General features: G+C 70.2%; 51 protein-coding genes and 3 pseudogenes (1 of these 54 running past the window's edge). 31 read left to right on the top strand and 23 right to left on the bottom strand.

Features of this window, described 5'->3' with window-relative positions; genetic code table 11:
- Positions 1 to 322: 322 nt before the first annotated feature.
- The gene (locus tag DSC45_RS21145; protein ID WP_119293318.1) at positions 323 to 1,831 is read right to left on the bottom strand and encodes a carboxylesterase/lipase family protein; all 1,509 of its coding nucleotides are present in this window, start codon (positions 1,829 to 1,831) and stop codon (positions 323 to 325) included.
- Between the two features lie 89 nt (positions 1,832 to 1,920).
- Here DSC45_RS21145 and DSC45_RS21150 point away from each other — a divergent pair, with 89 nt between their 5' ends.
- From DSC45_RS21150 to DSC45_RS21170, 5 genes and pseudogenes are all read left to right on the top strand, one after another.
- Positions 1,921 to 2,517 (top strand): TetR/AcrR family transcriptional regulator, encoded by a 597-nt coding sequence (locus DSC45_RS21150; RefSeq protein ID WP_119293319.1) that lies wholly within the window; start codon positions 1,921 to 1,923, stop codon positions 2,515 to 2,517.
- Between the two features lie 672 nt (positions 2,518 to 3,189).
- On the top strand, positions 3,190 to 3,354 hold the full coding sequence (locus DSC45_RS35795; protein ID WP_162929292.1) for a hypothetical protein: 165 nt from the start codon (positions 3,190 to 3,192) through the stop codon (positions 3,352 to 3,354).
- A gap of 156 nt (positions 3,355 to 3,510) precedes the next feature.
- The gene (locus DSC45_RS21160) at positions 3,511 to 4,674 is read left to right on the top strand and encodes a hypothetical protein (protein ID WP_119293323.1); all 1,164 of its coding nucleotides are present in this window, start codon (positions 3,511 to 3,513) and stop codon (positions 4,672 to 4,674) included.
- Between the two features lie 28 nt (positions 4,675 to 4,702).
- Positions 4,703 to 5,254, top strand: a pseudogene (locus DSC45_RS21165) (transposase); the annotation flags it as partial.
- A complete protein-coding gene (locus DSC45_RS21170; RefSeq protein WP_119293325.1) occupies positions 5,251 to 5,757 on the top strand; it encodes a DinB family protein in 507 nt (168 codons plus the stop codon). The pseudogene DSC45_RS21165 and the gene DSC45_RS21170, both read left to right, overlap by 4 nt.
- A 50-nt stretch (positions 5,758 to 5,807) precedes the next feature.
- Here the strand turns inward: DSC45_RS21170 and DSC45_RS21175 are convergent.
- From DSC45_RS21175 to DSC45_RS21205, 7 genes and pseudogenes are all read right to left on the bottom strand, one after another.
- Positions 5,808 to 6,008, bottom strand: a pseudogene (locus DSC45_RS21175) (ISL3 family transposase); the annotation flags it as partial.
- Positions 6,009 to 6,337: 329 nt separating this feature from the next.
- The gene (locus tag DSC45_RS21180; protein WP_119293326.1) at positions 6,338 to 8,227 is read right to left on the bottom strand and encodes a hypothetical protein; all 1,890 of its coding nucleotides are present in this window, start codon (positions 8,225 to 8,227) and stop codon (positions 6,338 to 6,340) included.
- A gap of 844 nt (positions 8,228 to 9,071) precedes the next feature.
- Positions 9,072 to 9,692, bottom strand: a complete 621-nt coding sequence (locus tag DSC45_RS21185) for a GTP-binding protein (protein ID WP_119293328.1) — start codon at positions 9,690 to 9,692, stop codon at positions 9,072 to 9,074.
- Positions 9,673 to 10,068: a DUF742 domain-containing protein gene (locus tag DSC45_RS21190; protein ID WP_119293330.1), complete on the bottom strand. Its 396-nt coding sequence runs from the start codon at positions 10,066 to 10,068 to the stop codon at positions 9,673 to 9,675. The genes DSC45_RS21185 and DSC45_RS21190 overlap by 20 nt, the downstream gene beginning before the upstream one ends.
- Positions 10,065 to 10,508 carry a roadblock/LC7 domain-containing protein gene (locus tag DSC45_RS21195; RefSeq protein WP_119293332.1) on the bottom strand — a complete coding sequence of 148 codons (444 nt, stop codon included), beginning with the start codon at positions 10,506 to 10,508 and terminating at the stop codon, positions 10,065 to 10,067. Before DSC45_RS21195 ends, DSC45_RS21190 begins: the two co-directional genes overlap by 4 nt.
- A complete protein-coding gene (locus DSC45_RS21200) occupies positions 10,505 to 12,922 on the bottom strand; it encodes a sensor histidine kinase (RefSeq protein ID WP_119293334.1) in 2,418 nt (805 codons plus the stop codon). The genes DSC45_RS21195 and DSC45_RS21200 overlap by 4 nt, the downstream gene beginning before the upstream one ends.
- A gap of 207 nt (positions 12,923 to 13,129) precedes the next feature.
- Positions 13,130 to 13,912, bottom strand: coding sequence for an MHYT domain-containing protein (locus tag DSC45_RS21205; protein ID WP_119293336.1), 783 nt, complete (start codon positions 13,910 to 13,912; stop codon positions 13,130 to 13,132).
- Positions 13,913 to 14,388: 476 nt separating this feature from the next.
- Here DSC45_RS21205 and DSC45_RS21210 point away from each other — a divergent pair, with 476 nt between their 5' ends.
- The 5 genes from DSC45_RS21210 (at position 14,389) to DSC45_RS21230 (ending at position 19,899) form a co-directional block, all read left to right on the top strand.
- Entirely contained in the window at positions 14,389 to 14,658 is a 270-nt protein-coding gene (locus DSC45_RS21210; protein ID WP_119293338.1) for a hypothetical protein, read from the top strand.
- A gap of 383 nt (positions 14,659 to 15,041) precedes the next feature.
- Positions 15,042 to 16,262 (top strand): metallophosphoesterase, encoded by a 1,221-nt coding sequence (locus DSC45_RS21215; protein WP_119293340.1) that lies wholly within the window; start codon positions 15,042 to 15,044, stop codon positions 16,260 to 16,262.
- 199 nt (positions 16,263 to 16,461) lie between these two features.
- Complete coding sequence (locus tag DSC45_RS21220; protein ID WP_205571387.1) at positions 16,462 to 17,001, top strand: TetR family transcriptional regulator; 540 nt, start codon at positions 16,462 to 16,464, stop codon at positions 16,999 to 17,001.
- A 192-nt stretch (positions 17,002 to 17,193) separates the two neighbouring features.
- The gene (locus tag DSC45_RS21225) at positions 17,194 to 18,726 is read left to right on the top strand and encodes a DHA2 family efflux MFS transporter permease subunit (protein ID WP_119293342.1); all 1,533 of its coding nucleotides are present in this window, start codon (positions 17,194 to 17,196) and stop codon (positions 18,724 to 18,726) included.
- Between the two features lie 186 nt (positions 18,727 to 18,912).
- On the top strand, positions 18,913 to 19,899 hold the full coding sequence (locus DSC45_RS21230; protein ID WP_119293344.1) for a TIGR01777 family oxidoreductase: 987 nt from the start codon (positions 18,913 to 18,915) through the stop codon (positions 19,897 to 19,899).
- A 21-nt stretch (positions 19,900 to 19,920) separates the two neighbouring features.
- On the opposite strand, the gene DSC45_RS21235 is transcribed toward DSC45_RS21230, so the two are convergent.
- The 8 genes from DSC45_RS21235 to DSC45_RS21270 all read right to left on the bottom strand — a co-directional run bounded on the left by DSC45_RS21235 (position 19,921) and on the right by DSC45_RS21270 (position 26,245).
- Complete coding sequence (locus DSC45_RS21235; RefSeq protein WP_119293346.1) at positions 19,921 to 20,523, bottom strand: hypothetical protein; 603 nt, start codon at positions 20,521 to 20,523, stop codon at positions 19,921 to 19,923.
- A gap of 110 nt (positions 20,524 to 20,633) precedes the next feature.
- The gene (locus DSC45_RS21240) at positions 20,634 to 21,221 is read right to left on the bottom strand and encodes a TIGR03086 family metal-binding protein (protein ID WP_119293348.1); all 588 of its coding nucleotides are present in this window, start codon (positions 21,219 to 21,221) and stop codon (positions 20,634 to 20,636) included.
- 221 nt (positions 21,222 to 21,442) lie between these two features.
- Positions 21,443 to 22,090: a GOLPH3/VPS74 family protein gene (locus tag DSC45_RS21245; RefSeq protein ID WP_119293708.1), complete on the bottom strand. Its 648-nt coding sequence runs from the start codon at positions 22,088 to 22,090 to the stop codon at positions 21,443 to 21,445.
- Positions 22,091 to 22,227: 137 nt separating this feature from the next.
- Entirely contained in the window at positions 22,228 to 22,557 is a 330-nt protein-coding gene (locus DSC45_RS21250; protein WP_119293350.1) for a putative quinol monooxygenase, read from the bottom strand.
- 31 nt (positions 22,558 to 22,588) lie between these two features.
- Positions 22,589 to 23,614 (bottom strand): NAD(P)-dependent alcohol dehydrogenase, encoded by a 1,026-nt coding sequence (locus DSC45_RS21255; protein WP_119293352.1) that lies wholly within the window; start codon positions 23,612 to 23,614, stop codon positions 22,589 to 22,591.
- Positions 23,611 to 24,405 carry an iron-sulfur cluster assembly protein gene (locus DSC45_RS21260; protein WP_119293354.1) on the bottom strand — a complete coding sequence of 265 codons (795 nt, stop codon included), beginning with the start codon at positions 24,403 to 24,405 and terminating at the stop codon, positions 23,611 to 23,613. Before DSC45_RS21260 ends, DSC45_RS21255 begins: the two co-directional genes overlap by 4 nt.
- Before the next feature lies 1 nt (position 24,406).
- On the bottom strand, positions 24,407 to 25,405 hold the full coding sequence (locus DSC45_RS21265) for an amidohydrolase family protein (protein ID WP_119293356.1): 999 nt from the start codon (positions 25,403 to 25,405) through the stop codon (positions 24,407 to 24,409).
- A 45-nt stretch (positions 25,406 to 25,450) separates the two neighbouring features.
- Positions 25,451 to 26,245 (bottom strand): acetoin reductase, encoded by a 795-nt coding sequence (locus tag DSC45_RS21270; protein WP_119293358.1) that lies wholly within the window; start codon positions 26,243 to 26,245, stop codon positions 25,451 to 25,453.
- A gap of 218 nt (positions 26,246 to 26,463) precedes the next feature.
- On the opposite strand from DSC45_RS21270, the gene DSC45_RS21275 reads away from it, so the two are divergent.
- Positions 26,464 to 28,269: a sigma-54-dependent Fis family transcriptional regulator gene (locus DSC45_RS21275; RefSeq protein ID WP_119293360.1), complete on the top strand. Its 1,806-nt coding sequence runs from the start codon at positions 26,464 to 26,466 to the stop codon at positions 28,267 to 28,269.
- A 27-nt stretch (positions 28,270 to 28,296) separates the two neighbouring features.
- Here the strand turns inward: DSC45_RS21275 and map are convergent, their stop codons facing one another.
- The gene (gene map / locus DSC45_RS21280) at positions 28,297 to 29,073 is read right to left on the bottom strand and encodes a type I methionyl aminopeptidase (RefSeq protein WP_119293709.1); all 777 of its coding nucleotides are present in this window, start codon (positions 29,071 to 29,073) and stop codon (positions 28,297 to 28,299) included.
- A gap of 66 nt (positions 29,074 to 29,139) precedes the next feature.
- Between map and DSC45_RS21285 the strand changes: the two genes are divergently transcribed.
- A complete protein-coding gene (locus tag DSC45_RS21285) occupies positions 29,140 to 29,442 on the top strand; it encodes a helix-turn-helix domain-containing protein (RefSeq protein ID WP_119293362.1) in 303 nt (100 codons plus the stop codon).
- Positions 29,443 to 29,472: 30 nt separating this feature from the next.
- Here DSC45_RS21285 and DSC45_RS21290 read toward each other — a convergent pair whose 3' ends face one another.
- The gene (locus DSC45_RS21290) at positions 29,473 to 30,060 is read right to left on the bottom strand and encodes a TetR/AcrR family transcriptional regulator (RefSeq protein ID WP_119293364.1); all 588 of its coding nucleotides are present in this window, start codon (positions 30,058 to 30,060) and stop codon (positions 29,473 to 29,475) included.
- A gap of 93 nt (positions 30,061 to 30,153) precedes the next feature.
- Between DSC45_RS21290 and DSC45_RS21295 the strand changes: the two genes are divergently transcribed.
- Genes DSC45_RS21295 through DSC45_RS21305 form a run of 3 tightly spaced genes read left to right on the top strand, consistent with a single transcriptional unit; the run spans position 30,154 to position 32,107 of the window.
- Positions 30,154 to 31,194, top strand: a complete 1,041-nt coding sequence (locus DSC45_RS21295) for an NAD(P)-dependent alcohol dehydrogenase (protein ID WP_119293366.1) — start codon at positions 30,154 to 30,156, stop codon at positions 31,192 to 31,194.
- Between the two features lie 41 nt (positions 31,195 to 31,235).
- Positions 31,236 to 31,469: a DUF5993 family protein gene (locus tag DSC45_RS21300; protein WP_162929291.1), complete on the top strand. Its 234-nt coding sequence runs from the start codon at positions 31,236 to 31,238 to the stop codon at positions 31,467 to 31,469.
- On the top strand, positions 31,469 to 32,107 hold the full coding sequence (locus DSC45_RS21305; protein ID WP_119293370.1) for a disulfide bond formation protein B: 639 nt from the start codon (positions 31,469 to 31,471) through the stop codon (positions 32,105 to 32,107). Before DSC45_RS21300 ends, DSC45_RS21305 begins: the two co-directional genes overlap by 1 nt.
- 60 nt (positions 32,108 to 32,167) lie before the next feature.
- Here DSC45_RS21305 and DSC45_RS21310 read toward each other — a convergent pair whose 3' ends face one another.
- The 3 genes and pseudogenes from DSC45_RS21310 to DSC45_RS36465 all read right to left on the bottom strand — a co-directional run.
- Entirely contained in the window at positions 32,168 to 33,823 is a 1,656-nt protein-coding gene (locus DSC45_RS21310) for a glycine/sarcosine N-methyltransferase (protein WP_119293372.1), read from the bottom strand.
- Between the two features lie 251 nt (positions 33,824 to 34,074).
- A complete protein-coding gene (locus DSC45_RS36460; protein WP_240434765.1) occupies positions 34,075 to 34,629 on the bottom strand; it encodes an oleate hydratase in 555 nt (184 codons plus the stop codon).
- 19 nt (positions 34,630 to 34,648) lie between these two features.
- Positions 34,649 to 35,941: pseudogene (locus tag DSC45_RS36465) on the bottom strand (oleate hydratase); the annotation flags it as partial.
- 174 nt (positions 35,942 to 36,115) lie between these two features.
- Here DSC45_RS36465 and DSC45_RS21325 point away from each other — a divergent pair.
- The 3 genes from DSC45_RS21325 to mtnB are packed head-to-tail and all read left to right on the top strand — an operon-like array spanning position 36,116 to position 38,012.
- A complete protein-coding gene (locus DSC45_RS21325) occupies positions 36,116 to 36,700 on the top strand; it encodes a 1,2-dihydroxy-3-keto-5-methylthiopentene dioxygenase (protein WP_119293375.1) in 585 nt (194 codons plus the stop codon).
- Positions 36,697 to 37,419 (top strand): acireductone synthase, encoded by a 723-nt coding sequence (mtnC, locus tag DSC45_RS21330; RefSeq protein ID WP_119293377.1) that lies wholly within the window; start codon positions 36,697 to 36,699, stop codon positions 37,417 to 37,419. The genes DSC45_RS21325 and mtnC overlap by 4 nt, the downstream gene beginning before the upstream one ends.
- Entirely contained in the window at positions 37,416 to 38,012 is a 597-nt protein-coding gene (mtnB, locus tag DSC45_RS21335; protein ID WP_119293378.1) for a methylthioribulose 1-phosphate dehydratase, read from the top strand. Before mtnC ends, mtnB begins: the two co-directional genes overlap by 4 nt.
- A gap of 48 nt (positions 38,013 to 38,060) precedes the next feature.
- Here the strand turns inward: mtnB and mtnA are convergent, their stop codons facing one another.
- A complete protein-coding gene (gene mtnA / locus DSC45_RS21340) occupies positions 38,061 to 39,092 on the bottom strand; it encodes an S-methyl-5-thioribose-1-phosphate isomerase (protein ID WP_119293380.1) in 1,032 nt (343 codons plus the stop codon).
- A 319-nt stretch (positions 39,093 to 39,411) separates the two neighbouring features.
- Here mtnA and DSC45_RS21345 point away from each other — a divergent pair, with 319 nt between their 5' ends.
- Genes DSC45_RS21345 through DSC45_RS21380 form a run of 8 tightly spaced genes read left to right on the top strand, consistent with a single transcriptional unit; the run spans position 39,412 to position 47,342 of the window.
- Entirely contained in the window at positions 39,412 to 40,458 is a 1,047-nt protein-coding gene (locus DSC45_RS21345) for a BMP family ABC transporter substrate-binding protein (RefSeq protein WP_119293382.1), read from the top strand.
- Positions 40,442 to 42,013, top strand: coding sequence for an ABC transporter ATP-binding protein (locus DSC45_RS21350; RefSeq protein ID WP_119293384.1), 1,572 nt, complete (start codon positions 40,442 to 40,444; stop codon positions 42,011 to 42,013). Before DSC45_RS21345 ends, DSC45_RS21350 begins: the two co-directional genes overlap by 17 nt.
- Position 42,014: 1 nt before the next feature.
- Positions 42,015 to 43,073, top strand: coding sequence for an ABC transporter permease (locus tag DSC45_RS21355; protein ID WP_240434766.1), 1,059 nt, complete (start codon positions 42,015 to 42,017; stop codon positions 43,071 to 43,073).
- A complete protein-coding gene (locus DSC45_RS21360) occupies positions 43,073 to 43,930 on the top strand; it encodes an ABC transporter permease (RefSeq protein ID WP_119293386.1) in 858 nt (285 codons plus the stop codon). The genes DSC45_RS21355 and DSC45_RS21360 overlap by 1 nt, the downstream gene beginning before the upstream one ends.
- Positions 43,927 to 44,697, top strand: coding sequence for a nucleoside phosphorylase (locus DSC45_RS21365; RefSeq protein ID WP_119293387.1), 771 nt, complete (start codon positions 43,927 to 43,929; stop codon positions 44,695 to 44,697). Before DSC45_RS21360 ends, DSC45_RS21365 begins: the two co-directional genes overlap by 4 nt.
- Complete coding sequence (locus DSC45_RS21370; RefSeq protein ID WP_119293389.1) at positions 44,694 to 45,992, top strand: amidohydrolase; 1,299 nt, start codon at positions 44,694 to 44,696, stop codon at positions 45,990 to 45,992. The genes DSC45_RS21365 and DSC45_RS21370 overlap by 4 nt, the downstream gene beginning before the upstream one ends.
- Positions 45,989 to 46,600 (top strand): sulfite oxidase-like oxidoreductase, encoded by a 612-nt coding sequence (locus tag DSC45_RS21375; protein WP_119293390.1) that lies wholly within the window; start codon positions 45,989 to 45,991, stop codon positions 46,598 to 46,600. Before DSC45_RS21370 ends, DSC45_RS21375 begins: the two co-directional genes overlap by 4 nt.
- The gene (locus DSC45_RS21380) at positions 46,593 to 47,342 is read left to right on the top strand and encodes a ferredoxin reductase (protein WP_119293392.1); all 750 of its coding nucleotides are present in this window, start codon (positions 46,593 to 46,595) and stop codon (positions 47,340 to 47,342) included. Before DSC45_RS21375 ends, DSC45_RS21380 begins: the two co-directional genes overlap by 8 nt.
- Positions 47,343 to 47,394: 52 nt before the next feature.
- Here DSC45_RS21380 and DSC45_RS35800 read toward each other — a convergent pair whose 3' ends face one another.
- Positions 47,395 to 48,102: an alpha-isopropylmalate synthase regulatory domain-containing protein gene (locus DSC45_RS35800; RefSeq protein ID WP_162929294.1), complete on the bottom strand. Its 708-nt coding sequence runs from the start codon at positions 48,100 to 48,102 to the stop codon at positions 47,395 to 47,397.
- Positions 48,103 to 48,562: 460 nt separating this feature from the next.
- Here DSC45_RS35800 and DSC45_RS21390 point away from each other — a divergent pair, with 460 nt between their 5' ends.
- The 5 genes in view from DSC45_RS21390 to DSC45_RS21410 are tightly spaced (at most 47 nt apart) and all read left to right on the top strand, a layout consistent with a single transcriptional unit that may run on beyond the window.
- Complete coding sequence (locus DSC45_RS21390; protein WP_240434767.1) at positions 48,563 to 50,167, top strand: ABC transporter substrate-binding protein; 1,605 nt, start codon at positions 48,563 to 48,565, stop codon at positions 50,165 to 50,167.
- A 10-nt stretch (positions 50,168 to 50,177) separates the two neighbouring features.
- Complete coding sequence (locus tag DSC45_RS21395) at positions 50,178 to 51,188, top strand: ABC transporter permease (RefSeq protein WP_119293397.1); 1,011 nt, start codon at positions 50,178 to 50,180, stop codon at positions 51,186 to 51,188.
- Positions 51,188 to 53,092 carry a dipeptide/oligopeptide/nickel ABC transporter permease/ATP-binding protein gene (locus tag DSC45_RS21400; protein ID WP_119293398.1) on the top strand — a complete coding sequence of 635 codons (1,905 nt, stop codon included), beginning with the start codon at positions 51,188 to 51,190 and terminating at the stop codon, positions 53,090 to 53,092. The genes DSC45_RS21395 and DSC45_RS21400 overlap by 1 nt, the downstream gene beginning before the upstream one ends.
- Positions 53,089 to 54,087 carry an ABC transporter ATP-binding protein gene (locus DSC45_RS21405; RefSeq protein WP_119293400.1) on the top strand — a complete coding sequence of 333 codons (999 nt, stop codon included), beginning with the start codon at positions 53,089 to 53,091 and terminating at the stop codon, positions 54,085 to 54,087. The genes DSC45_RS21400 and DSC45_RS21405 overlap by 4 nt, the downstream gene beginning before the upstream one ends.
- 47 nt (positions 54,088 to 54,134) lie before the next feature.
- On the top strand, positions 54,135 to 56,183 hold the 5' portion of the coding sequence (locus DSC45_RS21410) for a serine hydrolase (protein WP_119293402.1). The gene runs 1,293 nt beyond the window's last position; the window shows 2,049 of its 3,342 coding nt (coding positions 1-2,049); it begins with the start codon at positions 54,135 to 54,137; the stop codon falls past the right edge of the window.

Consider the following 56,183-nt stretch of genomic DNA (forward strand, 5'->3'; position numbering starts at 1 on the left):
GGCGTTCTGGCTCAGGACCTGGCGACTCCTGCGCAAGCTCCGATGCCGAACCTCACGCATCACCGGTCCCGTTCAAGCCGCCGTCGCTCTCCCGCCTCACCTGCCCGAAGTGAAGATGGAAAGGCTCACCGGGTTCTGCGCAGTGAGTCCGCGCGCGGTGACGAGCCGACTGCGGCGAGGCGATGACGCGGCCGTTTCGACCGTGGACGATTGCCACTCCTCGACGAGGTCCTGCCCGAACACCGCGTGGGGCGGCGGCGACAGACACCCTTGCCCGCGCCAGCGGGGTGTTCCCGTCGGCTCAGCTTCTGGCCCCGTCAGATCAGGGGTGCCGACCTGGCGTCGGGAGGTCGAAGGGCGCCGGGTGGTGGTCGGACCAGATGTGACGGGAAGCCTGTTCCGGGTAGGGGCGGGTCTCGGGCGTGGCGTCCAGGACTCGAGTGAGTTGCTGATCCGGTTGGTAGGCGGCCCATCCTGGAGTGCCGTAGGTGACGAAGTCGATCCAGGACTGCTGGAGTTCACGGGAGACGGCGAAGGCTTCGGGTGTAGGCGGGTCGCCGATGAGTGCCGTGCCGATGGGACCGTTCAGCGTGCCGAACGCCAGCGGGATGTCGAGGCTGTGGCACGCGCCCAGGATTCCGCCGCGGGCAGGGGACGGCCATCGCAGCTCGAACAGGTACGAGGCACCACCCGCTGCAGCATTCGCCTCGCCCAACTGCAACGACGGCATACGGAAGAAGGCGTCGGAGTACACGGCTTCCAGCAGCTCCTCCGGGGTGGCCTGCGGGTGTGCGGAGCGGTAGGCGTCCGCGCCGTGCGGAGGTGGGGCGAGCAAGTCGAGTGCGGCGCGGGCGTCTTCATCGGTGAAACTGCCCCGGCGTCCGGTCGTGACGCTGAACAGCCGGAATTCGTCCCGTGTATGGCCGACGAGCAGCTCGATCCCGCTCGCACGGCCGTGGGTCAGTGCGGGCCAGGGCGTTTCGGAGAGGACCTCGCCGTCGATGACGGGGCACAGAGACGTGCCGGACTCCGTGATCCGTCCCCAGCGCTCCCGGTATGCGTGGAGGCCGGCGTTGAGGGAGGTGACCTCTGCCGCCAACCGCCAGGGTTCGATGTCCCGCAACGCCGAGGCCGTGGGGGCGACGCCGAGCCGTTTCGCGAGAGCGGCGGTGGTTTCCCGTGCCAGCGCCGCAGTGGCGTGCATTCCGGGTACTGAGTGAGTGATGGCCCGCCGGAACAGGCTGCGTGCCGGCTTCATCGTCAGCAGGGCCGCGACTGATCCCGCTCCTGCGGACACCCCGCCGACGGTGACCTGACCGGGATCCCCACCGAAGGAGGAGATGTTGCGCTGCACCCACTCCAGTGCTGCGATCTGGTCGAGGAAGCCGCGGTTGGGCGGTGCGTCGTCGAGGAACGCGAAACCTTCCGCACCCACCCGGGAGTTGACACTCACCACGACAAGGCCGCCTGCGGCCAAGGCGGTCGGGTCGTACGTCGGATCGCTGGACGTGGCAGCCACGTAGCCGCCCACGGGGAACCAGACCAGCACCGGCAGTCCTGTCGCGCCCGGGTCAGGGGTGCAGACGTTGAGCGTCAACCAGTCCGTACCCCCCGTCTCGTCCACGTCGATAGGCAGGGACAGCGGCACCACGGGGCCGAACTCGGCTGCCTGCAGGGTCCCGTCCCAGTGGTGCGGTTGGACGGGTGCGGCGAAGCGGAGACTCCCCACCGGGGGCTCGGCGTAGGAGATTCCCCGGAACACCGCGTGCCCCTGGCGCCGCCGCCCCTGCAGGATGCCTTCCGTGGTCCGCACTTTTGGTCGTTCATCCATGACGCTTCCCTCCCGTACGTGCCTGCCACCTTTATAGGTCAGATGTATTATGTCACTCGTACGGAAAAGATCGCAGGGAGAGGCCGGCCATGCCGAAGCAGGTGGATCACCGCGGGCGCCGTGAAGCGATCGCGCGCGCACTCTGGCAGGTGGTGGGTGACCGCGGCATCGGGCATCTGTCCATGCGCGAGGTCGCCGGGGAGGCGGGCATCTCTCTCGGACAGCTGCAGCACTACTTCGCCTCCCGGGCCGCCATGCTCTCCTTCGCGATGGACTTCGCATCCGAGCAGACCGCACTCCGCATCCAGCGCGGCATGAAGGAATTCGGCGATCACCCGCACCCCCGCGATGTGCTGCGCGTGACGCTCGCGGAGATGCTCCCCCTCCACGCCGACGCACGTGCCGCCAGCCGGATGAGCGCCGCCTACGTCCTCGAGGCCCTGCACGACGAGAACATCCACGAACAGGCGCGCACCGGACTCTCCCAAGGTCGCCGGCGCGTCGAGCAGTTGGTCCGCCAGGCGATCTCCGACGGGCACATCCACTCCGACCGTGACCCGGTGACCGAGACAAATCTGCTCCTCGCCCTCACCGGCTTCACCCCTCTCATCGAACTCGACGTGGTCAGCCCTCAGGAGGCACTCGACGCCATCGATCAGCACCTGGCCGGACTGTTCACCGAATAGATCCGAGCACCGAAGGGCGGGGGCCCGACCGACCGTGGGCATCCGACTCCGCACCCCGGGTGATGGAGCGTCATGCCAGCGGCGTTCGGACCGAATGCGCTGTGCTCGAACTCCATGCAACCGTTCCTGATGCGAAGCCCGCCCCGTAGCGCACTGTCGAGAGGGAGCTTGCCGCACGCCTCTGACAGTCAACTCGTCTACCTGATCAGGGAGTTCAGACGCGTCGATCAGTCCGGAGCTCGGCGGGCGAGTTCGCGTCGGAGGTGGAATTTTCTCGCCGTGGGCCTGTTCGAGCGCGTCTCGCAGGGCTCGTACTCCTTCTCGACCGTGCCTCTCCAGGCGAGAGGTCCGGCCGGTCAGTGCGGGGACGAGGACGTTGTGCTCCTCTGCCCTCCGGTCGGCTGGTCGATCCGCCCCCGAAGTGCGGCCGCGGTCACGCCACTTCTCGCCTGTGTTCCGAGCATCCGCGCGTTTCGCCCGGCCTTCAGGGGATACCCGTTCTTGCGAGATCGGCGCCTCGTCACATTCGACGTGCGGGGCCCTCATCGCGTCTGCAGGCGCTGTGCCACGGCTTCACAGGACTGCCCGGAAACACCGGTCGAGGCCGACGAGGTCTCGACTCCGCCAAGGACGTCGCTCGCGCGACGCGAGCGTGAGTGGAGGATCTTTGTCATGGATGACCGAGCGCGCGTCCGGCGAGTTGGCGAGCTGACCTTCACTGCCCACGGCGGGTTCGATGAAGCGGCTGCGCAGCGGACTCTCATAGCGATCGCCGACAGTGGTTGCGCGGACCTCTTCGTCATCGCGCACGGGGCGCACAACGACGCCGCGACGTAGGACGCGTTCGACGACCAACTGGCGGACCTGCTGGCTCCGCACAGTGCGCAGTCGGATTCTGTCGGCATATTAGGTGTGCGCTGGCCCTCTCTTCGGTTCCGCGACGAACCCGTGCCCGGCCTCAATACTCAGGAGATAGCGACGGCACGGGACGTCTTGCCCGATCTGCCGCCGCAGCTGGTGGACGACCTGCTGCGCGCATTTCCTCAGAGCACCGCCCCGATAAGGCAGTTGGCAACTCTCCTGCACGAACAACCCCTGAGGGAACCAGCCTTCGACGACTTCGGGTCGGCGCTCAGAGAACTTGCGGCCGTCTCTCTGGAAGATCCGAGGGCCGATTTCACCGAGGACACGGAGGGGGAACTGGTCCCCCAGGCCGATCCACTCATGCTGTTCGAGGACACGACCTCGGTCTGCGGCGAGTTCGCCGACGCGCTGCAAGACGTTCGCGACAGTTCCGGTGAGAAGCGCAAGCCCGAGCGTCACGAGTTTCCGCGCCCCGGTGTGACGGCGGAGGCACCGTCCACGGCCGGTACGCTGCACGAATTCCATGCTGCGGGACCGCGTCCCGCGCATCCGCTGAGTCCACGCCTCACACAGCCGGGGACCGTCGCCAAAGCCGGCCCGACCGGCGACCAGCGCTTGGCCCAGGACTGGAACAAGCTCTGGCTCGGCGCTCACGAGCTGCTGCGGCAGGTCGTCTATCACGTACTGCGCCGTCGCGCAGGACTGGTCGGCCAACTGGGACTTGGTCCCTGCGTCAGAGGGCTGGCCAGTGCGGCGGGGAACCTGCGCATCCACCTCGTGGGCCACGGCCTGGGAGGCCGTCTCGCGGGCTTCACCCTCCGCGGCTTGGAGCACAGTGGAGAACCGTCTCCGAGCGTGCAGAGCCTCACCCTCCTGCAGGCGGCCATCTCACACTTCGCCTTTGCCAGTTCCCTCCCCCACCAGGTGTCCGGCCACGGCGCACTCTGGGACCGGCAGAGACTCGTCAGGGGTGCAGTGGTGACGTGTTTCTCCGACGCGGACATCAGCCTGGGACTGATGCATCCGCTCGCCACTCAGATGGTCGGGGACGCCGCCGAACTGTCGACCGTCGGGCGCAAGTGGGGTGCCGCTGGATTCGACGGACTGCACGGCGTGGACGGCCCGCCGGCCTTGCGCCTGAATGACGTGCTGGCGGACGGCCTTCCCAGCGCATCCTTCGTGAACATCGACGCCGGCTCGGTCGTACGAGACGGCCCTGTCCCCACCGGGGCGCATCACGACGTACTACATCCCGAGGTGGCGAGGCTCCTGCTCCACCACATCCCGCGCTGACCCTGCTCCACCACATCCCGCGCGCCGCGATGCCCTCGACCAGTGCCGCCGCCGTGTGCAACTCGCGATCCACGGCCACCGCGGCTTCGAGGACGACCCGCTCTACAAGTCGCGGCGGACCCTGCACACCGGTGCCGGGCTGCTCACCGACCGACAGATCGACCGACTCAACCAGCTGTTCGCCGACGAGGGCCATGTTGAGGTCGAAGCGACCTGGGGCGTCTACCAGCGCATGATCGCGGCTTACCGCGAGGAGGACCGCAGCCGAGGACGTGAGGCGATGGTCAAGCTGATCAACGACTTCGGCACCGGTGTCCCGAAGGCGCTGGTCGAGGTCGCGAAGCTCGGCAGAACGCTGAAGAAGCGCGCCGCCGACGTGCTCTCCTACTTCGACCGGCCTGGCACCAGCAACGGCCCGACCGAAGCCATCAACGGTCGGCTCGAGCATCTGCGCGGCTCCGCACCCGGGTTCAGGAACCTGACCAACTACTTCGCCCGCAGCCTGCTCGAGACCGGCGGCTTCAGGCCACAACTGGCCCCCGTTGCGAGGGTCGGCCCGAGTGCTACGTTCGGGCCATGACTAGACCCGGTGAGATCCTCGGCAGCGTGGTCGCCGCCAGCGAGCGCGAGCAGCTCGAGACGTTCCTGGATTACCTGCGCGACGCCGTCGTGCGCAAGGCCCGCGGGGTGTCGGAGGAGGACGCCCGGCGCAGCCCGGTGCCGACCGGCACCAACCTCGGCGGCCTGATCAAACACCTGCGGTGGGTGGAACTGGGCGGGTTCGCCCAGCAGATCGGGCAGATCCCCGCCGCGGAGCTGCCCACGCCGCCGTGGACCGACGCAGACCCGGAGGCCGACCTGCGGCTGGAGCCGAACGAGAAGCTCGACGACGTCATCGGCGCCTACCAGGCGGAGTGCGACCGCTCCCGCGAGATCGCCGCCCAGCACAGCCTCGACTACGCACCGCGGGGCAAGGAGCTGACGTTGCGGTGGGTGTACCTGCACGTGATCCTGGAGACCGGCCGGCACGCGGGCCACGCGGACATCCTGCGCGAGATGATCGACGGCAGCGTCGGCGACTGACGGCTCGCGGCGCGCCGTCGGTCCGTGTTCCGGTCGTCGGAGGCGGCGTTACACCGGTATCGGCGGAGGCTGACCTCCAACACCGTGGGCCGCCACCCGAACGGCTCGTGCGCCAACCGCCGGACCACCGTGTCCCTGGCCGCGCCCTGGCAGACGCGGCGACGACACCATCTGACGGGCTCGACAACCCGGCACCGGAGAATCGCCCGATCGGGCTCCAACCGCTGCCCGAGCACTTCGAGCCCGAGATCATGGCCACCTCCATCCTCGGGAGACCTCGACCCCTACCCGGCCACCGACGCGCCGACCGGACTACACCCTCAAGTGCGAAGATCCCGCATACCGGTCAGGCCGTGGCCGAGGTAGATCGTCAGTCACGACGAGGTCGCCCGGACGATCGCGCCGGCCGGTGGGGTCCTGCTCGTCTCAGGAGCAGGAGTCGTCCCCTGCGGACGGGCACGGCAGGGGGTGCGGCACGGCGAGATCGCCGGAGGCCTGGGCAGGGATCCACGGCCCATCGACGCATGCGGCCTGCCTCCTGACCTCTCCCCCGCATCCTCCTGACCTCTCCCCCACATCCTCATGTCCCCGGGGGCCTGAGGATTTGACCGGTGCGGGTGAGGGCCTTCACGCGGTCGTCGGGCGGGTTGCGTACCGCCAGGGTGGGGCGTGTCGACGTCTTGCCCGCGGCGGTCAGTTCGGTGACGGCCCGGGAGCCGGCCGCGAGGAGATAGCGGTCTCCCTCGGACGTGCGGTACTTGACCCCCGCCACCACGTGCTGCCCGTAGCGCGAGCAGGCGGCGGTGTTGCGCGCGGATGCGGCCAGCAGCGGTTTGCCACTGGAGGGGCGTAGGCCGATGAGTACCTGCCCCGGGCCCTTCCAGGTGTCGGCGCGCATGCAGTTCCAGGTGCCGCTTCCGCCGCCCGGTAGCTTCTGGAGAGCGAAGTCCCAGGTGTTGACCGACCGTACGCCGGGGTCGAGTTGGGGCAGACCGCATGAGGTGGTGGACCAGGCCGTGAGAGCGGCGGAGCTGGTCGCTTCGACGGGACGGCCCGCGCGTGCGTTCTCGGCGCGCCCTGGCAAGGCTTGGTACGTGAGGTGAACGGGTGCGAATCCACCCAGGTCGGTGAGCAGGAATCTGTGGTTCTCCACGATCTTCGACGAGGATCGCAACTGCAGGGTGGGCCAGCTTCCGCAGCCCTTCGCCGGCGGCAGCGGGACCTCGGGGGTGACGCCCGAGGTGAGCGCCAGCGGTTGGGGAAGGCTGTCCGGCTTACGCAGGTCCCGCAGGCCCGATTCGGAGATCCACGGGGCAAGCAGATAGCGGGCTGCGGTCCGGGTCCGGGTGAGCGTCAGCGCCGACGCGTCGGTCACGTCGGAGTTGTCGGACCGCGCGATCTCGAGGGTGGCTGCCGACCCGCCGGCCTGTACCGGTTCGGTGTACCTGACGGTACGTTCACCGTCGTAGAACAGCACGATGTTGCGAGTGTCGACGTTGCCCGCGTAGAGCAGTTGCGGGGAATGGGCCGGACCCTGAGTGGAGGCGCCGGGCTCGACCGTGCGTCGTACCGATTCGGACGGATGATCCCAGACCCGCAGCGCACGTGAGAGCAGCCCGGAATCACGGGTGCGATCACCGCGTGCGGGCCAAGCGGTCAGGTCGACGCGGGAAGTGTCCGCCCAGGCCTTCGGGTCAGCCAGGACCAGTCGCTCGGGATCCAGCGCGCGGGAGACGGCAGGTTTGCCGCCTGCCGGGTCGGCCAAGGGGGCGGGTGGTGGCTGCAGAACCTGCGCGACCATGACGCCGCATCCGGCCAGAACCAGCGCGGAGACGGCCGCCGCGCCCAGCCTGCTGTTACGACGGCGACGCAGCAGGTCGTCCGGCGTGGTCTGCACGGTGCAAGGGTCGAACTCGGTGGAACGCAGAGCCTGCTGCCCGCTCTCGCCCAACTGGTCGCGCAGCGCTACCGCCTGCCGTAGCCCGTCGGCGTCGTCGACGATGCGGCGCACCTCGGCGGCCGGCAGCTCCTCCAGAACCAGCAGCGCGTACGCGGCCCGCACGGCAGGCGGCACCTCCGCAAGCCGCCGATCGAGCACAAGCTCCACGGCCCCGCCGGCCCGCGGAAACAGGCGCAGACCGATGACGACGGGAACACCGCGCCCACGGCGGGCACGCAGCGCGGTGCGCACCACGCGAGTCCTGAGCCAACCGTAGGCTCCTCCCTCCGCCCCGACGTCCACCTGACGGGACAGGCGCGGCAGCACCTGCTGCACCAGGCGGTGCGCGTCCAGGACATGTCGGTGACGGCCACGGTGGTCCGAAAGCGTCAGGTAGGCGAGCCTGACCAGACGGGCATAGTGCTCGATCAGCACGGCCTCCACCTGATCAAGCGCTATTCGCTGCTCGGAGTCGTCGGCCGGTCGGTGAGCGGAGGCGGACGACGTGATGCGCTTTTCAGACTGAGCCATGGCCTGCGCAACGAGCCGCGGACAAGGGCGACACCCCCACGTTCCGAGCGATCGACTCCTTGTCGTACCCGTCGGAAAATGGCCGGTGGGTGAGCAACTGCGGCCGAACGCAGATCAGTTCGCAGCCAAAGGCGGGAGGCGGCTGGGCCAGGCACTGCTTCTTGGATCATGTGCGGAGTCAGACGGTCAGGGTTGCGAGGGTGACCGTGCCGAGTCAGATCTGGTGCCGGAGTCTGGCCTTGTCGGGCCGAGCAGGGCTGGAGCGGCTCCAGGAGGTCGCTACCGCTACCCCGCGCTCCGCACCGGCTTCGCCGACGGGTGCAAGCGACGCCCAAGGGGTTTCCCGCTCCAGGCGCGCGAAGCGCACCTCTGCGTCGATCCCCGACTCAGCCCTCACCCGCCGTCCTCTCTTTCCCGCGACCCCACTCTTCCATCGCCTGCTCGACGAGGCGGGCGGCCGGCTCGCGGGTGACGTCATGGAGGGGCAGGGTGCACCGCGGCCCCGAGTCAGCGCCGCGAGGCCACAGAGACGATCACGTACACCAGGAACAACGCAGCGACCACAGCGCACACGAGCCGCGTTACGCGCCAGACCCCCGACGCCGGTCGACGTCGCATAACAACTCCTCTCAGGGATGAATCGGTCCGCCCAACATGCCATACGCGCACCGGTCGGCCGACCGCACGCCGACGTCCTCGACCCAGCCGCCTGCCGGCGGGCGGGAATCGTGCGTCGGCGGACGTCGCACGCGGGCCTACCTCGCACCGGGTCGTCCAGGGACATGCCGCAGGCGTCCCGTGCGGCAGCGGCGCTGCTCGTTCAGATCGCCGCCTGACTCGCGGATCAACTCCCGGGGACTTTCGCCGGGTCCGACGGAGCGGTCGGTCCCGCTTCCCCGGTCAGGACGTGTTCCACCAAGGAGATCAGGACTTCCTTGCCGGACTCGCGCTCGCGCACGTCGCACAGCACCACCGGTGTGGCGGAGTTGAGGTCGAGGGCACGGGCGACCGCTCGCGGGGAGTGGGTACGGATGCCGTCGAAGCAGTTGACGGCGACGACGAAGGGGATGTGGCGGCTCTCGAAGTAGTCGACGGCCGGGAAGCAGTCCGCGAGGCGGCGGGTGTCGGCCAGCACGACCGCGCCCAGCGAGCCGGTGGTCAACTCGTCCCAGACGAACCAGAATCGGTCCTGACCCGGGGTGCCGAAGAGATACAGGGCGAGCCCTTGGCGCAGGGTGATCCGGCCGAAGTCCATGGCGACCGTGGTGGTCGTCTTGGTTTCCACTCCGTGCAGCGAGTCCACCGGGCGGGACGCCTCGGTGAGGTGTTCTTCCGTGCGCAGGGGGCGGATCTCGCTGACTGCCTCCACCAGGGTTGTCTTGCCGACTCCGAAGCCACCGGCGATCAGGAGTTTCAGGGCCGTGAAGTCGGAGTTGTCCGCGTGCTCAGAGTGTGCGGAGGCCATGGATCACTTCTCGCAGGAGGCGGGCGTCCGGGCGGTGGGCCGTGGACGCGGAGTCGGATGCGGACGAGGGCGGGGAGATGCGGACGAGGCCGTGCGCGGTCAGGTCGCCCAGCAGGACTCGGACGACGCCCAGCGGCAGCCCCGAGTCCGATGCCAGGTCGGCGACCGGTCTCGGGGCGCCGGCGCAGAGGTCCAGGAGGGCCCGCTGTTCCGGCGGCAGCGGGGCGGACAGGGCCGTACCGGTGGTCCGGACGATGGCCATCAGATCGACACGTTCGGCGCCGTTCTCCGTGCGGGCACGGCCGGCCGTCATCGCGTAGAGGCGTACGAGCGGCCCCGCGTCGTCGTCGTACCGGTCGGTCCATGCGTCGCTCACGGAGCACCGTCCTGCCTGGTGGGTACCTCGAGGTGCTCGCGCACGCGGTCGACGAGCAGGGTCATCTCGTAGGCCACCAGGCCGATGTCCGCGTGCCCGGCGGTGAACACGGCGAGGCAGGAGCCCTCACCCGCCGCGACCACGAACAGGAAGCCGCCCTGGAGTTCGACCATCGTCTGGATGACGCCTCCGGCGCCGAAGTGGCGGCCCGCACCCTTGGCGAGGGAGTGGAAGCCGGAGGCGATCGCGGAGAAGCGCTCGGACTCGTCGCGGCCCATCCCGGTGGAGGCGCCGGTGGTGAGGCCGTCGCTGGAGAGCATGACCGCGTAACGGACTTCGGCGACCCGGTTCACCAGGTCGTCGAGGAGCCAGTCGATACCGGCGCTGCCGGACGGTTCCTCGTCGTCGCCCAGGTGCGTGACGGTGTACGTGGGGGTCATCGGGTTCCTTCTTCGTTCGCTGCGGGCGACTCGTCCCGGGTCTCGTACGCACGTCGCCGGCCCGAGCGCAGCGAGGCCATGGTGGCTCGGGCTGCTTCGGGGGAACGGCGGGCGGTGGTGTCGGGAGCGGCCTGCGCCGGACCGGCGGGATCGTCGCTGTGGGCCGTGCGCAGTTCGGGCGCGATGCTGGCCTGTCGTACGCGCTTGGGGAGGCCGTCGTCGTCCGGGGCGGGGGCTCGGGTCGGGGCCGGGGCCGGTTCGGGTTCCGCGATCGGTTCGGGTTCCGGCGGCCGGGCATGGGCCGGGATATGTGTCGGGGCGTCGTTGCCGGTCGGCGGGGTCCGCCGCGGCAGTGGCTCCACGTCAGCGGTGGCGGGCCGGGGCCGCTGCGGGAGCGTGGTGGGCTCCCGTGCCGCGGTGGGGCGTGCGTGACGCGCGTCGCGTGCGGGGAGTTCGGCGCGTGCGGGAGTTGGTTCCGGCAGCGGTCGCAGACCCGGTTGCGGGGCCTCGAGGAGTTCCTTGGGGAGGAACACGACTGCTGTGACGCCGCCGTACACGGAACGGCGCAGGGTGACGTCGATGCGTTGGCGTTCGGCGAGGCGGTTGACCACGAAGAGGCCGAGCTGGCGGGAGTCGAGCAGGTCGATGTCGGCGGCTCGGATCTTCGCGTTGGCCGCGGTCAACGCCTCGTCCCCCATGCCGAGCCCGCGGTCCTCGATCTCCAGGACGGCTCCGGCGCCGACCTCCTCGCCGCGTACCACCACGGGGGTGTGCGGCGGCGAGAACCCGGTCGCGTTCTCGGCGAGTTCGGCCACCAGGTGGATGAAGTCGGCGACGGCGCTGCCGCCGAGTTGCAGATCGGGGATGTCCTCGAGGTGGAACCGCTCGATGTCGGCGGTCTCGGCGATCGAGGCCCGGACGGCGTCGAGCAGCGGTACCGGGTTGCGCCAGGCGCGGCCGGGTGCGGAGCCGGAGAGGATGAGCAGGGACTCCGCGTGGCGGCGCATGCGGGTCGTGAGGTGGTCGAGGCGGAAAAGGTCCTCGAGGTCGGTGGGGTTCTCGGTACGGCGCTCCATCGTGTCGAGGAGTTCGAGCTGGCGGTGCAGCAGCACCTGGCTGCGGCGCGCGAGGCTGACGTAGACGCCGGAGACGCCGGTGAGTACGGCGGCCCGGCCCGCGACGGCGCGCAGCGCGGCCCGCTGCACGGTGGTGAGGGCCGCGCCGACCTGCCCGATCTCGTCGCGGGCGGCGGCGCGGTCCAGCGGGGCCTCGGCGTCCAGGTCGATCTCCTCGCCGTTGTGGATGCGCCGCATCGCAGCCGGGAGGCGGGTGGAGGCGAGCTGGAGCGCGGAGTTGCGCAGCCCCGTCAGGTCGGCGACGAGGCCGCGGCCGATGCGTACGGACAGAAGCAGGGAGATCACTACGCCGAGCAGGCCGAGGAACACGGCGAGTCCCGAACTTCCCAGTGTGGCGAGGGAGTACGGCTCGGCGTCCGCGCCCGCCGCGGTCGCCTCGGTATCGGCGCGATCGAGCCCGGCGAGGGTCGGCGCGGCGCCCGCCTGCCAGCGCTCGGCGGACACGGCCTCGGCGGCATCGGCGGGGCCCGCCTGCAGCACCGCGTTCTGGGCGGAGGCGAGGCGGTTGGCGTCGGACGAGTCGAGCGCCTTGCGGTAGGCCGTCGCGTCGGCCGGGCGCAGATCGGACACGGCGCCTTCGGCGAGCGCGCGCTGCAGGGCCACGTCGCCGACGAAGTCGCGGTACTCGGTGCCCGTCATCCGCCCCGCGGCCTGCGCGGCACTGAGCACGGCGTCCTGGCGGCTGAGTGCCTCGCGGGCGCGGGCCAGTTCGAGGACGGTACGGGTGTCGGACGCGGCGTCGGTCCGGTCGGCTCGGGCAAGCCCGGCGCGTACCGCCTGGCCCCGGTCGATCGCACTGCCGTAACCGCGCAGGACGGCGCTCCGGCCGGTGGCGTCGTCGACGGTCGCCTTGCGCGGGGCGTCGAGGCCGGCGGCGCTTGCGCGGAGCCGCTCGATCCGTTCGGGCAGGCCGGAGTCGAGGGCGGCCATGTCGGTGGTGCTCGACGCGAGGCCGCGGTCGAGTGCGGACGTGGCCTTGTCCGTACGGGACTTGGCGGTGGCCAGCGCACGGCCGGCGTCCTCGCCGGGGGCTGCCCGGTACTTCAGAGCGGCTGCTCGCTCGCTCTGCACGGCGCCGGTGAACTCCGACAACGGTGTGATCAGCGCGGAGTTGATCTGCTTGAGCTGCTCGGTGTCGGAGACCTGGGAGGCGGTGGTGACCGCCGCATGACCCCACAGGGCCATCAGGGAGACGACCGGCACGGTCAGCAGGGTGACGACCTTGGCGCGGACGGATTTGGGGCGCAGTCGTTCGGGCAGCGGAAAGCGTGCGGGCATGGGGAGAGGTCTCCTCGACGGGCAGGAGTGCGGGGAAGGACATCGCGGGGCGCGGAGTCGCGAGAGCGGGGCCCGGGGAGCCGGGGGCTGTGCGCGGGCGTGGGGAGAGTCAGCGGGTTCGGCGTAAAGGCCCCTGCTACGGCGGGAGTTGGGGACGCCGTCCGCAGGTTCGGGGCGGGGCGGAGTGTCGGCGCAGGCCGCGTCGGCTCAGGTCGCCGGAAGCTCCACCTCGTGCAGGGGCCGCGCCGCGGCGCGATCCTCGGCGCGTTCCCGCGCGGTCGGCGAAAGGGCCACGAACGCGCAGGTCAGGAAGAGGAAGGAACCGAGCACCACCGCGAGCGGGAAGATGAAGGAGGTGGCGCTGGCTCCGCTCAGCGGCACGGTGCTCGCGTGTACGGAGACCCGTACCGCGGCCATGCCGGTGTAGTGCATGCTGCTCACCGCGAGGCCCATCACCAGGGATGCGACGGTCGCGATCACCGGCCCGCGGACGGCGAGTGCGGCCCAGAGCGCCGCGGTCGCGGCTACCACAGCGATGACGACGGATGCGGCCACGGCGGTCGGGTCGTATCCGATGTCGCCGTTGATCTGGACCGCCGACATCCCGATGTAGTGCATCCCGGCGACGCCGAGGCCGGTACCGAGGCCGCCGATCAGGACGGCGCGGACGCGCGATGTGCCGTAGCCGGCGGTGAAGATGCCGGCGCCGACGACGGTGACGGCGACGAGCAGGCTCAGCAGGGTGAGTGGAATGTCGTAGCGGATCGCGGTGCCGTCGACGGTGTAGCCGAGCATCGCGATGAAGTGCATGGTCCAGATCCCGGCGCCGATCGCGGTCGACGCGGTGATCAGCCAGGTGCGCTTGGACCTGCCGCCCGCGGCAAGGGCGCGCACGGTGCAGCGCAGCCCCAGGGCGGCGCCCAGGACGGCCATCGCGTACGACAGGACCGGAGTGATCCAGCCCCCCGCCATATGGTGCATGTGACCCACGGATTTCCTCTCGCTGTGTGCGGTCGGCCCCCCGGTCGACCGGGACGCTAACACGCAAGCGATCAAGGGTTCTGGGCGCGAAATTCGAGGCCGTTCAAGGGTTACCGATGCGTAGACCCCGAGATCGCGGGATGCTCGACGGGTGCGGCTGCCCGGAGCCCATGGATCGGTGCGACTCTTGTCACGCCGCGTCGCGGGGCGCTTCGGACATCCCGGTCCGGGCTCCGGACAGCCGGAACGACACCTCACCGGGCGGCCCACGATCCGAATTGCCCGGCGTACGCACTGTCCGCCGCAATTGCGTCCACAGCCGCGGGCAGTGCCGCGTGCCGGGCCCCCAGCTCTCCGCCTCCACCGGCCAACTCCCTTATGCAGACGCGCACGCGAGCATCTCGCTCCTCGACCTGAATCGCTGCCGCCACAGCACGGCGGTCTGCGCTTCCGGCGGACCGGACCCGACGACCTACGCTCGACGCATGGACATACGCGCCGTCGATCCCCGCGACACCACCTGGCAGCAGGACCACGCCCGCTTCCGTGTCCACTTCTGGGACCTGGCGGCCGTGACTGCGCATGAGTACGAAGTCCTGGACGAGGTCGACGTCGACGACCTCCTGACCTGGGCGTCCGGATACGCAGCCGAGCGAGGATGGTCCTTCACCCTTTTCGTCGCCACCACCGAGGGAGACAGCCGCGGCCTCATCCGGCTTGCCGGCGCCCTGGGTGACCCCTTCGCCGGCGCGTAGGCCTCGACCGGCAACCACTGCGTCACTTGACGCCTTGCCGGTCGGCGAGCGGATCCCCTCTGTCAACTGCCGTTGCCCCGCCCCGTGCACCATGCCGGCACCGGCCGACGGACCTCACCCTTTCCTGTAGTGCACGAGTCATTGACCGGTTCCCGGGCGAACTACACGTCACATGCCCCTCGAGAGGAGGATCAGGCCGGGGCGTGCCGCCAACAGGACCTTGCCAAAAGTGAGTTCAGTGCCTCGCCGGTCCCTCGACCACGGCCCACGGGCCGGGACACGGCCCCCTTGCCGACCACCCGCAGGAGCCCGGTAGGACGGCCCCCGGGTCGAACGGATACATTGCGCGCGTCGACAGTCCGGTCACTCGAAGGAGGGGAAGCGTGACCGACGCCAGCGACGCCCGACCCGCGGACGGTTCGGCGCACGCGCCCCGAGGGAGCCGACTGCGCCGCCTGATGCGCTACATCCCTGCGATCGCCCCCGTCCTGCTGTGGGCCGCCCCTTGCTGGGTCCTGCTGCACGCGGGCCAGCACTGGCCGATGCCCGTGACGCTGGGCGGCACCGCCCTGTTCGCCCTCTGCCTGTTCGGTATGCCGCTCGCGATGATGCGCGGCCACGGCCGCCGGCAGCAGGACCGAGCGGCGATCGTCGGGGACACCCTCCTCGGAGCGGGCTGGGTGCTGTTCACCTGGTCCGTCCTGCTCGGCATCCTGCTGCGTCTCGCCCTGGCCGTGGCCGGGGTCGGCGACGGGCAGGACCGGGCGCGTATCGTCACCTGGGCGATCGTCGGCGTAGCCGCCGTACTGCTCATCTGGGGGTACGCCGAGGCCCGCCGGGTGCCGCGGGTGCGCCAACTCGATGTGGAACTCCCGCGCCTGCAGGCCGAGTTGGACGGCACCCGCGTCGTCCTCATCACCGATACGCACTACGGCCCGCTCGACCGCGCCCGCTGGTCGGCGCGGGTCTGCGAGACCGTGAACGGCCTGGAGGCCGATCTGGTCTGCCACACCGGAGACATCGCGGACGGCACAGCCGAACGCCGTCGCGCCCAGGCCGCTCCGCTCGGCACCGTGCGAGCCACTCGGGCCCTGGTCTACGTCACCGGAAACCACGAGTACTACAGCGAGGCGCAGGGCTGGGTCGACCTGATGAACGAGCTGGGCTGGGAGCCGCTGCGCAACCGCCACCTGCTGCTCGAACGCGGCGGCGCCACCCTGGTGGTCGCCGGAGTGGACGACGTCACCGCGGAGTCCTCCGGCCTGGCCGGCCACCGGGCCGATCTCGCCGGAGCCCTGGACGGCGCCGATCCCGACCTGCCGGTCCTACTCCTGGCCCACCAGCCCAAGTTCGTCGACCAGGCAGCCGCGGGCGGTGTCGACCTTCAGCTCTCCGGCCACACCCACGGGGGCCAGATCTGGCCGTTCCATCACCTCGTGCGCCTCGACCAGCCCGCCGTCGCCGGCCTCAGCCGGCACGGCGATCGCACGCTTCTCTACACGAGCCGCGGCACCGGTTTCTGGGGCCCGCCGTTCCGCGTCTTCGCCCCCAGCGAGATCACCCTGCTCGTACTCCGCTCCCCGCAGCCGGCCCCCTCGGGATGAAGCGTCCCGGCAGTAATGGGCACCGGCCCCGCACAAGGCGTCCCGTACATGCCAAAAAGAATATAATTGCACTCCGTGCACTGCTTGCCTAAGGTGTAACCCCGTGGGCAAAACACCAGTCGGCAGCATAGGTTCGGCACCGAGCGGACCCGACCTCCGGGAGCGTCGCCGTACGGCGACCAGCCGAGAGATCACCAGCGTGACCCTTGATCTGGTCCTGGAGCACGGACTGGCCGGGGTCACCGTCGAGGACATCGCCGAGGCGGCGGGCATTTCACGGCGCACCTTCTTCAACTACTTCCCGTCCAAGAAGGCGGCAGTGATCCCCGGGCCGGGACCGCTGTCCGAGGAGGCGGTGGAGAGGTTCCTCGCGGACGCGGAGACACCGGTACTGGAGGGATTGCAGACACTCCTCACCGAGCATCTCCTCGCCTGGTCCGAGACGCGCGATGTCATGCCACGAACGCACCAGGTCCTGCTGGCGAACCCCGAGCTGATCCCGGTCATGCACGAACGGGTCGCGGCCTTCGAGTCCGCGCTCGTCGACGTGGTCGCACGCCGCATGGGCACATCGGCGGACGACAACGGTCCGCAGGTAGCGACAGCGGTCGCCGGAACGCTGGTTCGCCTGACGGTGACGCAAGGTCAGGCCGGGTGTCTACAGGCAGCGAGCCCAGAGTTCTCCACCGAGGACTTCGACCGCCTCTTCGCCACCCTGCGAGGCCTCTGCGTCGCGTGACCCACGCCCCCACCATCGATCCCGGCTCACGCTCCCCCTTCCCGCCACGGCCCGCCCGGGACCGGCCACCTGCCCCGCGGAGAGCGGAGAGGGGAATCACATGACCGTCGGCAAGACCCCTGGGTCAGTCCCACAGGTCCACGCGATCCACGCGATCCACGAACCCAACCACCTCTTCCTGGAGATTCACCTATGACCGCCGCCGCACCCCCCTCACCGGGGGCCGACGACAAGCTCGACGCCGGGACACTCAAGATCGCCGGCGTTGTCGTCATCGGCATGCTCATGGCCATTCTCGACATCACTGTCGTGAGCATCGCCCTGCCGACCTTCCAGTCGGAATTCTCGGCCAGCTACTCCACCGTCGCGTGGACCATGACCGGCTACACCCTCGCCCTCGCCACGGTCATCCCGATCACCGGCTGGGCAGCCGACCGGTTCGGTACCAAGCGCCTCTACCTGCTCGCCCTGGTGCTGTTCGTCGCAGGCTCCGTGCTCTGCAGCATGGCCTGGGACATCAGCTCACTCATCGGCTTCCGGGTCCTTCAGGGCCTGGGCGGCGGCATGTTGATGCCGCTCGGCATGACGATCATGACCCGTGTCGCCGGGCCCGCCCGGATCGGCCGTCTGATGGCCGTACTGGGTGTCCCGATGCTGCTCGGCCCGATCGGCGGCCCGATCCTCGGCGGCTGGCTCATCGAGAGCCACAGCTGGCACTGGATCTTCCTCATCAACGTTCCGGTCGGCATCATCGCGCTGCTCACCGCGATCAAGATCCTGCCCAAGGACGACCCGTCCCCGAGCCAGTCGTTCGACGTGGTCGGCATGCTGCTGATGTCCCCCGGACTCGCGCTGTTCCTGTTCGGCGTCTCGTCGATCCCTGACGAAGGCACCTTCCTGGCGACGAAGGTCATGGTCCCCATGGCCATCGGTGCCGTCCTCATCGCGTTCTTCGTCCGGCACGCGTTCAAGCCCGAGCACCCGCTCATCGACCTGCGCCTGTTCAAGAACCGGCAGCTGAGCGTGGCGGTCGGCACCATGTTCCTGTTCGCCGTCGCGTTCTTCGGCGCGATGCTGCTGATCCCCACGTACTTCCTTCAGGTGCGCGGCGAGAGCACGCTCCAGGCCGGTCTGCTCATGGCCCCGCAGGGACTGGGCGCGATGCTGACCATGCCGATCGCCGGCCGGCTCGTGGACAAGACCGGTGCCGGGCGCATCGTGCTCGTCGGGCTCGTCGGCATCGCTGTCGGCATGGGCTTCCTCACCCAGATCGGGGCGGAGACTTCGTACCCGATCCTGCTCGGCGCACTGTTCGTGATGGGCATGGGCATGGGCGCCACCATGATGCCGATGATGACGGCCGCGCTGCAGACTCTCACCGACGAGATGATCGCGCGGGGCTCCACCCTCATGAACATCGTCCAGCAGGTGGCGAGCTCGGTCGGTACGGCGGTCATGTCCGTGGTGCTGACCAACCAGCTCACCAGCTCCGACCTGGCCGGCCCCGCGATCGCCGCCCAGGAGAACGAGAAGATCGCCGCCCAGCTCCCGCCGGGTGCGATGGCGAAGGGTCTGTCCGAGGCGGCTTCCGGCTTCTCGACGACCTTCACCGTGGCATTCCTGCTGATCCTGGTGACCTTCGTCGGAGGCTTCCTGCTGCCGCGGCACAAGACACCGACCAAGCTCGACGGCGACAGCAGCCGTGGGCCCGTGATGATGCACTGACACTCGTCGGGTCGTCCGACGACGCGCACGCCCGCCTCTGTTCCACCGGCCATCCGGTGGAACAGAGGCGGGCACATTTTTGGGCTCCTGCCGGACGGTATCCGGCAGTTCACCCCCTCCCCCAAATTATTGAACGTGTTCAAAATGTGAGTGTATGCTGGCACCGAACCAGGCCGAGGGGGACCGATGAAGGTAGTACTGCCCGGGGGAACCGGACAGGTGGGCCGGATTCTCGACCGTGCGCTGACAGCGGCCGGTCACGAGGTCACGGTGGTGACACGACATCCGGTGCAGGAGCACGAAGTCGGATGGGACGGGACCACCCTCGGCGACTGGGCCACCGCGATCGACGGCTGCGACGCCGTGATCAACCTGGCCGGACGGAGCGTCTCCTGCCGGTACACCACCGAGAACCTGCAGGCCATGATGGACTCCCGGGTCGATTCGGCACGAGTGGTCGGCGAGGCGATCGCCGTCGCCGCCCAACCACCGCGCGTCTGGCTGCAGATGAGTACGGCCACGATCTACGCCCACCGTTTCGACGCCGCGCACGACGAGGCGACCGGGGTGATCGGCGGGACGGAGCCCGGCGTGCCGGACTACTGGGCCTACAGCGTCGACATCGCGAAGAACTGGGAGCGTGCGCAGGCCGAGGCCTCGACCCCCGGGACACGCAAGGTGGCACTGCGTTCGGCGATGGTGATGAGCCCGGACCGTGGCGGCGTGTTCAGCGTACTGTCGCGGCTGGCGCGACTCGGGCTGGGCGGGCCGGTGGGCGGCGGCGCACAGTACGTCTCCTGGATCCACGACGAGGACTTCGTACGAGCCGTCGAGTTCCTGATCGCCCGGGACGAATTCGACGGGCCGGTGAACCTGGCCTCGCCCGGGCCTCTGCCGCAGCGCGACCTCATGCGGGCGCTCCGGTCGGCCTGGGGCGTCCCCGTCGGACTGCCGGCGACTCGTTGGATGGCCGAGGTGGGAGCGTTCGCCCTGCGCTCGGACACCGAACTGCTCCTCAAGAGCCGTCGCGTGGTGCCGGGGCGGCTGAGTGCGGCAGGGTTCACGTTCGCCCACCCCGACTGGGAGACGGCCGCAGAGTCCCTTGTGCGGCGGGCCCGAGACCTCCGTGCGGCACCGCGCCGGACTCCTGGACAGAGCAGCCACACGGTGTAGCCGACCGGGGAGCCCGGTGGACTAACCCATGGCGCCCGGGCGCCACGACGTCAGCCCGTCCGTCGGGGTCCGGGCGTGCCAGGCACGGAACTCGTCGTAGGTGCGGACGCCGTGGTCCAGGACCGACTGATAGACCCACACCCCCTGCGCCGCCTCGCCGCGTGCCGCCGCGCCCTCCTTGACTGCGAGGACGGCGTCTCGTGTCGAGTCGCCCAGGGCGGCGCGCACCGGGGCCACCAGGTCCGCGGCGCGGGGCCCGGGGTGGTCGTCGGGGAGCCACCACATGTCGATCTTCCAGGTCTCGTCGGGCGTGAACTCGTAGTCCAGTCGCCAGTACAGGCCGCGGTCGGCCAGGTCGAGCGCCTTGCTGAAGCGCAGGGCGCGCACTCCGGGCAGCTGCGCGCAGGCAACGAGCGCGCCGAAGCCTTCGGCGACGGACGGGGCGGGCGAGTAGATCTCCATGTCGATGTCGGGCTCCACCACCAGGTCCAGCGCGACCGATCCGACGAGTACGGGTGAGCCGAGCGGGCGCCATCGGTCGAACAGGCCGAGCCGGTCGAGGATCGTGTGCGCGGTGGCGCGGCGCACACGGGCGCGATCCTGGCGTGCCTCCGGGGTGTCCATCGGTGGATCGTAAGCCGTACGTGTACGGCCACGCACACGTACGGCACTCCGGAGGACGTCAACTTCCCGGTGCGGGAAGGGAGTTCAGGAGTTATACCCGCGGTGCACCGTCACGCGGTCCAGTCGGGGTTCCGGCCCAGGTACTTCAGGAGTTCCGCGATCGCGTCGTCGTCCGGCGCAGCCGGTACCACCGGGGCGAAGGCGAACGCCCGCAGTGGCTCGACGAACTGGCGGGCCGCGTCGAGCAGTTCGGCTGCGAGTTCGGCGGTCAGGGGCGATGACTGTCCGGTGGCGACGGCGATGTCCCAAGCGTGTACGGCGGCGTCCAGGGCGCACACGTGCGCGCCGAGAGCTGCGGGCATCTTGTTGGGCGGCAGCGGGACCGTCACGTCCACAGCGTCCTCGGGTACGCGGGACCACGCCGTGGCAGCCGTACGCACCGCCGCCTCGGCGACCGCGACCGGTTCGCCGCCCAGCTTTCCCGAAGGGGCGAACGGGTCCTCGTCAGGACCCGTTCCCTCGCCCAGGAACGCGGCGTAGCCGAGCTGGTCACCTGCCGCATGCTGCAGCACTTGGGCGGCATTCCACTCGCTGCACGGCGTGTGCCGGTCCCAGTCGCCCGGCGCCACACCGCTGACGGCGGCGAGCAGAGCCTCGTGGGCCTGGGCGAGGACTGGCCAGCTGGTGGATGCGGTCACGGTGCCACCTCTCGCGATTACGGACACGACTCGCAGCACCTTACAGAGCCACGAGGCCTGGACACCTGGCCATTTGGGGCTGCCCTCGACGCACCGCGTGTGTTGTGTTGTCCCGGCTCAAGAGGGGCCACAGCGAGGGCACTTAGAGATGACCTCGCTGTGCTACCGCCGCGAGGGCTCGGCCGGCTCCGCCGGTCTCGGTCCGCCCACGGGCCCCGGTTTCAGGATCCGCCACCCGACGAGGCGGCGATGATGGCGGCACGGGTCCGGCGGACCGCCTGGCGTACTACGGGCTCGATCCACTGGCCTTCCGAGACCTCGTCCATCCGCTTGTTGACCTGCTTGCGGTCCGCGTCGGGGAACGCCTTGCCCCGCAAACGCGCGGCGTGCAGTACGGACACCAGGGCGGCCGTGCGCTCGTCCGGTTCCGCGCCGCCGAGTACGACTGCCGACAGTCGTTCACGCACCTCGCGCTCGGCGGAACCATCGGCTTCCGGATACCGCGTGAGGGGCAGCAGTCCGAGAACGCGGCTCGTCCGCTTCTTCAGCGCACCGCGCGCCACCAGCGACTCGAGGGTGCCGTCGACCGCGCCGCGGCGACAGCGGCGCAGGAGCGTCTTGACCTTCACGCCGTCCCGCTCCCCCGCGGCCTTCGCCAGTACGGAGTCAAGGACCGGGACTCCCGACGCGGCCGGGTCGAGGACGCTCACGGTGTCGTCCTCGCGCACCTCGACCCGGTGGTCGAGGGCGAGTTGGACGAGCGCCATGCCGGCGACGGCGTAGTCGATGCCGGGACGGGTCTTGCCGCCGCCGCTCTCGTCGTCGAGGGCGATCAGCATGAACTCTTCCGGCAGTGTCAGCTTCGTCATGACACCCATCTTCCTGCCTCCCGCCGCAGCCAAACTCGCCCCACGGTCCCCCCGAGTACAGCGAAGAGCGGCCGAAGTCCCGTAGTACGACAGGCTTCGGCCGCTCCGGCTGCGCGATCCGCTATCCGCGATCCGCGTCAGTCCTCCTGGACCATCATCTCACCGAGCAGGGACCAGTCGTCCTGGGGCACCTTCACGTTGATGACCCGGGGCGTGGCGACGAGGTGGGGCGGCAGAGTCCGCTGCGCCGCCTTGAAGTGCTCCGAACCGACGTGCGCCGCGCCGGCGTCGTCGTCGCGGAAGGCCTCCACCAGGACGTACTCCGTCGGGTCGTCGAGACTGCGGGACCAGTCGAACCACAGGCATCCGGGCTCGGCGCGCGTCGCGTCGGTGAACTCCTTCACCACCTCGGGCCAGCGGTCGGCGTGCTCGGGGCGGACGCGGAACTTCACGGTGATGAAAATCAAGGGGCCACTTCCTATGTCGTTCGGGGCGGGGTCACGGGGTGAGGATCGCTCGCCCCCGGATCCGGCCGTTCCCGAGATCGTCCAGGGCGTCCTGGAAGCGCTCGAGCGGGTACTTGGCGGTGTGCAGGCGCACGCGGCCCTGCGCGGCGAGAACCATCAGTTCGCACAGGTCATTGTAGGAACCGACGAGGTTGCCGATGAAGTTGATCTCGGCGGAGATGATGTCGATGGTCGGGATGTCGATGTTCTCGCCGTATCCGACCACGTGGTAATCCCCGGCCTGGCGCAGCATGCCGACGCCGTCCTTGGTGGAACCGCCCTCACCGACGAAGTCGATGACCGCCTCCGCGCCCGGCCCGCCGGTGAGTTCGCGTACGCGCTCGACGTGACTGCCGTCCGCGACGACACCCTGGTCCGCCCCGATGGAGACGGCGAGCGCCACCGCGTCGGGGTTGCGGTCGACGACGACGATCTCGGCGGCGGTGATGGCCTTGAGCACCTGGACGCCGATGTGCCCGAGCCCGCCGGCACCGATGACGACGCAGCGGTCGCCGGGCCGCAGGGTGCGGGCCGCCTTCGCCGCGGCGTGGTAAGCCGTGAGTCCCGCGTCGGCCAGGGCCGCCACATCGGCGGGCTCCAGGGAGTCGTCGATCCGGACGACGCTGCGCGCGGAGGTCTTCAGGTACTCGGCGTAGCCGCCGGCGGTGTCGATGCCGGGGAACTGGTTGTTCGCGCAGTGCACGTCGTCACCGGCCCGGCATGCCCGGCACAGTCCGCAGGTGATCAGCGGATGCACGATGACCTTGTCGCCCTCGCGGACGTTGGTGACGGCGCTGCCGACCGCATGCACCCAGCCCGCGTTCTCGTGCCCGATCGTGTAGGGCAACGTCACCCCGGACTTCTGCGCCCACTGCCCCTCGAGAATGTGGATGTCGGTGCGGCACACCCCGGCACCGCCGATCCTGACGATCACGTCGAACGGGCCGGTGGCCTCGGGAGCCGGGACCTCGGCCAGCTCGAGGTTCTTGCCGTAGCCCACGACCTGGACTGCTTTCACGAGACGTTCTCCTTCGGCGGGGCGGTGAGGTGGAGGAGCTTTCCCGCGGGCACCGGATCCGCCTCCTGTGCGGGGTCCGCGGCTCGCGGTGTCTGGTCCGCCGCGGACTGCGGATAGCGGGTACGGAGCAGGCCTCGGCAGAAGTGCGCGTTGCCGTCGATCGACACCCGGACCGCGCGGGCGAAGCGCAGCCGGAGCGGGATCTCTCCCGGCGGATAGCGTCGTCCATCCTCGTCCACCAGGACCGGGTCGGACGGTGCCACGCCGAGGCCGAGAGCCTCCCGTCGTCGCAGCAGTGCGCCGGACTCCCGCGAGTCGGGCAGGTCACCGACCACGACGTCCTGGAGCGATTCCTCGGTGAGGTCCGGTTTCTCGCGCAGCACGCGCGCCAGCACCCGCTCCATCGCCGCGGCGTGGGCCTTGCGGCGGAACGTCAGCCGGAGTGCGTCGAGGTCCTTCTCGGCCTCGGCCCCGAACGTCCCGCGGTAGCCCGCGTCCGCCGCGAGTCCGCGGTTGATCATGTCGGAGTCGTGGTGGTCGTCGAGGAGCACCACGACGTCGCGGGTCCAGGGCAGCGCGGTCAGGACGTCCTTGGAGTCGGAGGCCATCAGGTACGCGAAATTCGGCGAGCAGAACGAGGTCGGCAGCCTGAGGCGGACGGTGAGCGCTCCGTCGGGGGTGACGGTCACGGACAGCACGAAGCCGAGGTCGGTGATCGGTTCGTCCAACTCCGGGTCGTAGACCGCGTCGAGCGCCGCGCGGGCGGACTCCTCCCGCCAGCAGGCGGCCATCTCAGGCCACCGCCGGTTCGGCGACGCCGAGGCCGGCCGGCACCTCGATGTCGTACATGGCGGCCGCGTTCAGGCCGAGGATCTTCTTCTTCTGCGCCGTGGTGATCGGCGCGTACTCGGTCATGTCCTCGGGGATCTGGAAGTCGACGAACCGCTCGACGAGCCAACGCGGCGTCCACAGCGCGTAGTCGCTGGAGAACTGGATACGGTCCTCGTCCAGCCAGTACAGGAGTTCACCGATGATCTGGGCGAAGTAGCGCGGCCGGCTGTGGATGAAGGGCATCGCGACCGCGAGCCCCGCGTGCACGTTGGGCTCCTGCGTGGCGATCCAGCAGAAGTCCTCGAGCCGGGGCAGGCCGCAGTGCTCGACGACGAAGTTCATCTCGGGGAACTGTGTGGCCGCCTTGTCGACGTCCGCCACGTCGAACGCGTCCCGGTCGAGCGGCCGGATCGTCGGCCCCTTGTGGACGTGGATGTTGTTGATCCCGAGGTTCTGGCACTCCTCGAGGTAGCGGTACGTCCACGGGTCGTCGAGCTTGTAGCCTCGGCTGTCGCCCTTCCACTCGGCGGTGTAGAGCTTCGCGCCCTTGAGCTGGAACCGCTCGGCGTCGCGCCGCAGTTGGTCGAGTCCCTTCTGCTCGTACCGGGGATCCCAGGAGTGGTTGTACGTCAGCTTGTCCGGGTGCTGCCGCGCGAGCGCGAAGGATTCCTCGGTCTGCCCGAACCCGTTGCGGTAGAACGCTCCCAGCCGTGCGGGCTGGAAGATCGCGTGGTCGACGTAGCCGTCGGTGAAGAGGTCCTTCATCAGCCGCTCACCGCCGTAGTAGAGGTACTCCTCGTACGGCCACAGCTCGGACTCCGGACTCAGGTTGCGGTGGTAGTCGTAGAAGCAGTCGATGAACTGCTTGCCGTGGATGTTGAGTTGGTTCTCGGGGCGCGCGTCCCAGAGCGCGATGTGCGCGTCCACGATGAAGTAGTTCTCGCCGTCCTTGGAATACATCTCTCTCCTCAGTTCGCGATGGGGTGCTGCCGGGGACGCCTCGCGTCAGGAGAACTGGATGCCGCCGTCGATCATGACGGACTGGCCCGTCATGTAGTCCGAGTCGGGCGAGGCCAGGTAGGAGACGAAGGACGCGACGTCGGCGGGCTCCTCGACCCGGCCGAGCGCGATGGCCTCGGCGTACTTCTTGATGGCCCGGCCCTTGTCCAGGCCCTCCTCCTCGGCGAGGCGCTCGTCGATGAGGTCCCACATGTCGGTGCCGACGATGCCCGGGCAGTACGCGTTGACAGTGATGCCGTGCTTCGCCCACTCCATGGCCGCGGCCTGGGTCAGGCCGCGTACGCCCCACTTCGACGCCGAGTAGGTGCCGAGCAGCGCGAACGGCCGGTAGGCGACGATCGAGGCGGCACCGATGATCTTGCCGCCACCGCCCTGGGCGATCATCTGGCGTGCCGCGGCCTGGTAGGAGAGGAAGACACCGCGCAGGTTCACGGCCATGATCTGCTCGAACTCGTCGAGTCCGGTCTCGAGGAGCGGAGTGACCCTCGCGATACCGGCGTTGGCCACATACACGTCGACCTTGCCGAAGTGACCGGCCACTTCGGCGACCAGCGCGTCGGTCTGCTCCTTGCTGCTCGCGTCGGCGTGCACGGCGAGGGCGCGGCGTCCCTTCTTCTCGATGCCGGCTGCTACCTGCTTCAGTTCCTCGCCCATGCCGGGGAGGTCGGCGACGGCCACATCGAGTCCGTCGTCGGCCAGCCGCTCCGCGATGCTGCGGCCGATGCCACGGGCGGCGCCGGTGACGATCGCGGTACGGGCTGCGTTGTCGGCGGAAGTCATAGCTGCTCCTGTGCTCGACGGTTGGCTACCGCATCCTTCGTGCGGCGCTGTTCATCAGCGTGGGGGCGCGGAGTGCCGTCGAGTTTTTCAATGTGGAACACGGCCGGCGCACCGCCGGTCACGTCACGGCAATTACGCGGACAAGTCCCGGCCAACCACCCGTTGACAGGTACAAACGCGTTCGTAATATGGCGGAAACACGCCCCATCGGAGACGCCATGCTCAGTGACAGCCCGGAGCGGGACCGGACCATTGCACGAGCGCGCCTGCAGTTCCTGGCGAATGCGGACCCACCTGCGCCGATCGTGCCGGAGGGCATCCGTAACTCCTGGCAGCGGTCCAAGTATCTGGGGATCGGCACGGACGAGGTGGTCGTTCCCTATCAGCCGGACTACGACCGTGAAAGCCGTCTGGTCCGCGCCTCGACTCCGGTTCTCGACCGCCTCGAGCAGACCCTCGCGGGTTCGGACGCGTGTGTGATCGTGACGGACCGGAAGGGCTGGGTCCGCGACCGCCGCGTCGGGGAGAAGCGGCTCTCCGCGCACCTGGACCGCGTCCACCTGGCGCCCGGCTTCAACTACGCCGAACAGTTCGTCGGGACGAACGGCATCGGGGTCGCCCTCGAGGAGCGCCGGCCCAACGTGGTCCTCGGCACCGAGCACTTCAACGAACGCCTGCAGAACGTCTCTTGCGCCGCCGCCCCGATCCGCAACTCGGTCACCGGGCGGGTCGAGGGGGCGATGAACCTGACCTGCTGGAACGGTCCGGCGCGCACCCTGATGGCCGCCCTGGTGCAGGAAGCGGCCGGCGACATCGAGCGGGTGATGTACGAGTTCAGCAGCTCGCACCAGCGCGCGCTGCTCGAAGCGTTCCAGCAGGTGACCCATTACGGTGACCGGCTGGTGCTCTGCCTCGGCCAGGACCTCGTACTCGCCAACTCCGCCGCCTCGTCGAGGCTCACCGGTGACGATCACCGGCTGCTGCACGAGGCCGCCGCCGACCTCGGGCACGCGCCGCGCACGCGCCGGCAGGTGCAACTGTCGCGCGGGGAAACGGTGTTGATGCGCTGCCGGCAGATCGACAGCTCCGCGGGTGCGGCCGGGTACCTCCTCGAACTGTCCTTCGCGGACCGCCCCGCCGAGAAGGACCGCCCTCGTGCCGTTTCCGGCTCCCGCGAGGAGCAGGACGCGAACCGGCCGTGGCCGCTGCCGGGACTGGCCGGGACGGACCCGGCATGGAACACCGTCTCCCGTACGGTGTCGCGCTGCGCCCGCGAGCGGACGCCGCTCCTGCTGCACGGCGAGACGGGCACGGGGAAAGCGGCTCTGGCCGGTGCCGCGCACGCGCTGACCGGCGCGGCGTCGGCTCCGGCCCTCGTGGACGCGCTGGACCCACGTCCCGCCGATGTGGAGACCGACCTGCCGACCGCTCTGAGCGAGGCTCCCGCAGGCCCCGGCCGTGCCCTGGTCCTGCGGAACGTCGACGCCGTGACTGCCGAGCAGGCTCCAGCCGTAGCCCAGGCACTGGATGCGGCGGCGGCACAGGGCACGTGGATCGTGGGCACACTCCATCGCGCTCCGGGCGTACCGGAGCCCCTGCGGCACTGTTTCATCGAGGCGGCAGCCGTACCGGCCCTGCGGCACCGCCTCGCGGATCTTCCGGTCCTGGTCGACTGTCTGCTGCAGCGCATCGGCGCGGACGTCGAATGCGCGCCCGAGGTGTTGCCCTTGCTGCGCAGGCACGACTGGCCGGGCAATATCCGCCAACTGAACTTCGCCCTGCGGGAGGCGGCCGCGGGCCGGCGCACCTATCGCATCGAGCTGCGCGATCTGCCGCCGTCCCTGCACAGCGCCGGCAGCCGGTCGTTGAGCGCCTGGGAAGCGTCCGAGCGCGACACTCTGGTCCAGGCTCTCCTCGAGGTGGACGGCAACAAGCTCCTCGCGGCGCAGCGGCTCGGCATCTCCCGTACGACGATCTACCGCAAGATGCGGGCCTACGGCATCACGCTTCCCACGCGTTCCTGAGCCGGGCCGAGCTGCGGAGGAGTGCTTCTACGCCTGGGTCGGCAGCGTGAGGATCTCGGCCCCGTCGTCGGTGATGGCGATGGTGTGCTCACTGTGCGCCGTGCGGCAGCCCGTCACGCTGCGGAGCGTCCATCCGTCGGCGTCGGTGACGAGTTGAGCGGTGTCCTCCATGACCCACGGCTCCAGGGCCAGCAGCAGGCCGGGGCGGAGTGTGTAACCACGGCCGGGGCGGCCGGTGTTGGCCACGTGCGGGTCCTGGTGCATGGTCGATCCGATGCCGTGCCCGCCGAACTCCGTGTTGATCTTGTATCCCGCCTCGCCGAGGACTGTGCCGATGGCGTGCGAGAGGTCGCCGATGCGGGCTCCGGGCCCGGCGGCGGCGATCCCTGCGGCCAGTGCGCGTTCCGTCACCTCGATCAGCGCGACGCTCTGCGCCGGTCGCGCCTCGCCCACGATGAAACTGATGGCCGAGTCCGCGGCGACTCCGCCTCGGGAGACGGCGAGGTCGAGGGTGAGCAGGTCGCCGTCGGCGAGCTTGTAGTCGTGCGGCAGGCCGTGCAGTACCGCGTCGTTGACGGCGGTGCAGACGTAGTGGCCGAACGGGCCGCGCCCGAAGGACGGTGCGTAGTCGACGTAGCAGGACTGGGCTCCCGCTTCGAGGATCATTTCCTTGGTCCATCGGTCGATGTCCAGCAGGTTCGTGCCGACCGCGCTGCGGGCCCTGAGCGTCTGCAGGATGTCGGCCACCAGGGCGCCCGTGTCCTTCGCGCGGGCGAGAAGGGTGGAGTTCAGGATCTCGATCATGCGGTGCATCTCCCATGCTTCCAATAACTATCCCGGGATGACTATACCGGTACTACAATTGGCGCCATGGTCAGGTTGCCGCTCACCCCCGCAGAGGTCGAACGTGGACAGCGCCTCGGCGCGCTCCTGCGCCGAGCCAGGGGAAATCGCTCGATGCTCGACGTCGCACTCGACGCCAACGTCTCGCCGGAGACGCTCCGGAAGATCGAGTCGGGACGTGTGGCCACCCCGGCCTTCCCGACCATCGCGGCGATCGCCGACGTACTCGACCTGTCCCTCGATGCGGTATGGGCCGAGATCAGCCTGCCCGAACGCGACGCCCGGCGGACCGACATCGAGCGCACCGGCCGCGAACGCCTGCCCGCCTGACCGAGCGACCCCCGGGCCGGCAGGGCCGCGTCAGCCTGCTTCGGTCGCCCTGCGGACGCAGTCGCGGAGCAGGGCGCGACGCTGCTCATGCACGTCGGCCGGCTCCTCGCCCGTCGCGGCGTAGACGTTGCTGACCGGCGACCAGGCCATGGACATGGCGATGACCATGGCCATGATGTCGAACGGGTCGCCCTCACGGACCCGCCCCGCGGCCTGCGCGTCGGCGATCGCCGCGAGCTTGCGCTCGTCGTAACGCTCACGGGTGTCGACAAGGTGCCCGGCCGGCCGGCGCTCCAGGCGCGTCCAGGTGGCGAGCCTGATGAGGTCCGGGCGGCGCAGGTATTCGTCGTAGAGGCGCACAGCCCAGTCCGACAGATCATCGGCGTCGATGGGGACGACGTTGGTGATGCGGTCCAGCGAGCTCCGGAAGATCGCGTCGAAGAGCTGCTCCTTGTCGCCGAAGTAGGCATAGAGCTGCGCCTTGTTGGTGCGCGCGGCCTTCACGATGCGCTCGACCCGCGCTCCGGCGATGCCGTACTGGGCGAACTCCTCGGTGGCGGCTTCCACGACGCGCTGATAGGTCGCGGCGCCTCGCGAGGTCTGGGGCTGCTCCGGCATGCACCGACCTTACCAACAGAACAGTTGGTTTGCTTTGGCGGGTCGTCGTGCTTACTCTCAAATAGACCGAACAGTTTGTCTAGGAGGCTTCCTGTGCGAACGACCACCGGCTTGCGTGCGACCGGCACGGGCACGCTGCGGCGCACCCCCCTGGAGCGCCGCGACCTGCGCCCGGACGACGTCGCGGTGCGGATCGACTACTGCGGCGTGTGCCATACCGACCTGCACTCCCTGCGCGCCCACGACGAGAGCGCACCGACTCCTCTGGTCCCCGGCCACGAGTTCACCGGTGTGGTGACCGAGACCGGCGCCGAGGTGACCGGCTTCTCGGCCGGCGACCGTGTCGCGGTCGGCAACATCGTCGACTCCTGCGGCGCCTGCGCCATGTGCAAGGCGGGGCAGGAGAACTTCTGCTACTCCTTCCCGACCCTCACCTACGGCGGCACCGACCGGCAGGACGGGTCGACCACCCTGGGCGGCTACTCCCGCGAGTACGTCGTACGCGACGCCTTCGCCTACCCCCTCCCTCACGGTCTGGATCCGGCCGCGGCGGCCCCGCTGCTGTGCGCCGGAGTCACTGTCTGGGAGCCGCTGCGCGCGCTCGGCGTGGGCCCGCAGACCCGCGTCGCCGTGGCCGGACTCGGCGGTCTCGGCCATCTCGCGGTGAAGATGGCCGTGGCGCTCGGGGCGACCACCACGGTCATCAGCCGTACGCAGGACAAGCGCGACGACGCCGAGCGGCTCGGCGCTCACGGCCTCGTCGTCTCCACGGACGCGGAGCAGATGGCCGCGGCGCGCGACTCCTTCGACGTCGTCATCGACACCGTCTCCGCGCCGCATGAACTCGCCCCGTATCTGCAGCTGGTGGCGATGGACGGCACACTCTGCCTGGTCGGGTACCTGGGCACCGTCACCGTCGAGGCCATGGACCTGCTCGCCGGACGCAAGAGGCTGAGCTCCGCCGGCAGCGGCGGCCGGCCGGCGACCGCGGAGATGCTGCGGTTCTGCGCCGAGCACGGCATCACCGCCGACGTCGAGGTACTCCCCTCCTCGCAGGTGGACACCGCCCTCGACCGGCTCGGTCGCAACGATGTCCGCTACCGCTTCGTACTGGACATGTCCGACCTGGACTGAGCCCCGGACGGCCGGACGGCCGCTCCACGCGTGGTCCTTCCGTGGGCAACGGATCGCCGCCCGGCGTGCTCCTGCTCGGGCCGGCGGCCCGCTCGGTACCGTCCGCGCGCATGGACACCCTGATCTTCGGCGGCTTGCTGGCCACGTGGCTGGTCCTCTACCGCCGGCGCAGCCGGAACGTACTGCTCGTCGTCTGGTGGGTCGTGTTCGCGGCCACGCTGGTGCTGCTCTCGCACCACATCACCAGCAGCCTGGGGCTGGGGCTGAATTACTGATGGCCACCGTGACCGCACCGCTCAGGGAGACCGAGGCCTCCGGAGCACTCGGCAAGGTCCAGTACTGGTTCGCCTGCCTGTTCGCCGCCGGCTGGACGGCAATCGTCTGTGCCGGGCTCGGCGTGCAGTTCATCAGCTGGGACTATCCCTGCCCGCTGTGCATGATCCAGCGGATGTTCATGCTGCTGGCCGCGCTCGGTGCCGGAGTGATCGTGCGCAAGGGCATGACCGGCAGCCTCGCGGGCCGCGACTACATGATGGGCTGGGGACTCGCCCTGGTCGCCTGCATCGGTGGTGGCTTCACCTCCTGGCGGCAGACCATGCTGCACATCCTGCCGGGCGACAAGGGCTACGGCAGTCCGGTCCTCGGTCTGCACATGTACGTGTGGGCGTGGATCCTGTTCATGGCCTCGGTGGTGGCCATCGGCGTCGTCATGGCGCTGGCCCATCGCACGGCCGGTTCGAGTATCCCTGAGTCGGCGGTGTACCGGACGCTGGGGCGGGTCGTCCTCTGGTTCATCGGCCTGGTCATCGCCGTGAACATGGTGGCGGTCTTCTTCGAGGAGGGCTTCCACTGGTTCCTGCCCGACGACCCCGCGCGCTACGAGTTCTTCTATCAGGTGGGGATTCTGGACTGACCACCCCCAGGAGGGCGGCAGTTGAGCGGGCGCACCGTCAACTGCGCCCTCCGTGACTCGTCACTGCGCTGCGTTGAGCCTGAAGTGGAAGATGCCCCAGGTGATGTGCTCTTTGCGACCACCGTCGACCCAGTGGTCGAGGCCCTTCTTCATCTGCGTGAGGTAGTCGTGGCTGACCTTGCGGGCCAGTCCTTCCGCCTCCTGCCGCTCGGTCTCCTTCAGGACGCGGGCGTAGTGGGCCACCAACTGCTCGCGGTGCTCCTCGAACCCGCCGTCCACGGCCGAGAAACCGAGCCGGGTCAGCTCACGCGTGTAGAAGGCGGGTGACCCCATGCCGTCGAGGTGGATGCGGTCCAGGATGGGCTGCAGCACACCATTGGGACAGTCGTCCGCGGCCATGGGGTCGGTGAAGATGACGTGGCCTCCGGGGCGCAGGACCCGGGCTATCTCCTCGAGGACCTGGACGCGGTTCCCACTGTGCAGGAAGGCGTCCTGGGACCAGACGACGTCGACGGAGTCGTCCGGGTAGGGGATGTCCTCGAAGGATCCGTCCACGACCTCGATGCGGTCGCTGAGACCGCTCGCCGAGTTCAGCTCCGCGTGCCGCCGGTTCTCCACCTCGCTGAGGTTCAGAGCGAGGACCCGGCTCCCGTACGTCCCGGCCAGGTACCGCGCCGAACCGCCGTATCCCGAGCCGAGGTCGAGCACCACGGAACCGGGTTCGAGGTCCAGCTTCCCGGCCATCCGCTCGACGGTCCGGCGACTGGCGTCCGCGATGGGTTCCTCGGCGCTCTCGTACAGGCCGATGTGGATGTCCTCACCGCCCCACACGGCGGCGTAGAACGTGTCGGCGTCCGACGAGTTGTAGTAACTGCGGGCGGTGCCGACCGCACCGGTGTACCGCCCCTCGGTGTCGTCGCCGATCCGGTACTCCTTCTCCGCCACGTGCACGAAGAAGTCCGGCTGCTCACCCCGGTAGGTGTGCTGGAAGTCGCCGTAGGTCTCGATGTGCTGGAAGCCCACGTCGGACATCAGGGTACGGACGTAGTCCTTGCGCAGCGGGAACATGTTGAGGTGGTACACGGATTCGTCGGGGAACTCGTACCGCATGCGGCACAGGCCCTCGTCGACGTACTCCGGCGCCACGCTGACGTCCTCGCCGCAGTAGTAGTACGTGTGCTTGCTGGTGTATCCGTCGTCCAGGATCGTGTCGTAATTGCGTTGATCCAGGATGAGGATTCCGTCGTGCTTCAGCATGGCGTAGAACTCGGCGAGCGCCTTGCGCCGGTCACGCTCCGAGAAGAGGTGCGTGAAGGAGTTGCCGAGGCAGACGATGGCGTCGTACTCGCCGTGGACGTCCCGGTTGAGCCAGCGCCAGTCGGCCTGGACCACACGGAGAATGTGGTCGCCCTGCTTCACACCGTTCTCGAACGCCATGGCCAGCATGTCCGCGCTGCCGTCCGCACTCACGGTCTCGAATCCGGCCGAAAGCAGCCGCACGGAATGGAATCCGGTTCCCGTGGCGACGTCGAGAACGCTCTTCACCCCCCACTTGCGCAGCAGGTCGATGAAGAAGTTCCCTTCGCTCTCCGCTCTCTTTTCCCAGTCGATGAGGGAGTCCCATTTCTCGACGAAACTGGGGACGTATTCCTCGGTGTAGTGCCCGGTCTCTCGTACTTCAACGGGGTTGTCGCCGAACTCTTGGGCCGGTTGCACGGTAAGGGGGACCCTTCAGTTGTGGGTGTGTTGCCCGGTCGCGACAGTCCCGCACGGCTCCGGCGCGAGGCCTCGGCAGCATGCGGTCTGAGCGCATGGTTATCCAGGGAACACCCGTTCCATGCCTCCAATCGTCGTATACATATGCGGAGTTGAGGCGAATCGCCGCTCTGGCCAGCGCCTTTGAGGCCCGAGATTCTTCCGCGTGCCGAGAACCCCCCATCTCCCCATATAGACACCGAAGTCGGGTCTCAGTGCCGGTGCATGGTCGCCAGTGCCTCGACGAGAACCTTCGGGTCGTGGCGCCCCTTGTAGACCGCCGGGGGCTGCCGGTCGAGGCCGAGCAGACCGGCGACGGCGGTCCATGCGGTGCGTACCGAGTACTCGACGGTGAAGACGACGTCCTCGGGGACTTCCGCGTACTGCCCGATGAATGCCAGGTTCGTCGATCCCTCGGGCACGACCTGCGGTCGGTCGCCCGCGCTGCGGACCAGGAACTGACTGGTGATGTACGGCATCAGGGCGGGGATCACGATCGATCGGTCCAGGATCTGCGGCCCTTCCTCGAAGTGCAGATGCCGCAGTACTTCGTCGAGGATCTCCCGGCCGGTGCATTCACGCATCGGCTTGCGCACGAAGTCGCCCTGCTTGTCGGGGAAGAGGGCATAGCCCCACCAGACGTAGGTGTCCTCCGGCTGCTCGTGGAAATGCGGCTGGTGGTTGAGCACGATGGTGAGCAGCCAGCTGGAGTCCTTGAAGGTGATGAGGCCCCCCTTGCCGGCTTCGCTGCCGCTGAATTGCTCCATCAACTCGAAGAAGGTGGGGTCTTTTGGTGGTCACCGTGAAGGATTCCCAGGTCGAGTCGTCCACCGAGGTGTTGAAGACGGCCGGATCGCCGAGCCGTCCCGGCCGTTTCGCCGCGAGGGTTTCCCAGAGTTTCCAGGAGCCGCTGCTTTTCGAGGTGTCGAGTACGGGTGCGGCGTCGGTGGAGCCGAGGGTCGAGTCGGCGGTCATCGAGCCGTTGGTGACGAGGACGAGATCGTCCGGGCCGAGCTCGACCTCCTCGCTGTGTCCACCGCGCGTCCAGGTGATCCCTTCGACGGTGAGCGCGTCACCGTCCGCCAGCCGCAGGTCGGTTACGGACGTGCCGAGTCGGACGGTGACGCCCTGGGCGTCGAGCCAGCTCACCAGCGGGCGCACGATCGAGTCGTACTGGTTGAACCGCGTGCGGTAGATCCCCGACATCGCGTCGAAGGTCTTGAACAGGTGGACGAACCGGTTGAGGTAGCGGCGGAATTCGATCGCGCTGTGCCACGGTTCGAAGGCGAAGGTCGTGCACCACATCCACCAGAAGTTCGTCGTGAAGAACTCCGCGCTGAAGCAGTCGACGATGCGCTTGCCGTCGAGGAGCTTCTCGGGTGTGCCCACGCACTTGATCAGTTCCAGGCGGTCGCGCTCGGAGAATCCCATCGAGTGCGCGTCGACCACCTTGCCGGAGGCGTCGACGAGCCGGGCGTGGTCGTCCCAGGCGAAGTCCTCGTGGAAGGCGAAGGTGTCCTCGGTGACGGACTTCGTCGGGTCGTCCAGGGACGGGATCGATCCGAGCAGGTCGTAGGTGCAGTCGAAGTGGATCTCGAACATCCGGCCGCCGCGCATCGTGTAGCCGCTCTCGGGAGACCCCGCGGCGTCCAGGCTGCTGCCCTCGCGGTCCTGCTCCTCGAGGATCGAGATGTCCGGTCCGGCGAAGCGGCCTTCGCGGATCAGGAACGCTGCCGCCGCCAGGGACGCGATCCCGCTGCCCACCAGATACGCCTTCGCCATGAATGCTCTCCTCACTTCGTCGCGCCACCCTGGGCGGGTGGCACACGCGGGGGCTCTTCGACGTACGCCCCTGTCAGCCTCGCGTGCGGTCCCGCACCCGGCAGCGGTACGGGGCCGAACGGATGAGGCGCAGGGCGGCCGGGCCGTACCGGGATCCGTGGCCGGCCGTGGAGCGCGGTGCGCCGTTCTCGGAGAGTGAGACGGTGCGGCAGCCGTCTGCCGTGCGGCGTTCACCTGGGGATACGATCCGGGGACCGGCCACCGTTCCCGGGACTGTGAGGCGTGACGTGACGACATATGGCAGGGCGGTGCCGCGGCGCTGTACCGGCGCGGCGTGCCGCGGCTGACGGAGCTTTCCGCACCGCCGTACCGCCGCCTTCCGCACGGCCTCCCGCCCGGTCGTCCTCTTCCGCACCCGCCCGTTTCGCTGCCCCTTGCTTCCGCTGCCCGTCTCTTCTCCTTGGAGTTCCCATGACTCTCCTCACCACCTGGCCCGAGAGCGGCCCGGACACCCAGGTGCGTCGTACCGCCGACCCGGCCGAGATCAGGGAGGCGCTCGCTCCGCTCGGGGTCCGTTACGAGCAGTGGCCGGTCCGCGAGGATGTGCCGGCCGACGCGGACAGCGACACCGTTTTCGCGGCGTACGGGACCGAGATAGAGAAGCTCAACGGGGAAGAGGGCTTCACCACCGTCGACGTGCTCGGCCTGCACCCCAGTGACGACCCGGAGTTCGAGGCGAAGGCCAAGGCCGCGCGGGAGAAGTTCCTGCAGGAGCACACGCACGACGACGATGACGAGGTCCGCTTCTTCGTCTCCGGATCCGGGATCTTCTATCTGCACGTGGACGGTGAGGTACACGCCGTGCTGTGCGAGAAGGGTGACCTGCTCGGGGTGCCGCGCGGCACGACGCACTGGTTCGACATGGGCACCCGTCCGTCGTTCACGGCGATCCGGTTCTTCCACGAGGAGGACGGCTGGATCGGGAACTTCACCGGCGACCGGATCGCCGACCGTTTCCCGGACTTCGACACGATCGCGGCGGGGCACCGGGCGTGAGTGTGCAGTTCGACGTGGACACCGTGGTGCTCGACATCGAGGGCACCACGAGCGCCACCGGGTTCGTGGTGGACGTGCTCTACCCGTACTCGCGGCGGCGCTTCGGTGCGCTTCTCGCGGAGCGCGGCGACGAGCCCGCGGTAGCGCGTGCGGCCTCGCAGGTCAGGGAGCTGCTCGGCGAACCGGACGCGGACGCGGCCCGTATCGAGCGGGCCCTGAACGACTGGCTGGACGAGGATCGCAAGGCCACCCCGCTCAAGACGCTGCAGGGCATCATCTGGGCGGAGGGCTTCGCACGCGGCGATCTCGTCTCGCACTTCTACGGGGACGTGCTGCCGGTGCTGCGTGCCTGGCACGCGGCCGGCTTCGGGCTGTCCGTCTACTCGTCGGGGTCGGTCGCGGCGCAGCGCGCATGGTTCGCGAGCAGTCCCGAGGGTGACCTGCTGGCGCTGGTCGGCGGTCTGTACGACACCGAGAACGCCGGGCCCAAGCAGGAGGCGGAGTCGTACCGCCGGATCACCGCGGCCCTCGGTGTGCCCGCCGGACGCACCCTCTTCCTCTCCGACCGGCCCGGTGAGCTGGACGCGGCGCGCGAGGCGGGCTGGCAGGCCGTCGGGGTCCGGCGTCCCGGAGAGCCGTACTACGAGCAAGGCGTCGGCGACCACCCCGAGGTGGGCACGTTCGACGAGATCGAGCTGAGCACGAGGAGCACACAGTGACCACACTCCAGCTGGAGGAGGCCGGGGCGGTCCTGGCCGCGGAGTCGGCGCGGTTCGCGTCGTTCGGCTGGATGCGCGGGACGTCGGGCAATCTGTCGGCCGTGCTGTCCCGTGATCCGCTGCGGCTCGCGGTCACCGCGAGCGGCCACGACAAGGGTGAACTGACGTCCAGGGACGTGGTGTTGGTCGACGGCGGCGGAGCGGCGGTGGACGGCGGCAAGCCATCGGCCGAGGCCGAACTGCACGCCCGGGTCGCGGAGTTGACCGGGGCGAACGCCGTCGTCCATGTACACACGGTGGCTTCCGTGGCGATGGGGCGGCGCGAGCCGGGCGGGATCGTCTTCCGGGATCTGGAGATGTTGAAGGGCGTCGGACAGCCCGCGCACGACGCCGAGGTGACGCTGCCGGTCATCGCCAACAGCCAGGACATGTCGGAGCTCGGCGACCGCCTGGAGGCGGCGCGCGACGAGCGGATGCCGGCAGTCGTGGTCGCCGGGCACGGCCTGTACGTATGGGGCGACACGCCGCGGCAGGCGCGACACCACACCGAGGTGGTCGAGTGGCTCCTCGAACTCGCCCTGACAGAGCGGTAGTTCGTACGCAGTGAGCGTTGCGGGGCCGGGTGGCCGGCCCCGCGCCGGTCAGGCCGGCCGATCCCCGGGCAGCTCACCGGCGGCAACTTCGAGCACTCCGCGTTCGGTGACGAGGCCGGTCACCAGTCGTCCCGGCGTCACGTCGAAGGCCGGATTGTGGCCGCGGGAGCCGGTGGGCGCGGTTCGGATGCCGCCCCATTCCAACACCTCGTCCTCGCCGCGGAGTTCGATGCGGATGGCGGAGCCGTCCGGTGTGCCGACGTCCACCGTGGTGGTCGGCGCGGCGACCAGGAACGGGATTCCCGCGTCCGCGCAGGCGAGGGCGACTCCCACGGTGCCGACCTTGTTGGCGGTGTCGCCGTTGGCCGCGATCCGGTCGGCGCCGACGATCGCGGCGTCCACCTCGCCGCGCAGGATGGTGCCCGCCGCGGCGCCGTCGGCCTGCACGTAGTGCGGAATTCCTTCCTGGACCAGTTCCCAGGCGGTCAGGCGCGAGCCCTGGAGCAGTGGCCGGGTCTCGTCGGCGTAGACGACCTCGACCAGGCCGCGGGCGTGCAGTTCACGTATGACGCCGAGGGCGGTGCCCCAGCCGGCGGTGGCGAGGGCGCCCGTGTTGCAGTGCGTGAGCAGGCGCAGCGGCCGGTCCGCGCTCACGCGCTTCAGCAGCCAGTCGGCGCCGTGGACGCCCATGGCACGGTTCGCCTCGACATCCTCGCGCTGTACGGCGGCCGCCTCGGCGAGGACGGTGTCCAGGCCCTCGGCGAGCCGGGCCGCGACCCGGTCGACACCGACCATCAGGTTGACGGCGGTGGGGCGGGCAGCGCGGATGCGGGCGATCTCCGCATCCAGCCGTTCGGCGCTCCAGCCCTCGCGTTCGCCCTGCAGCAGGGCGAGGGCGACGCCGTACGCGCCGGCCGCACCGATGGCGGGGGCGCCGCGCACCACGAGTCGTTGGATGGCGTCCACCAGGCCGTCGACGTTCTCGACCCGGAGGATCTCGGTGCGGTGCGGCAGGACGGTCTGGTCGATGAGGGCGAGTTCGCCGCCGGTCCACTGGACGGCGCGCAGCTCCTGGGACATGCGGATTCTCCTGAATCTCTGGACGCGGACCCGGCCGCGGGCGTGGCCGGCGGGACACGGCTGAGGGTGCGCGACACCGTACATGACCAGCGCGAACCACAGTTCGAGACGTTCGGGCAGGGGTGCGAAAAGCAGTGCTACCCTCCTGCTCCACCGCACCGGGACGACAACAAGGAGGAGGGCCCGTGCTGCTGACGATGCGCCGCTTCCTCGACTACGGCCGGTGCTCGAGCGCCGCCTGTCGCGGCTGAACTCGCCCCGCGCGCACGCCGGTTCCGCAGTCCTCCTCCCCGTAGCACCACGTCCGGAAGGCCCCGCCATGCCCCGTAGATCCCGCCCTCTCCAGTTCGCCGCACTGGCCGCCGGTACCGCTCTCGTCCTCACGGGCTGCAACGCCGCGGCCAAAAAGGGTGATTCAGGCGGATCGGACGCGAAGGGGTCGAAGGCGTTCACGCTCATCACCCCGGACCCGATCGGTCAGAACGAGTTCCTCAAGCTCGCCGTGAGCGGTGCGAAGGCGGCGGCGAAGGCGCACGGCGGCACGCACAAGGTGTACCAGAGCTCCGACACGGCCTCGCAGCAGCAGAATCTGCAGGCCGCGGTGGACGCCGCTCCGGACACCGTCGTCCTGGTCGGATTCGAGTTCGCGGACGCGGTGGCCCAGCAGGCCGAGGCGCACCCGAAGCAGCAGTTCCTGATGGTCGACGCCTGCACGAAGAAGACGTTCAAGAATGTCGCCTGTGCCACGTTCCGTGAGCACGAGGGAGTGTTCCTCGCGGGCGCGGAGGCGGGGCTGCTGAGCAAGAGCGGCAAGGTCGGCGCCGTCGACGTCCTGGACACACCGCAGTTCCGGCGCTACAGCGACCCGTTCGCGGCGGGCGCCAAGCACGTCGACGCCAAGGCCCGGGCCAGCACCCGGTTCGTGGGCGGACAGTCGCCGTTCGACGACTCGGCGCGCGCCAAGGAGCAGGCGGGATCGCTGATCTCCAAGGGCACCGACCACATCATGGCGGCGGCAGCGGCGGGCAATTACGGAGTGTTCGAGGCGGCGAAGGCCAAGAACACCTTCGCCTACGGCGTGGACGTCAACCAGTGCCCGTCCGCACCCGGCACGGTCGTCGACAACGTGGTCAAGCGCACCGACGTCGCCGTCCGCAAGGGCATCGACCACATCCTCGGCGGCGACGCGGGCAAGAACGTGTCCTACGGCCTCAAGGAGAGCGGCATCACCCTCACCGGCCTCGAGAACGACGTCGCCTCGTCGAAGTGTGTGATCGCGAAGCACCCTGACGTCCTGAAGAACGTCACCGGCCTGCGCGACCAGATCGTGGACGGGAAGCTGAAGGTCGATGACCCCGCCGCCTGATCCGGCCGAGACCGCCTTCGAACTCCGAGCCGTCACCAAGGAGTTCCCCGGCACCCTCGCCAACGACCGGGTCGACCTCTCGGTGCGCCGCGGCGAGATCCACGCCCTGATGGGCGAGAACGGCGCCGGCAAGTCGACGCTCATGTCCGTCCTTTACGGGATGCTGCGCCCCGATTCCGGCACGGTGAAGGTCGACGGACGCGAGGTGTCGTTCGCCTCACCGGGCGACGCGATGGCGGCCGGGCTCGGCATGGCGCACCAGAGCTTCAAGCTGTTCGACTCGCTGACCGTGACCGAGAACGTGGTGTACGGCTCCGAGCCGCGGCGCTTCGGCTTCGTCGACCGGGCGGCCGCGCGCCGCCGCGTCGCCGAGCTGGTCGAGACGCACGGCCTCGCGGTCGCCCCCGACGCCCGTGTCGGTGATCTGCCGGTGGGTGTGCGGCAGCGCGTGGAGATCCTCAAACTCCTGCACCGCGGCGCCCGCACGCTCATCCTCGACGAGCCGACCGCCGTCCTCACCCCGTCCGAGGCGGACGCCCTGTTCGCGGTGCTGCGCTCGCTCGCCGACGAGGGCCGCACGGTGGTTCTCGTCACTCACAAACTGCGCGAGGTCCTCGAGGGCAGCGACAACGTGACGGTGATGCGCGACGGCCGGGTCGTCGCGCGCCTGCGTACGCCGGACACCACGGCGGACGAGATCGCCGCGGCGATGACCGGGCGGGCGGTCGACCTCGACCGCGTCTACGAGCCCGGCGTGCCGGGCGACGAGGTCCTCGGTGTGTCGGGGCTCTCGGCGGCCGGTGTGCACGGGGCCGACCTCACGGTGCGGGCCGGCGAGATCGTCGGGATCGCCGGTGTGGCCGGCAACGGGCAGAGCGAACTGGTCGAGGCCCTCGCCGGGCTGCGCCCGCTCGCCTCGGGGCGGGTCACGCTCTGCGGGCTGGACATCACGCATGCCTCTGCGGCCCGTCGACGCGTCCAGGGACTCGCCTACGTACCGGAGGACCGGCACGCCGTCGGCACCGCACCGGCCGCATCCGTGGCCGACAACCTGGCGATGGGCCATCACCGGACTACCCTGTCCCACAAGGGAGTTCTGCTGCCGAAGTCGGTGCGCGCACACGCCCGGTCGCTGATCGAGCGGTTCGGCGTCAGGGCGTCCTCGCCGACGGTCGCTGCCGGCGCCCTGTCCGGCGGCAACCTGCAGAAGCTCCTGATCGGCCGCGAGATGGCCCATGACGCTCCGTTGCTGCTCGTCGAGCAGCCCACCCGCGGCGTCGACATCGGTGCGGTCCAGAACATCCACGAGCAGCTGATCGCGTACCGCGACGCGGGGCACGCGGTGCTGCTCGTGTCCGCCGAACTGAGCGAGGTACGCGGGCTCGCCGACCGGGTCCTCGTGATGTACGAGGGCCGGATCGTCGCCTCGTACCCGAAGGCGGAGGCGGACGAGCGGACGCTCGGGCTCGCGATGGCCGGCGGTACGGCGGTCGCGGCGGACCAGGACCCGGTGGTGCCCGCGCAGTCCACGGCGCCCGCAGAGAAGGGGGCCTGACGTGGCGACGACCCTGCCGGGGCCCGTGCGCGTGCTGCGCTCCCCCGTCTTCTTCTCCGTGGCCGCAGCGCTCGTGATCGGGGCGCTGTTCCTGATCGGCACCGGCGCGGACCCGCTGACCGCCTACCAGGCGGTGCTGACCGGTTCGCTCGGCTCGGACGGGATCGGCTCGACGCTGACCACCGGCACCAGCGTGCTCGGGATGGCGCTGTCGCTCGCGATCCCGTTGCGGGCCGGGCTCATCAACCTGGGCGGCGACGGCCAGTTGGTGCTCGGCGGCATCTCGGCCGCCGCGGTCGGTCTGTACTCGCCCCTGCCGGCGCCGCTCACCACAGTCCTCGCGGTGCTCGCCGGTATGGCGGGCGGTGCGCTGTACGCCGCGCTCGCCGCGGTGTGCGACATCAAGTTCGGCGTACCGCTGCTGGTGAGCAGCCTGCTCCTGTCGTATCCGGCTGGGTCCCTCGCCTCGTATCTGGTGCGCTATCCGCTCAAGGAGCCCGGTTCCAGCCTGCCGCAGACGAAGCCGCTTCCCGACGGTGTGGGACTGCCCGCGTTCGGGTCGTCCACGGTGACGCTCGGCCTCGTGCTCGTGGCGCTCGCCGCCGTCGCGTACTACGTCGTCGACTCGCGCACCACGGTCGGCTACGAGATGCGGATGACCGGACTCAACCGGCGTTTCTCCGCGTACGCGGGAGTCGAGCGGGGACGGCAGACGCTGCAGCTCATGGCGGTGTCGGGGGCCATCGCCGGGCTCGTCGGGGCGGTCGGGGTGCTCAGTTTCCCGTTCCGGTTCCTGGACGGGTCGCTGACCGCACCCGGCTACACCTGGACGGGTCTGACGGCGGCGCTGCTCGCGGCGGCCGCACCGGTCGGCACCGCGCTGGCCGCGTTCTTCTTCGCGGTGCTGCAGGTCGGCGGGCTCTCGATGGAGCGGACGACCGAGGTGCCGCGCGAGTTGACCCAGGTGCTGCAGGCGATCGTGATCGTGTTCCTGGCGGCGCGGCTGCGGATCACCTGGCGGCGCAAGAAGAGTGACGAACCCCAGAAGGCCGGCGTGTGATGTTCCTCGACTCCGATCTCGCCCTGTCGGCGCTGCGCGCCCTCACTCCGATCCTGCTCGCCGCGCTCGGCGGCGCGATCTGCGAACGGGCCGGCGTCTTCAACATCGGCCTCGAGGGCATGATGCTGATGGGCTGCTTCACGGCGGTGACCACCAGTTGGTTCACCGGCAGCCCGTGGCTCGGGGTGCTGGCGGCGGCGCTGGCCGCGGCCGCGTACTCCCTGATCCTCGCCGTCGGTGCGGTCACGCTCAAGGGGGACGCCGTGGTCCTCGGCGTCGCCATGAACCTCCTCGCGGTGGGTCTGACGAGCTTCCTGCTCCGTACGGTCTTCGGCGTGCAGGGCACCTTCGACGACCCCGACCTCGCGGGGCTCGGCGAGATCGCCGGGTTCTCGCCCCTGACCTGGCTGTCGTGGGGCGCGGTCGCGGTCGCGGCCGTACTGCTCTCCCGGCACGCCTGGGGGCTGCGGCTGCGCGGCGTCGGCGAGGCGCCCGAGGCGGCGGCGACCCTTGGAGTGAGCCCGGCGAAGTACAAGTACGGGGCGGTGCTCGCCTCCGGGGTTCTGTGCGGACTCGCGGGCGCTCAACTCGCCCTGGGCAACGTCACGTTGTTCTCCGAGAACATGACGGCCGGCCGTGGCTGGATCGCCGTGGTGGCCGTGATGCTGGGCCGTGCCCTGCCGCTCGGTGTGCTGCTCGCGGCCCTGCTCTTCGGGCTCGCGGAGGCCGCCGGCTTCCGGCTGCAGGGCCTCGGCCTGCCGCAGCAGGCGACGGACGCCGCGCCGTACGTCGTCACCCTGATCGCCCTCTTCCTGACCACGGCGAAGCGCCGCCGCAAGACTGGAGCCGTCGCATGAGTGCCCCCGCAGCCGACCTGTTGCCCATCACCCGGATACCGCGCACGGGACTGCCTCCCCGGGCGGTCGTCGTCGGCGACCCGGCTCGTGCGGCGGCCGTCGCCGACCTCCTCGAAGACGCGAAGGAGGTGTCGTACCACCGTGAGTACCGCGTGTTCAGCGGGAGTTGGCAGGGGCTTCCGGTGGTCGTCGCCTCGCACGGAGTGGGTGCGCCTGGCGCGATCCTGCTGTTCCAGGAGCTCGCGGACGCAGGGGTACGCACCCTCGTCCGGTTCGGTACGGCCGGTGCGATGCGCCGGGGCATCGGCGACGGTGACCTGGTCGTCGCGGAGGCCTGCGTGCGGGACGACGGGGTGACACATCAGCTGGTGCCCGCCGAGTACCCGGCGGTGTCCGCGCCCGAGGCGGTGCTGGCTCTGAGCCGCGCGGCGCGCGAGGCCGGTGCGCCGCACCACCGGGGCCTGGTGTGGACCAGGGCGGCGTTCCAGCCGGGCCTGATCCCGCTCGCCTCGTACGACAAGGCGGGGCTCGCGGCCATCGAGATGGAGCTGTCCGCGCTGTATGTGACGGCTTCGCTGCGCGGGCTGGTCGCGGGCGGCGTTCTCGTCGTGGACGGTGCGAACGCGGACGAGCTGGTGGACGAGGACTCCCCCTTCTCGGCCGGTGGCTACAACCCGCATCGGGACGTGGTCGCCGAGGGCGTGTCCCGCGGCAGCGCCGTCGCGTTGGATGCCCTGCGCCTGCTGGCCGAGGACGAGTCCCGGTGAGTGACGGCGAGGAACTGGACCTGCTCGTCCACGGCGGCACGGTGCTGACCGTCGACGCGGCATCGACGGTCGTCGAGGACGGTGCGGTCGCGGTCCGTGACGGAGCGATCGTGGCGGTCGGCCCGGCGGACGAGCTATGTGCCCGCTACTCCCCTGCCGACGAACTCCACGCCCGCGGCGGCCTGGTGATGCCCGGGCTCGTGAACACGCACACCCACCTCGCGATGACGCTGCTGCGCGGCAGTGCCGACGACGTGACGCTGCAGGAGTTCCTCGGCCGCGTGCTGCCCGCGGAGGCCCGGCTGCTCAACCCGGCGAACGTGACCGCGGCGGTCCGCCTGGCCGTGGCGGAGAGCATACGAGCGGGCGTGACCTCCGCGCTCGACATGTACTGGTTCCACGAGGCGGCCGAACAGGCGGCGCGCGAAGCGGGATGGCGGCTGCTCACCGGACCCACCTTCATGGACGTACCCGACCCGCCGGACTCGCGCGCCTACGGCACCCGACTCGACTGGGCGCGCCGGGACTTGGCCGCGCGGCCTTCGGGCACCCGGCCCGTCCTGTTCGCGCACTCGGCCTACACCCTGTCGCCCGAGCAGCTGGCCGAGATCTTCGCGCTCGGCCGGGAGTTCGGCGCGCTGATCCACATCCATGCCTCGGAGAATGCCGCCGAAGTCGCCACCGTCGAGGTCAAGCACGGTAAGCGTCCGGTCGAACTCCTCGATTCCCTCGGCCTGTTGGGGCCGGATGTGCTGCTCGCGCATGCCGTCGACCTGACCGGCGCGGAGATCGCCGCGCTCGCCCGCACCGGCACCTCCGTGGCGCACTGCCCGGTGTCGAACCTGAAGCTGGGCTGCGGAATCGCGCCCGTGCCGCGACTGCTGAGCGCGGGTGTCACGGTCGGGCTCGGCACCGACGGCGCCGTCAGCTCCAACACACTCGACGTGCTGGGCGCGGTGCGGCAGGCCGCCCTCGTGCACAAGGCGGACGGCGACCCGACCGCGGTCGGCGCCGAGCAGGCGGTGCGCATGGCGACGGCCGAGGGGGCACGCGCCCTCGGTCTCGGCGCCGAACTCGGCTCCCTGGAGGCCGGAAAACGCGCCGACCTGATCGTGATCGATCTGGACCGGCCGCACTTCGCCCCGCGCCACGACCCCTGGTCGATGCTCGCGTACGCGGCAGGGGCCTGCGACGTGCGGGACACCGTCGTCGACGGCAGAATCCTGATGCGCGACCGCGCACTCACCACCCTCGACGAAGGGTCCGTGGTCGCGGGTCTGGAGGGCATCGTATGACCGTCCGCGCCACCCGCGGCTTCGTCGGCCGCCCCCGTGTGCACAACCCCGGACTGCCGCCGGGACAGTACGACGCGGGCGACGACTGGCCGATCCTGTCGGCCGAGGTGACGCCGCAACTCGACGCGCAGGACTGGTCGTTCCGCATCGACGGCCTGGTCGACGAACCCCGCACCTGGACGTGGCCGGAGGTGCGGCAGCTGCCCACCACCCGCTACGAGGGTGACATCCACTGCGTGACGACCTGGTCCAAGTTCGGGGTGCGCTTCGGCGGGGTGCCACTGGACACGTTCCTCGACGCCGTACGCCCGGACGCGTCCGCCACGCATGTGGTGGCGTACTCGCACACGGGCTACACCACGAACCTCCCGATCGCCGATGTCACGGGCGGCCGCGCCTGGGTCGCACTCACCTACCAGGACGCGCCGCTGCCGCCCGAACACGGCGGCCCCGCACGGCTGTTGGTGCCTCACCTGTACTTCTGGAAGAGCGCCAAGTGGCTCGCCGGTCTGCGTCTCCTCGATCACGACGAGCCCGGATTCTGGGAGCAGAACGGCTATCACGCGCGGGGCAACCCCTGGGAAGAGCAGCGGTACGCAGGTGACTGAGACACCGACGGCCTCGACGCCCCGCACCCGATTCGCCGTACCCGGCAGGATCGTGGCCAGCAACCGCGCCGCCGCGACCTGGCAGCGCGCCCGTCTCACCGACATCCGCCGGGAGACGCCGGCGGCGTCGACGTTCCGGTTCGCGGTGCCCGGCTGGCAGGGCCATCTCCCGGGCCAGCACCTGATGATGCGCCTGACGGCCGAGGACGGCTACACGGCGCAGCGCCACTATTCGCTGGCCTCGGCGCCCGACGACTCCGGTCACATCGAGCTCACCCTCGACCACGTCGAGGGCGGTGAGGTGTCGGGGTACCTGCACACGCTCGCCAGGGCCGGTGACGAGGTGGAGGTGCGGGGCCCGCTCAGCGGCTTCTTCGCCTGGCCCGGCGACCGTCCCGCGCTCCTGCTCGGCGGGGGCTCGGGCGTGGTCCCGCTGATCTCGATGCTCCGCCACCACCGGCGTCACCGACTCGACGTACCGCTACGCCTGTTGGTGTCCGCACGCACCCGTGAGGAGCTGCTCTACGCAGACGAGTACGGGGACGAGACCACGGCCGTGTTCACCCGGGAGGGCGAGGGCCGGCGCCTGTCCGCGGACCATGTGGCGCCGCTCCTCGCGGCCGGAGCGCCTGAGTGGGAGGCGTACGTGTGCGGGTCCAACGCGTTCGCCGAACATGCCTCCCGATTGCTCGTCGACCTCGGGCAGCCGGTGGACCGGATCAGGATCGAACGCTACGGCTGACGCGCTCCGCCGCCCGGCGGGGGCACAGCGACCGGGCGGGGAGGAACGGGCGTCAGTGCGGCGCCGTGCGTGATTCCGTGACCGTGAGGACGTCCACCATGCGGTCGAGTCGTCTGCGCGCCAGTGCGGCGTCCGCCCGCGGCACCACGAGTTCGGCTCGCGCCCGGGCCGTACCGGACACCTCGTAGGTCAGCTCCCCCACCGGGATGGAGTTGAGGGTGGCCACGATGCGGCCGAGCGCCGCACCGCTGTGGCGGGCCGTCACGGTGAGCCGGCAGACCGGGCCGAGTTCGGGCCGCGTGGGGGTGCCAGGCGACGTCTCGGTGCCATCGTCCACGCCGTCCGGCACGCGCAGCAGGCCGTACGTGAACGCCTTCTGCAGCGCCTCGCAGGCGGCGGAGAGCACATTGTGGGAGACGCTCTCCGAGCGCCACAGTGCGTGTCCGTCGGTGACGCTGACCTCGACGCTGCTGCGGCCCGCGGTGCCGTGCCGGCTCTCGACGACGCGGATGGTGCAGTCGACCAGTTCGAGGCGCGCCACGTCCGGGTGGCTCGGCCGCAGCGCCTGGCGCAACGCCTGCTCGAGGGCGTTGACCGGGCCGTTGCCCTCGGCGGCCGCGACGGATCGCTCTCCGTGGACGAGGATCTTGACCGTCGCGTCGACCGCTCCCGGCGTGCGGGTGGCGTCCTCGGAGATCACACGCCACGACTCCCACTGGAACACCGGGTCGTCGAGCGCGGTTACGTCGTGATGCTTCATGGCGCGTGCTTCCTGTCTTGAGCTGCCGGGCGGAGGTCGCCGCCGGCATCGATGGCGAAAGCAAAAAGACCCCTCGCGGGATGCGAGAGGTCTGCGTGTGGGCGGTGCGCTCCTGGGAGGGTTGGCCTCCAGGTCACGTCGGCGCCGACACGCTGCAGCTAATAATGAGCTGGCACAGCATGGCGCAGATGCTGGCACACATCCTCCGGGACGGCAACGCCGGTCCGGATCCGCACACCCCGCCTCCCCCGCCGACTGTTCGTCGGTCGCGACGAACCCCGTACAAGCGCCTTGGTCGGAGCGACGAAGCGATCCGCGCTCGATGTGGCCTACCTTCCCGGCATCACCGGTTCGATTCCTCGGAAGTGGGGGCCTCCATGGCCACGTGGGATGAGCTCGTCCGTCGGTCCGAAACACCGGCCCGGCCGCTCGGCCTCGACGCGGATCGGCGGTGCGGCGCATGAGGAAGCCGATGCAGAGCGCCGCGCGTACCGCCTCGATCGCGACGGCCGCGGCCCTGGTGCTCAGCGGTTGCGGCGGTTCGTCCGGCAGTGGCGACGGGAAGCCGGCCGACGGCGGGACGTTCACCATGGCGTACCCGTCCGATCCGGGCACTCTCGACCCCGCGAAGACGGTCATGTCGATCGCCATCGGCGTCAACCGCTATGTGTACGACCCGCTGATCCACCTCGGCGACAAGGGCGAGCCGGTCGCCGGTCTGGCGGGCAAGTGGGAGGCGACGAACACCGAGGCGAACTTCACCCTCAGGTCCGGTGTCACGTGCTCGGACGGTTCGGCCCTGACCGCGGGCGACGTGGCGAAGAACATCAACTACATCGGTGACCCGAAGAACAAGTCACCGCTCGCGGGCGTGTACGTCCAGCCGGGCACCAAGGCGAAGGCCGACGAGGACAAGCGCACCGTCACCGTCACCAGCGGCGCCCCCGACGCGTTCCTGCTGCGCAGTGTCGGCTCCGTCCCGATCGCCTGCGGCAAGGGCCTTGCCGACCGCAAGTCGCTCGCCAAGGGCGGCAAGGGCTCCGGCACCGGCATGTTCACCATGTCCGAGGTCGTCCCGGGCGACCACTACACGCTGACCCGGCGCAAGGACTACAGCTGGGGCCCGGGCTCGTTCGACGCCAAGGCGAAGGGGCTGCCGGACAAGGTGACGATCCGGATCATCCCCAACGAGTCCACCACCGCGAACCTGCTGCTCTCCGGTGAGGTCAACGCCGCCCCGGTCTCCGGCCCCGAGCAGAAGCGGCTGTCCGCTCAGAAGCTGTTCAGCGCCGACGTCCAGGCACCGCTGGGCCAGATGTACTTCAACCAGAACGGCGGCAGGCCGGGTGCGGACGAGGCCGTACGGCGGGCACTGGTCGGGGCGTTGGACCTGCCCGAGGTGGGCAAGGTGATCTCCAACGGCACCGGTAGGCCGGCAACGGGCCTGGTGACACGCGACACGCGCGCGTGCACCGGCGACACGGTCAGCGGCGGCCTCCCCGACCACGACGTCGCGGCCGCCAAGTCCGCACTGGACAAGGCGGGTTGGAAGCCGGGCTCCGGCGGCGTCCGGGCCAAGGACGGCAAGAAGCTGAAGCTGAGCCTGATGTACGGCACCCAGATGGGCCCGACCGCGGCCGCCGGCGCCGAGCTCGTCCAGAAGGAGTGGAAGAGCCTGGGCGTCGACGTGAAACTGCAGCCGGTGGACAGCCCAGGACTGAACAGCGCACTGTTCGGCAGCGGTGACTGGGACGTGTCGATGGGGCCGGTCGCGGTCACCTCGCCGACCCAGCTGGTCCCCTTCATGGCCGGTCGGTCGGCACCCGAGGGCGTCAACTTCGCGGGGGTGGACAACGCCCCGTACGAGGCGCACGTCAAGAAGGCGTCGGCCAAGGTCGGCGAGGCCAGTTGCCCGGACTGGCAGAAGGCGGAGAAGGCGCTGATCGGCGACCTCGATGTGGTGCCGTACTACGACTCGCTCACTCCGGCCTTCGGCAAGGGCGCCCGCTTCAAGCTCAGCGAGGGCGCGATCGTCCCGTCCTCGGTCCGTATGTACAACGACTGAAGGCCTCTCGATGACGACTGCGACGGTCGAAGCACCGACGTCGACGCCGGCCGCGGGCACTCCCGGCCGGCGGAGCAACCGGTGGCTGGTGTTCGCCGGACGGCGCGCGGTCCGGCTCGTGGGCTCCCTGTGGGTCCTGGTCACCGCGGCGTTCCTGATGATCCATCTGATTCCCGGTGATCCGGTACGTGCCGCACTCGGCATGACCGCCACACTGGAGCTGGTGCAGGCACGGCGCACGGAGCTCGGTCTGGACAACCCGCTGTGGCAGCAGTATCTGGACTTCCTCAAGGGGCTGTTCACCGGGGAGCTCGGGACGTCCACGATCAGCAGTCTGCCGGTGTCCGAGGTCGTCGGGGAGAGACTGCCGGCCACGCTCGAGTTGGCCGGGCTCGCCTTCCTGGTGGCGCTCGCGGTGGCGATCCCGCTCGGGACGGTGATGGCGGCGCTCACCCGGGGCGGCCGACGGCGGGGCGGGGAGCTGGCGTTCACCTCGGTGAGCGTGCTGCTGGCCGCGGTCCCGGAGTTCCTCCTGTCCGTGCTGCTGGCGTACGTCTTCGGGGTGCAGTTCGGCTGGTTCCCGGTCGCCGGTCGGGAAGGGCCCGCCTCGTACGTGCTGCCGGTGCTCGCGCTGTCGATCGGGCCTGCCGCGATCCTGGCGCGGATCGGACGGGTGGAGATGCTGTCCGTGCTCGGCGCCGACTACGTGCGCACCGCACGGTCCAAGCGGCTCCCCTCCCGCCTGGTGTACATGCGGCACGCGCTTCCCAACGCCCTGACCGCGACGCTCACCCTGGGCGGCCTGCTGCTCTCCGCCCTGGTCGCGGGCACGGTGCTGGTGGAGAACGTGTTCGCCTGGCCGGGGCTCGGCTCGACCATCGTGCAGTCGATCCAGCAGAAGGACTATCCGGTCGTCCAGGGCATCGTCCTGGTCTACGGAGCCGGGGTGCTGGTGATCAACCTGCTGGTCGATGTGCTGCTTGCCGTGCTGGACCCGCGATCCACGATCAAGGAGGGCTGATGTCCGCACGTGAGTCCCGATGGGCCGCGGTCGTCCGCACTCCCGTCGGCCGGTGCGCGGCGGTGCTGCTGCTCGCGGTGGTCGCACTGGCGGTGCTCGCGCCCATGCTGTGGGGCGACCGCGCGACAGTGGTCGACACCTCCGCCGTTCAGCAGGGCCCTTCGTCCGCCCATCTCCTGGGTACGGACACACTCGGTCGCGACATCCTCTACCGGGTTCTGGTCGCCACGCGGCTGTCCGTGCTGCTCGCGGTCGCGGCCACGGTCCTGGGTGTGGTGCTCGGTCTGATCCTGGGCACGGCGCCCTCGGTGCTGCCGCGCCGTTCGGGACGTGTGGTGACCTGGGTGGTGCACACGGCGGTCGCGTTTCCCGCGCTGCTGCTCGCCCTGTTCTTCGCGGTGATCTTCGGGGTGGGCACCACGGGGGCGGTCCTGGCGATCGGTCTGGCGACGGCACCGTCGTTCGCCCGGCTCACCCAGACGCTCTCGGCCTCGGTGGCGGGCCAGGACTTCATCGCGGCGGCCCGGGTGGCCGGGATCGGCCGCATCCGGATGCTGGTACGGCACATCCTGCCGAACATCGCCGAACCGCTGGCCGTGAACGCCACGATCGGTGCCGGTTCCGCACTGCTCGCCTTCGCCGGACTGTCGTTCCTCGGTCTGGGTGTGCAGGCACCGGACTACGACTGGGGACGGCTCCTGGGAGAAGGGCTGACGCGGATCAGCCTCACTCCGGCGCCCGCGCTCGCGCCGTGTCTCGCGGTGGTGGTCACCGGGCTCGCGTTCAACCTCTTCGGCGAGGCGGCGGCCGCGGCACTCGGGGTGCGCACCCTGTCGGCGCGCGGCGCCGGCAAGCAGGCGAGCCCGACCCCGCTCACGCGCAACGAGGTTGAGCGCGGCTCGGAAGAAGCGGTGCTCGCGGTGCGCGATCTCCGGGTGTCCTTCCCGGGGCCCGTCGAGCCGGTGCGCGGGGTGAGTTTCGCCGTACGCCCCGGGGAAGCGGTCGGGGTGGTCGGTGAGTCCGGCTCCGGCAAGAGCCTCACCGCGCTCGCCGCCGCCCGGCTCATCGAATCGCCCGGCGAAGTGACCGCCGAACGCCTCGAGTTCGCGGGAACGGAGCTGCTCGGCGCCTCGGACCGAGAGCTCGCTCCGCTGCTCGGAGGCCGGCTGGCGATGGTCTTCCAGGACCCCATGACCTCGTTCAACCCGGTCCTGAGCGTGGGCCGGCAGCTTGCCGAAGTCGCCGAACAGCACCGGGAGATGTCGCGCGGTGAGGCTCTGGCACGTGCGGTGGACCGGCTGCGCGGGGTGCGGGTGCCGGCGCCGGAGCGCAGGGCCGAGCAGTATCCGCACGAGTTCTCGGGCGGCATGCGGCAGCGGGCGATGATCGGCATGGGCCTGATGGGCAGCCCTCGGCTGATCATCGCCGACGAGCCGACGACAGCGCTCGACGTCACGGTGCAGCAGCAGGTCCTGCGTCTGCTCGCCGACGTCCGCGCGATCGAGGGCACCGCGCTGCTGCTGATCAGCCACGACGTCACGGTGGTCGCGCAGACCTGCGACCGGATCCTGGTGATGTACGCGGGCCGGATCGTCGAAGAGCTGCCCGCCGAGGGGCTGTTCGAGTCCGCGCGGCACCCGTACACACGGGCTCTGCTCGCCGCCGTGCCGGATCTGGACACCGACCGGGACAGCCCGCTGCCGGTGATCCCCGGGCGTCCGCCGGAGCCCGACCGGGTGCCGTTCGGCTGCGCGTTCGCACCACGCTGCCCGCGCGCCCGGGACCGCTGCCTCGGCGAGGACCCGGAGCTCGCCACCGACACCGACGGCCACCGGGTCGCCTGCTGGTACCCCGTGGCGGACGGCGAACCGGCCGAGAAGGCCGCGACAGGAGGTACGGCATGAGCCGGCTCGTCTTCGACGGGGTGAGCGTGCGCTACGGGCACGGCCGACAGGCGCTGACCGCCGTGGACGGGGCGAGCCTGACCGTGCCGTCCGGTCAAGTCGTGGGTCTGGTCGGGGAGTCGGGCTCGGGGAAGTCGACCCTGGCACGGTCCGCCGTGGGTCTGGCCCCGGTCGGCGCGGGCCGTGTGCTCCTCGACGACACCGATGTGACGCGCCTTCGCGGGCGGCACCGCCCCCTGCAGATGATCTTCCAGGATCCGTATGCCTCGCTCGATCCGCGGATGACCATCGGCGACTCCATCGCCGAGGCGATCCCCCGGCATGCGGTACGCGGCCGTGCCGGCCGCCGGGCCGAGGTCGCCCGGCTGCTCGATCAGGTCAATCTGGATCCCGACCGCGCGGCGATGCTGCCGAGCCGACTGTCCGGCGGGCAGCGCCAACGGGTCGGTATCGCCCGGGCGTTGGCGGGCAGGCCGGAGGTCGTCATCGCGGACGAGATCACCTCGGCGCTCGATGTGTCCGTCCAGGGGACCGTGCTCAACCTCTTCCGCGAGGTGCAGCGCCGGCTGAACCTGACCACGCTGTTCATCACCCACAACCTGGCCGTGGTGCGGCATGTCAGTGACCACATCGCGGTGATGCACCTCGGCCGGATCGTCGAGTCCGGGCCCACGGACGAGATCCTCGCGAACCCGCGGCACCCGTACACCCGTGAGCTGCTGGCCGCCGTTCCCCGCCGTGCCGCGGCTTCGCCCGGTGGCGGGGATCCGGGTGCGCAGCAGCTGGTGTCCGCGGAGCCGGCCGACCCGCATCACCCGCCGGGCGGCTGCCGCTATCACCTGCACTGTCCGGTCGGCCCGCTGGTCCGCGACGACCGGGAGCTGTGCCGCTCCCGTGATCCCGGCGCGGACGCGGAGTCACGCCCGCATCGCGCGGCCTGCCACTTCGTGTCGACACCGAGCCTGATATCCGCGCCACCAGGGAAAGCTTCGTAACCCGCACCTCTGCCGTATCCGCACCGTCCACGAGGAGACAGCCCGCCTTGACGCGACACATGGGCATCGACGATCTCTATTCCATCGCTCTGCCGGAGCAGCCGACGCTGTCACCGGACGGCACGCGCCTGGTGTACGTCCTGCGCGCCGCCGACCGCGAACACGACCGGGACAACCGGGAGTTGTGGACCGTACCGACCGCATCAGGTGCGGCGCGGCGACTCACCCGCGGTCCGGCCGACACGGCGCCCGCCTGGTCACCCGACGGCACCCGAGTCGCCTTCCTGCGGGGCGGCGACGGGCCGGCCCAGGTGTGGCTGCTGCCCGCCGACGGCGGAGAGCCGGAGCAGGTCACGGAACTGCCGCTCGGAGCCGGCGCGCCCGCGTGGAGTCCGGACGGCACCGCGCTCGCCTTCACTGCTCCCGTCGACCGGCAGGAGTCGCCTCGGTCGGCGACGCCACCGCCCCTGGTGGTGGACCGCCGAGGCCACAAGGCGGACGGCACCGGCCTGTTGGGCACGGTCCGCAGCCATCTGCACGTCCTCGACCTCGACGGTCGGCAGGTACGGCAAGTCACCGACGGCGACTGGCACGCCGGTGCTCCGGCCTGGTCTCCCGACGGCCGGGGCCTCGCGTTCTGCGCGGCGCGCGGCGCATCCGCCGAACTGACGCTGCGCTCCGAGGCGTACGTGGTCGACGTGGCCTCCTCCGCAGCGGGCAGGCCGCGGCGCGTCGGTGGTGCCGAGGGCGTCGCAGGGGCCGTCACCTGGACCGCCGAGGGCGACGCCCTGCTGGTGGTGGGCCGGACCGACACCTCGCTCGGCCACGCGAACCTGCTGCGGGTGCCCTTGGACGGCGGCGCCACGGTCGACCTCGCCGCCGGTCTCGACCGCAATGTGATGGCGGGCGGGCCCGGCTACCCGGGCGCGCTGCCGCGGGTCGCCGACGACGGCCGTACCGTGCTCTTCTGCGTGCGGGACCGCGGCTGCAGTCAGCTGTACGCGGTGGACGTGACCGGTGGTGCTCCGCGGCTCCTCGTGGGCGGTACCGACCGCTTCGTCTCCGGCTTGTCGGCCGCGAAGGACACAGCCGTCGTCGTCCTGACGAGGCCCGACGCCTACGGCGAGATCGTGGCCGTCGAGCTGTCCACCGGCCGCGAGCAGACACTCACCCGGCACGGCGAGGCGCTCGCAGGTGTGGAGCTGTTCCCCGCACGGGAACGGGAGTTCACGATCTCGGACGGCACCACCGTGCACGGCTGGCTGCTGCGCGATCCGGACCGCACGGGCCCCGCGCCGCTCCTCCTGGACATCCACGGCGGCCCGCACAACGCGTGGAACGGAGCGGCCGATCCCGCGCACCTGTACCACCAGGAGCTGGTCGCCCGCGGCTGGTCGGTGCTCCTGCTGAATCCGCGCGGCAGCGACGGCTACGGCGAGGACTTCTTCACCGCCGTCTTCGGGGCCTGGGGCAAGGCGGACGCACAGGACTTCCTCGAACCGCTGGACACCCTGGTCGCCGAGGGCACGGCCGATCCTGCGCGGCTCGCGGTGGCGGGGTACAGCTACGGCGGCTTCATGACCTGCTATCTGACCGGCCACGACAACCGCTTCGCCGCGGCGGTCGCCGGCGGCGTCGTCAGCGATCTGACGAGTATGTGCGGCACCAGCGACGAGGCGCAGTGGCTGGCGGTCACCGAACTGGGCGGCCATCCCTGGGCCGACCGCGAGCGGTACGCCGAACTCTCCCCGTACTCCCACGTGGACAAGGTGCGCACGCCGACGCTCGTCCTGCACGGCGCCGAAGACGAACGCTGCCCGGTCGGACAGGCGGAGCAGTGGTTCAACGCGCTGAGCACGCAGGGCGTGCCCACTCAACTGGTGCTCTACCCGGGCGGTGCGCATGTGTTCCTGCTGGACGGCCCGCCCTCGCACCGCACCGACCTCTCGCGGCGCATCGTGGACTGGGTGGAACACCATGCCGGTACGTCCGGGGCGTCCGCTTCTGGGCAGGTGGCCGCTCGTCCCGTGGATGTGCCGTACTGGCAGCGGCGGTTGACCGAGCTGGCGGAGCGGCACCGGGTTCCGGGCGCGGTC

Source organism: Streptomyces sp. YIM 130001 (genome assembly GCF_003574445.1).
Classification (GTDB): Bacteria; Actinomycetota; Actinomycetes; order Streptomycetales; family Streptomycetaceae; genus Streptomyces.

What these genes read in the sequence shown, in the direction of transcription:
- DSC45_RS21195 (WP_119293332.1), bottom strand. Translation starts at nt 10,508, where the DNA reads ATGACCCCCACGTACACCGTCACGCACCTGGGCGACGACGAGGAACCG.
- DSC45_RS21400 (WP_119293398.1), top strand. Translation starts at nt 51,188, where the DNA reads ATGTCCGCACGTGAGTCCCGATGGGCCGCGGTCGTCCGCACTCCCGTC.
- DSC45_RS21260 (WP_119293354.1), bottom strand. Translation starts at nt 24,405, where the DNA reads ATGGCCGCCTGCTGGCGGGAGGAGTCCGCCCGCGCGGCGCTCGACGCG.
- DSC45_RS21285 (WP_119293362.1), top strand. Translation starts at nt 29,140, where the DNA reads ATGGTCAGGTTGCCGCTCACCCCCGCAGAGGTCGAACGTGGACAGCGC.
- DSC45_RS21200 (WP_119293334.1), bottom strand. Translation starts at nt 12,922, where the DNA reads ATGCCCGCACGCTTTCCGCTGCCCGAACGACTGCGCCCCAAATCCGTC.
- DSC45_RS21185 (WP_119293328.1), bottom strand. Translation starts at nt 9,692, where the DNA reads ATGGCCTCCGCACACTCTGAGCACGCGGACAACTCCGACTTCACGGCC.
- DSC45_RS21405 (WP_119293400.1), top strand. Translation starts at nt 53,089, where the DNA reads ATGAGCCGGCTCGTCTTCGACGGGGTGAGCGTGCGCTACGGGCACGGC.
- DSC45_RS21170 (WP_119293325.1), top strand. Translation starts at nt 5,251, where the DNA reads ATGACTAGACCCGGTGAGATCCTCGGCAGCGTGGTCGCCGCCAGCGAG.
- DSC45_RS21265 (WP_119293356.1), bottom strand. Translation starts at nt 25,405, where the DNA reads ATGTATTCCAAGGACGGCGAGAACTACTTCATCGTGGACGCGCACATC.
- DSC45_RS21245 (WP_119293708.1), bottom strand. Translation starts at nt 22,090, where the DNA reads ATGACGAAGCTGACACTGCCGGAAGAGTTCATGCTGATCGCCCTCGAC.
- DSC45_RS21345 (WP_119293382.1), top strand. Translation starts at nt 39,412, where the DNA reads ATGCCCCGTAGATCCCGCCCTCTCCAGTTCGCCGCACTGGCCGCCGGT.
- map (WP_119293709.1), bottom strand. Translation starts at nt 29,073, where the DNA reads ATGATCGAGATCCTGAACTCCACCCTTCTCGCCCGCGCGAAGGACACG.
- mtnA (WP_119293380.1), bottom strand. Translation starts at nt 39,092, where the DNA reads ATGTCCCAGGAGCTGCGCGCCGTCCAGTGGACCGGCGGCGAACTCGCC.
- DSC45_RS21230 (WP_119293344.1), top strand. Translation starts at nt 18,913, where the DNA reads ATGAAGGTAGTACTGCCCGGGGGAACCGGACAGGTGGGCCGGATTCTC.
- DSC45_RS21350 (WP_119293384.1), top strand. Translation starts at nt 40,442, where the DNA reads ATGACCCCGCCGCCTGATCCGGCCGAGACCGCCTTCGAACTCCGAGCC.
- DSC45_RS21390 (WP_240434767.1), top strand. Translation starts at nt 48,563, where the DNA reads ATGAGGAAGCCGATGCAGAGCGCCGCGCGTACCGCCTCGATCGCGACG.
- DSC45_RS21290 (WP_119293364.1), bottom strand. Translation starts at nt 30,060, where the DNA reads ATGCCGGAGCAGCCCCAGACCTCGCGAGGCGCCGCGACCTATCAGCGC.
- DSC45_RS21360 (WP_119293386.1), top strand. Translation starts at nt 43,073, where the DNA reads ATGTTCCTCGACTCCGATCTCGCCCTGTCGGCGCTGCGCGCCCTCACT.
- DSC45_RS35795 (WP_162929292.1), top strand. Translation starts at nt 3,190, where the DNA reads ATGGATGACCGAGCGCGCGTCCGGCGAGTTGGCGAGCTGACCTTCACT.
- DSC45_RS21325 (WP_119293375.1), top strand. Translation starts at nt 36,116, where the DNA reads ATGACTCTCCTCACCACCTGGCCCGAGAGCGGCCCGGACACCCAGGTG.
- DSC45_RS21395 (WP_119293397.1), top strand. Translation starts at nt 50,178, where the DNA reads ATGACGACTGCGACGGTCGAAGCACCGACGTCGACGCCGGCCGCGGGC.
- DSC45_RS21270 (WP_119293358.1), bottom strand. Translation starts at nt 26,245, where the DNA reads ATGACTTCCGCCGACAACGCAGCCCGTACCGCGATCGTCACCGGCGCC.
- DSC45_RS21275 (WP_119293360.1), top strand. Translation starts at nt 26,464, where the DNA reads ATGCTCAGTGACAGCCCGGAGCGGGACCGGACCATTGCACGAGCGCGC.
- DSC45_RS35800 (WP_162929294.1), bottom strand. Translation starts at nt 48,102, where the DNA reads ATGAAGCATCACGACGTAACCGCGCTCGACGACCCGGTGTTCCAGTGG.
- DSC45_RS21375 (WP_119293390.1), top strand. Translation starts at nt 45,989, where the DNA reads ATGACCGTCCGCGCCACCCGCGGCTTCGTCGGCCGCCCCCGTGTGCAC.
- DSC45_RS21180 (WP_119293326.1), bottom strand. Translation starts at nt 8,227, where the DNA reads ATGGCTCAGTCTGAAAAGCGCATCACGTCGTCCGCCTCCGCTCACCGA.
- DSC45_RS21305 (WP_119293370.1), top strand. Translation starts at nt 31,469, where the DNA reads ATGGCCACCGTGACCGCACCGCTCAGGGAGACCGAGGCCTCCGGAGCA.
- DSC45_RS21150 (WP_119293319.1), top strand. Translation starts at nt 1,921, where the DNA reads ATGCCGAAGCAGGTGGATCACCGCGGGCGCCGTGAAGCGATCGCGCGC.
- DSC45_RS21365 (WP_119293387.1), top strand. Translation starts at nt 43,927, where the DNA reads ATGAGTGCCCCCGCAGCCGACCTGTTGCCCATCACCCGGATACCGCGC.
- DSC45_RS21225 (WP_119293342.1), top strand. Translation starts at nt 17,194, where the DNA reads ATGACCGCCGCCGCACCCCCCTCACCGGGGGCCGACGACAAGCTCGAC.
- DSC45_RS21210 (WP_119293338.1), top strand. Translation starts at nt 14,389, where the DNA reads ATGGACATACGCGCCGTCGATCCCCGCGACACCACCTGGCAGCAGGAC.
- DSC45_RS21145 (WP_119293318.1), bottom strand. Translation starts at nt 1,831, where the DNA reads ATGGATGAACGACCAAAAGTGCGGACCACGGAAGGCATCCTGCAGGGG.
- DSC45_RS36460 (WP_240434765.1), bottom strand. Translation starts at nt 34,629, where the DNA reads ATGGAGCAATTCAGCGGCAGCGAAGCCGGCAAGGGGGGCCTCATCACC.
- DSC45_RS21235 (WP_119293346.1), bottom strand. Translation starts at nt 20,523, where the DNA reads ATGGACACCCCGGAGGCACGCCAGGATCGCGCCCGTGTGCGCCGCGCC.